This window comes from Acinetobacter sp. RUH 2624, from assembly GCF_000162375.2.
Lineage (GTDB): Bacteria > Pseudomonadota > Gammaproteobacteria > Pseudomonadales > Moraxellaceae > Acinetobacter > Acinetobacter nosocomialis.
Genome location: NZ_KI391939.1, coordinates 442928 through 500598, shown reverse-complemented (window position 1 = coordinate 500598; position 57671 = coordinate 442928). Strand labels below are relative to the sequence as shown.

At 39.2% G+C, this 57671-nt stretch carries 53 protein-coding genes, 1 tRNA gene and 1 pseudogene; 29 read left to right on the top strand and 26 right to left on the bottom strand.

Features of this window, described 5'->3' with window-relative positions:
- Window positions 1–97 precede the first annotated feature (97 nt).
- Both HMPREF0014_RS09015 and HMPREF0014_RS09010 read right to left on the bottom strand, forming a co-directional pair.
- Window positions 98–643, bottom strand: a complete 546-nt coding sequence (locus tag HMPREF0014_RS09015) for an N-acetylmuramidase (RefSeq protein WP_004887974.1) — start codon at window positions 641–643, stop codon at window positions 98–100.
- Window positions 644–679: 36 nt separating this feature from the next.
- The gene (locus tag HMPREF0014_RS09010; protein WP_002048752.1) at window positions 680–1069 is read right to left on the bottom strand and encodes a hypothetical protein; all 390 of its coding nucleotides are present in this window, start codon (window positions 1067–1069) and stop codon (window positions 680–682) included.
- Window positions 1070–1636: 567 nt separating this feature from the next.
- Between HMPREF0014_RS09010 and HMPREF0014_RS09005 the strand changes: the two genes are divergently transcribed.
- Window positions 1637–2308 (top strand): LexA family transcriptional regulator, encoded by a 672-nt coding sequence (locus HMPREF0014_RS09005; RefSeq protein ID WP_002048763.1) that lies wholly within the window; start codon window positions 1637–1639, stop codon window positions 2306–2308.
- A gap of 151 nt (window positions 2309–2459) precedes the next feature.
- On the opposite strand, the gene HMPREF0014_RS09000 is transcribed toward HMPREF0014_RS09005, so the two are convergent.
- The gene (locus HMPREF0014_RS09000; protein ID WP_025466846.1) at window positions 2460–2690 is read right to left on the bottom strand and encodes a hypothetical protein; all 231 of its coding nucleotides are present in this window, start codon (window positions 2688–2690) and stop codon (window positions 2460–2462) included.
- A 180-nt stretch (window positions 2691–2870) separates the two neighbouring features.
- A tRNA-Met gene (locus tag HMPREF0014_RS08995) sits at window positions 2871–2947 on the bottom strand.
- 255 nt (window positions 2948–3202) lie between these two features.
- Between HMPREF0014_RS08995 and xseA the strand changes: the two genes are divergently transcribed.
- Window positions 3203–4468, top strand: a complete 1266-nt coding sequence (gene xseA, locus HMPREF0014_RS08990; protein ID WP_004887976.1) for an exodeoxyribonuclease VII large subunit — start codon at window positions 3203–3205, stop codon at window positions 4466–4468.
- Entirely contained in the window at window positions 4458–4652 is a 195-nt protein-coding gene (gene xseB / locus HMPREF0014_RS08985) for an exodeoxyribonuclease VII small subunit (RefSeq protein ID WP_004709785.1), read from the top strand. Before xseA ends, xseB begins: the two co-directional genes overlap by 11 nt.
- Window positions 4653–4895: 243 nt before the next feature.
- On the opposite strand, the gene HMPREF0014_RS08980 is transcribed toward xseB, so the two are convergent.
- Together HMPREF0014_RS08980 and HMPREF0014_RS08975 are read right to left on the bottom strand one after the other, a co-directional pair.
- Window positions 4896–5114, bottom strand: a complete 219-nt coding sequence (locus HMPREF0014_RS08980) for a hypothetical protein (RefSeq protein WP_004887978.1) — start codon at window positions 5112–5114, stop codon at window positions 4896–4898.
- 47 nt (window positions 5115–5161) lie between these two features.
- Window positions 5162–5755 carry a LysE family transporter gene (locus tag HMPREF0014_RS08975; RefSeq protein ID WP_002048762.1) on the bottom strand — a complete coding sequence of 198 codons (594 nt, stop codon included), beginning with the start codon at window positions 5753–5755 and terminating at the stop codon, window positions 5162–5164.
- 453 nt (window positions 5756–6208) lie between these two features.
- Here HMPREF0014_RS08975 and HMPREF0014_RS08970 point away from each other — a divergent pair, with 453 nt between their 5' ends.
- Window positions 6209–6538 (top strand): hypothetical protein, encoded by a 330-nt coding sequence (locus tag HMPREF0014_RS08970; RefSeq protein WP_006580766.1) that lies wholly within the window; start codon window positions 6209–6211, stop codon window positions 6536–6538.
- A 471-nt stretch (window positions 6539–7009) separates the two neighbouring features.
- Entirely contained in the window at window positions 7010–7366 is a 357-nt protein-coding gene (locus HMPREF0014_RS08965; RefSeq protein ID WP_004709792.1) for a four-helix bundle copper-binding protein, read from the top strand.
- A 604-nt stretch (window positions 7367–7970) separates the two neighbouring features.
- On the opposite strand, the gene HMPREF0014_RS08960 is transcribed toward HMPREF0014_RS08965, so the two are convergent.
- The 3 genes from HMPREF0014_RS08960 to HMPREF0014_RS08950 form a co-directional block, all read right to left on the bottom strand.
- Window positions 7971–8378, bottom strand: a complete 408-nt coding sequence (locus HMPREF0014_RS08960) for a GFA family protein (protein ID WP_004887983.1) — start codon at window positions 8376–8378, stop codon at window positions 7971–7973.
- A 28-nt stretch (window positions 8379–8406) separates the two neighbouring features.
- Entirely contained in the window at window positions 8407–8808 is a 402-nt protein-coding gene (gene cueR / locus HMPREF0014_RS08955; protein ID WP_004887985.1) for a Cu(I)-responsive transcriptional regulator, read from the bottom strand.
- A gap of 75 nt (window positions 8809–8883) precedes the next feature.
- The gene (locus HMPREF0014_RS08950; protein ID WP_004887987.1) at window positions 8884–11355 is read right to left on the bottom strand and encodes a heavy metal translocating P-type ATPase; all 2472 of its coding nucleotides are present in this window, start codon (window positions 11353–11355) and stop codon (window positions 8884–8886) included.
- A gap of 166 nt (window positions 11356–11521) precedes the next feature.
- On the opposite strand from HMPREF0014_RS08950, the gene HMPREF0014_RS08945 reads away from it, so the two are divergent.
- Window positions 11522–11722, top strand: coding sequence for a heavy-metal-associated domain-containing protein (locus tag HMPREF0014_RS08945; protein ID WP_006580764.1), 201 nt, complete (start codon window positions 11522–11524; stop codon window positions 11720–11722).
- 57 nt (window positions 11723–11779) lie between these two features.
- On the opposite strand, the gene mobR is transcribed toward HMPREF0014_RS08945, so the two are convergent.
- On the bottom strand, window positions 11780–13450 hold the full coding sequence (gene mobR, locus HMPREF0014_RS08940; RefSeq protein WP_004887989.1) for a phenol degradation transcriptional regulator MobR: 1671 nt from the start codon (window positions 13448–13450) through the stop codon (window positions 11780–11782).
- A 369-nt stretch (window positions 13451–13819) separates the two neighbouring features.
- On the opposite strand from mobR, the gene HMPREF0014_RS08935 reads away from it, so the two are divergent.
- The 7 genes from HMPREF0014_RS08935 (at window position 13820) to HMPREF0014_RS08905 (ending at window position 19540) form a co-directional block, all read left to right on the top strand.
- The gene (locus HMPREF0014_RS08935) at window positions 13820–14107 is read left to right on the top strand and encodes a phenol hydroxylase subunit (RefSeq protein WP_000193471.1); all 288 of its coding nucleotides are present in this window, start codon (window positions 13820–13822) and stop codon (window positions 14105–14107) included.
- A 21-nt stretch (window positions 14108–14128) separates the two neighbouring features.
- Window positions 14129–15127, top strand: coding sequence for an aromatic/alkene monooxygenase hydroxylase subunit beta (locus tag HMPREF0014_RS08930; protein ID WP_006580763.1), 999 nt, complete (start codon window positions 14129–14131; stop codon window positions 15125–15127).
- 11 nt (window positions 15128–15138) lie between these two features.
- Complete coding sequence (locus HMPREF0014_RS08925) at window positions 15139–15405, top strand: MmoB/DmpM family protein (protein WP_000049448.1); 267 nt, start codon at window positions 15139–15141, stop codon at window positions 15403–15405.
- 45 nt (window positions 15406–15450) lie between these two features.
- On the top strand, window positions 15451–16977 hold the full coding sequence (locus HMPREF0014_RS08920; protein ID WP_000211828.1) for an aromatic/alkene/methane monooxygenase hydroxylase/oxygenase subunit alpha: 1527 nt from the start codon (window positions 15451–15453) through the stop codon (window positions 16975–16977).
- A 59-nt stretch (window positions 16978–17036) separates the two neighbouring features.
- Window positions 17037–17399 carry a phenol hydroxylase subunit P4 gene (locus tag HMPREF0014_RS08915; protein ID WP_004887996.1) on the top strand — a complete coding sequence of 121 codons (363 nt, stop codon included), beginning with the start codon at window positions 17037–17039 and terminating at the stop codon, window positions 17397–17399.
- A gap of 14 nt (window positions 17400–17413) precedes the next feature.
- A complete protein-coding gene (locus tag HMPREF0014_RS08910; RefSeq protein ID WP_004887997.1) occupies window positions 17414–18475 on the top strand; it encodes a phenol 2-monooxygenase domain-containing protein in 1062 nt (353 codons plus the stop codon).
- 183 nt (window positions 18476–18658) lie between these two features.
- Entirely contained in the window at window positions 18659–19540 is an 882-nt protein-coding gene (locus tag HMPREF0014_RS08905; RefSeq protein WP_004887999.1) for a transporter, read from the top strand.
- A gap of 48 nt (window positions 19541–19588) precedes the next feature.
- Here HMPREF0014_RS08905 and HMPREF0014_RS08900 read toward each other — a convergent pair whose 3' ends face one another.
- Entirely contained in the window at window positions 19589–20548 is a 960-nt protein-coding gene (locus tag HMPREF0014_RS08900) for a LysR family transcriptional regulator (protein ID WP_006580762.1), read from the bottom strand.
- A 287-nt stretch (window positions 20549–20835) separates the two neighbouring features.
- Between HMPREF0014_RS08900 and benA the strand changes: the two genes are divergently transcribed.
- The 7 genes and pseudogenes from benA (at window position 20836) to HMPREF0014_RS08865 (ending at window position 28990) form a co-directional block, all read left to right on the top strand.
- Window positions 20836–22218: a benzoate 1,2-dioxygenase large subunit gene (benA, locus tag HMPREF0014_RS08895; protein WP_001137400.1), complete on the top strand. Its 1383-nt coding sequence runs from the start codon at window positions 20836–20838 to the stop codon at window positions 22216–22218.
- Window positions 22215–22776 (top strand): annotated as a pseudogene (benB, locus tag HMPREF0014_RS08890) (benzoate 1,2-dioxygenase small subunit). The gene benA and the pseudogene benB overlap by 4 nt, the downstream one beginning before the upstream one ends.
- A 10-nt stretch (window positions 22777–22786) precedes the next feature.
- Window positions 22787–23803: a benzoate 1,2-dioxygenase electron transfer component BenC gene (gene benC / locus HMPREF0014_RS08885; protein WP_004888004.1), complete on the top strand. Its 1017-nt coding sequence runs from the start codon at window positions 22787–22789 to the stop codon at window positions 23801–23803.
- A gap of 18 nt (window positions 23804–23821) precedes the next feature.
- Window positions 23822–24607, top strand: coding sequence for a 1,6-dihydroxycyclohexa-2,4-diene-1-carboxylate dehydrogenase (locus HMPREF0014_RS08880; protein WP_004888006.1), 786 nt, complete (start codon window positions 23822–23824; stop codon window positions 24605–24607).
- Window positions 24608–24664: 57 nt separating this feature from the next.
- Window positions 24665–25858, top strand: a complete 1194-nt coding sequence (gene benE, locus HMPREF0014_RS08875) for a benzoate/H(+) symporter BenE (protein ID WP_004709804.1) — start codon at window positions 24665–24667, stop codon at window positions 25856–25858.
- Window positions 25859–26324: 466 nt separating this feature from the next.
- A complete protein-coding gene (locus HMPREF0014_RS08870; RefSeq protein WP_004888007.1) occupies window positions 26325–27683 on the top strand; it encodes an aromatic acid/H+ symport family MFS transporter in 1359 nt (452 codons plus the stop codon).
- Window positions 27684–27727: 44 nt separating this feature from the next.
- Window positions 27728–28990: an OprD family outer membrane porin gene (locus HMPREF0014_RS08865; RefSeq protein ID WP_004888008.1), complete on the top strand. Its 1263-nt coding sequence runs from the start codon at window positions 27728–27730 to the stop codon at window positions 28988–28990.
- A gap of 100 nt (window positions 28991–29090) precedes the next feature.
- Here the strand turns inward: HMPREF0014_RS08865 and HMPREF0014_RS08860 are convergent, their stop codons facing one another.
- Both HMPREF0014_RS08860 and hrpA read right to left on the bottom strand, forming a co-directional pair.
- Window positions 29091–30197 (bottom strand): beta-ketoacyl-ACP synthase III, encoded by a 1107-nt coding sequence (locus HMPREF0014_RS08860; protein WP_004888009.1) that lies wholly within the window; start codon window positions 30195–30197, stop codon window positions 29091–29093.
- 95 nt (window positions 30198–30292) lie between these two features.
- Window positions 30293–34150, bottom strand: coding sequence for an ATP-dependent RNA helicase HrpA (hrpA, locus tag HMPREF0014_RS08855; RefSeq protein ID WP_004888010.1), 3858 nt, complete (start codon window positions 34148–34150; stop codon window positions 30293–30295).
- 352 nt (window positions 34151–34502) lie between these two features.
- Here hrpA and ahpC point away from each other — a divergent pair, with 352 nt between their 5' ends.
- Window positions 34503–35066, top strand: coding sequence for an alkyl hydroperoxide reductase subunit C (ahpC, locus tag HMPREF0014_RS08850; protein ID WP_002049519.1), 564 nt, complete (start codon window positions 34503–34505; stop codon window positions 35064–35066).
- A 192-nt stretch (window positions 35067–35258) separates the two neighbouring features.
- A complete protein-coding gene (locus HMPREF0014_RS08845) occupies window positions 35259–35474 on the top strand; it encodes a KTSC domain-containing protein (protein WP_002049514.1) in 216 nt (71 codons plus the stop codon).
- Window positions 35475–35537: 63 nt separating this feature from the next.
- Here the strand turns inward: HMPREF0014_RS08845 and HMPREF0014_RS08840 are convergent, their stop codons facing one another.
- On the bottom strand, window positions 35538–36125 hold the full coding sequence (locus HMPREF0014_RS08840; protein ID WP_004888011.1) for an O-methyltransferase: 588 nt from the start codon (window positions 36123–36125) through the stop codon (window positions 35538–35540).
- A gap of 36 nt (window positions 36126–36161) precedes the next feature.
- Window positions 36162–36380 (bottom strand): DUF1653 domain-containing protein, encoded by a 219-nt coding sequence (locus HMPREF0014_RS08835; RefSeq protein ID WP_004888012.1) that lies wholly within the window; start codon window positions 36378–36380, stop codon window positions 36162–36164.
- 259 nt (window positions 36381–36639) lie between these two features.
- On the opposite strand from HMPREF0014_RS08835, the gene ahpF reads away from it, so the two are divergent.
- On the top strand, window positions 36640–38205 hold the full coding sequence (gene ahpF / locus HMPREF0014_RS08830; RefSeq protein WP_004841771.1) for an alkyl hydroperoxide reductase subunit F: 1566 nt from the start codon (window positions 36640–36642) through the stop codon (window positions 38203–38205).
- A gap of 172 nt (window positions 38206–38377) precedes the next feature.
- The gene (locus HMPREF0014_RS08825) at window positions 38378–38722 is read left to right on the top strand and encodes a hypothetical protein (protein WP_002156827.1); all 345 of its coding nucleotides are present in this window, start codon (window positions 38378–38380) and stop codon (window positions 38720–38722) included.
- A gap of 61 nt (window positions 38723–38783) precedes the next feature.
- Here the strand turns inward: HMPREF0014_RS08825 and HMPREF0014_RS08820 are convergent, their stop codons facing one another.
- Together HMPREF0014_RS08820 and HMPREF0014_RS08815 are read right to left on the bottom strand one after the other, a co-directional pair.
- A complete protein-coding gene (locus HMPREF0014_RS08820) occupies window positions 38784–39395 on the bottom strand; it encodes a glutathione binding-like protein (RefSeq protein ID WP_002156856.1) in 612 nt (203 codons plus the stop codon).
- A 208-nt stretch (window positions 39396–39603) separates the two neighbouring features.
- Complete coding sequence (locus HMPREF0014_RS08815; RefSeq protein ID WP_004888014.1) at window positions 39604–42042, bottom strand: ExeM/NucH family extracellular endonuclease; 2439 nt, start codon at window positions 42040–42042, stop codon at window positions 39604–39606.
- A gap of 145 nt (window positions 42043–42187) precedes the next feature.
- On the opposite strand from HMPREF0014_RS08815, the gene trmB reads away from it, so the two are divergent.
- Together trmB and HMPREF0014_RS08805 are read left to right on the top strand one after the other, a co-directional pair.
- Window positions 42188–42904 (top strand): tRNA (guanosine(46)-N7)-methyltransferase TrmB, encoded by a 717-nt coding sequence (gene trmB / locus HMPREF0014_RS08810; RefSeq protein ID WP_004888016.1) that lies wholly within the window; start codon window positions 42188–42190, stop codon window positions 42902–42904.
- 171 nt (window positions 42905–43075) lie between these two features.
- Window positions 43076–43702, top strand: coding sequence for a glutathione S-transferase (locus tag HMPREF0014_RS08805; RefSeq protein ID WP_004888018.1), 627 nt, complete (start codon window positions 43076–43078; stop codon window positions 43700–43702).
- 14 nt (window positions 43703–43716) lie between these two features.
- Here the strand turns inward: HMPREF0014_RS08805 and HMPREF0014_RS08800 are convergent, their stop codons facing one another.
- The 5 genes from HMPREF0014_RS08800 to HMPREF0014_RS08780 all read right to left on the bottom strand — a co-directional run bounded on the left by HMPREF0014_RS08800 (window position 43717) and on the right by HMPREF0014_RS08780 (window position 48964).
- Window positions 43717–44496, bottom strand: coding sequence for a Rossmann-like and DUF2520 domain-containing protein (locus HMPREF0014_RS08800; protein WP_006580758.1), 780 nt, complete (start codon window positions 44494–44496; stop codon window positions 43717–43719).
- A 103-nt stretch (window positions 44497–44599) separates the two neighbouring features.
- A complete protein-coding gene (locus tag HMPREF0014_RS08795; protein ID WP_004709830.1) occupies window positions 44600–46018 on the bottom strand; it encodes an OmpA family protein in 1419 nt (472 codons plus the stop codon).
- Between the two features lie 213 nt (window positions 46019–46231).
- Window positions 46232–47467, bottom strand: coding sequence for a dihydroorotase (locus tag HMPREF0014_RS08790; protein ID WP_004709832.1), 1236 nt, complete (start codon window positions 47465–47467; stop codon window positions 46232–46234).
- A 12-nt stretch (window positions 47468–47479) separates the two neighbouring features.
- The gene (locus tag HMPREF0014_RS08785; RefSeq protein WP_004888022.1) at window positions 47480–48496 is read right to left on the bottom strand and encodes an aspartate carbamoyltransferase catalytic subunit; all 1017 of its coding nucleotides are present in this window, start codon (window positions 48494–48496) and stop codon (window positions 47480–47482) included.
- A 123-nt stretch (window positions 48497–48619) separates the two neighbouring features.
- The gene (locus tag HMPREF0014_RS08780; RefSeq protein WP_004709834.1) at window positions 48620–48964 is read right to left on the bottom strand and encodes a hypothetical protein; all 345 of its coding nucleotides are present in this window, start codon (window positions 48962–48964) and stop codon (window positions 48620–48622) included.
- A 228-nt stretch (window positions 48965–49192) separates the two neighbouring features.
- On the opposite strand from HMPREF0014_RS08780, the gene rlmKL reads away from it, so the two are divergent.
- Window positions 49193–51397: a bifunctional 23S rRNA (guanine(2069)-N(7))-methyltransferase RlmK/23S rRNA (guanine(2445)-N(2))-methyltransferase RlmL gene (rlmKL, locus tag HMPREF0014_RS08775; RefSeq protein WP_006582054.1), complete on the top strand. Its 2205-nt coding sequence runs from the start codon at window positions 49193–49195 to the stop codon at window positions 51395–51397.
- Between the two features lie 24 nt (window positions 51398–51421).
- On the opposite strand, the gene HMPREF0014_RS08770 is transcribed toward rlmKL, so the two are convergent.
- Window positions 51422–51838 (bottom strand): hypothetical protein, encoded by a 417-nt coding sequence (locus tag HMPREF0014_RS08770; protein ID WP_004888026.1) that lies wholly within the window; start codon window positions 51836–51838, stop codon window positions 51422–51424.
- A gap of 268 nt (window positions 51839–52106) precedes the next feature.
- Between HMPREF0014_RS08770 and HMPREF0014_RS08765 the strand changes: the two genes are divergently transcribed.
- Window positions 52107–52595 (top strand): CinA family protein, encoded by a 489-nt coding sequence (locus tag HMPREF0014_RS08765; protein ID WP_004888028.1) that lies wholly within the window; start codon window positions 52107–52109, stop codon window positions 52593–52595.
- 56 nt (window positions 52596–52651) lie between these two features.
- Here HMPREF0014_RS08765 and clpB read toward each other — a convergent pair whose 3' ends face one another.
- Window positions 52652–55231: an ATP-dependent chaperone ClpB gene (clpB, locus tag HMPREF0014_RS08760; protein ID WP_002156879.1), complete on the bottom strand. Its 2580-nt coding sequence runs from the start codon at window positions 55229–55231 to the stop codon at window positions 52652–52654.
- A 299-nt stretch (window positions 55232–55530) separates the two neighbouring features.
- Here clpB and HMPREF0014_RS08755 point away from each other — a divergent pair, with 299 nt between their 5' ends.
- Window positions 55531–56337, top strand: a complete 807-nt coding sequence (locus HMPREF0014_RS08755) for a peptidoglycan DD-metalloendopeptidase family protein (protein WP_004888031.1) — start codon at window positions 55531–55533, stop codon at window positions 56335–56337.
- Here the strand turns inward: HMPREF0014_RS08755 and HMPREF0014_RS08750 are convergent.
- On the bottom strand, window positions 56334–56759 hold the full coding sequence (locus HMPREF0014_RS08750) for a GNAT family N-acetyltransferase (protein ID WP_004888033.1): 426 nt from the start codon (window positions 56757–56759) through the stop codon (window positions 56334–56336). The genes HMPREF0014_RS08755 and HMPREF0014_RS08750 overlap by 4 nt on opposite strands.
- A gap of 90 nt (window positions 56760–56849) precedes the next feature.
- Entirely contained in the window at window positions 56850–57272 is a 423-nt protein-coding gene (locus tag HMPREF0014_RS08745; protein ID WP_001195082.1) for an OsmC family protein, read from the bottom strand.
- Window positions 57273–57671: the final 399 nt, after the last annotated feature.

The following is a 57671-nucleotide window of genomic DNA, read 5'->3' as shown; positions in this document are numbered from 1 at the left end:
TGCAACAAAGCCCTTATTACTCAATAAAGAATTTGTATTATAAAAAGAAGAATGGATCAACTTGCTATATGTATTCAGCTCAAGCAAGTTGGTCTTTTTAAAAACTCACACGGTTAGCAAGCCATCCGTAAAAGAATTGTTCATACTTTGGATTTTTCTCTGTAATTTCAATATAGCGTTGGCCTTGCATAATATTTAGAAGACGTACCATCACTCTTTCCCCTTCTTGACCGCGATTTTTAATATAGAGTGATAAAGCCTGTAAGGTAGAAGTCCCATATTGACCATCTAATTTAAGATCGCTCCATCCCTCTTTTCCTTGTCTGTTTAACAAATTCAAAGCACGTTGTAGAAGTGGTTTTGTAAAACCAAGACCACAATTTACTCCTGTATCGAGCAGTTCTTCAGCAATGATTGGACTAATCAAATTAATTTGATCAAATCGCGGCTCAAGCCAATATTGCTTTTTATAAATATCTCTTGCAGTTTCTAAAGGTAAATCCTCCATTTCACCTTGATATCCATAGCTACGTGCAACTGCTTGAGTAATTCCAAATTTGGTGGCATGTCCAGAGTCAAGCGTATCATTTACATAACCACCTTCACGTTTTATAAGTGCATCTAGATATTGTTCAACCTTCATGGGCCTGTCCTCATTTATATAACTCGCTGATAGCTATTAACTTTGAATATCATCTTTTGCTTTTTTTAAGTCTTTCATTACTTCAACAATAGTTTTTCCTTCTTGTTTATTAATGAAGTTAAATATCCACCTCACAATTGCCCAACCAGGTAAGCCACAAATAAAGAAGAATCCACCTAAAGTGATCATGCCCCATATATCAGTCACCCATTCATGTAAGTCCCATTTCATGATAATGAATGAACCACCAGTCAAGCTTGAGACAATAGTACAAATCAAACCTACTACCCATTCTTGAGGCGAACGTGGGAAACGCATGATTAAAACCACCGCTACGACTAAGCTTACTGCTAAAGCGATCATCATGACCGTACCATACAGCTTAAAAATAGAAGCTAGTCCATTTAATGTTAAAAAATTTTCCATAATACAATCCTGTCTCATACTTAAAATTTGAAAAATAATCGTACTTACTACATTGTTATTTCTCATATTTTTATAAAAAATTGCTATACACCCGTGCTTAGCCTAGCCGTTCTTTTTTCTTTTAAAACTGGCATACATATATGACTTATCTTTTTTGACCAAAAAGTTGAGATAACACGCTGCCGTATATCGGAAACTTTTGTGAGCCATTAAATTCTTTGTTAGATTCTTCATGTTCTTGATACCCTTTATCGACGAACATTAAGCCTGATCCACGGAATCGGGCTTTTTTTATTCATTTTTTATTTTTTGATAGCCGATCTCTACCACTGATTTACTATCGCCATTTTATATTCTGTCGTCCATTGAGGCAGAATACTGATCACTACTTACCAAGCCATTGATACAAAATAAAAATATGTTTTAGTAAAAATATTGCATTAGTTCTATCAATGAGCTCTTATAATTGATATTATAACTATAGTTATTATTAGTCAATAACTATAGTTGTTTTACTAGATATAACTTTAGTTATATATTTGTGATAAGTTAGCTGGTGCGATCATTATGGCTCTTAAAGACCGTTTAAAAGATTCAAGGATTAAAGCTAAGAAAACTCAGGCAGAAGTTGCTGAAGCAGTAAAAATGTCTCAGCCTGCCTATCAAGCTTTAGAATCGGGAAAGAATTTAAAATCTGCTTTTCTTCCACTCATTGCACAGTTTTTAGGTGTAGACGCTTATTGGCTTACTACTGGTAACACAGAAGACTCTTTTAGAGAAAGTGATGTATTTAGTCCCACCGTTGTCAGCAGTGATGTAGTAGATCAATATGTCTGGATTGAAGTAGTTGAAGCAAGTTTTTCTTGTGGTACAGGTGAATCAATCGAATTTCATTTTGATGCAATTAATGGAAAAATTCCTTTCCCTGCTTCTTTCTTTAAAGAAAAGCGCGTTCCTCAGGAATGTATGCGCATTATTAAAGCTAAGGGCGATAGCATGACTGACTACATCAAAGATGGAGATTTGGTCGGCATTGATATTTCTCAGACAGAAGTAATTGATGGAGAAATCTATGCTGTTTATTTCGCTGGCGAGGGAATGATTAAACAAATTTTTAAAGAAGCTGATGGCTCTTTAATTTTGCATAGTTTAAATGAAAAATTTAGAGACCGCCGTGTAACTGAAGAGAACGGGAAAAACTTTAAAGTAATGGGCCGTCAGTTCTGGCGAGCAGGTTAAATGAGTTATTAAATATAGCTAAAATAATAATTCTATCATTTTCAAATTTCTTACTTTTTTATAATTTTAATTATTTATATGACTTATAGATATAAAAAAACCTATCTCCTTTAAAAGAGATAGGTTTTCTTGCTTTAGTACCATGATGTTATCAACAATATGTATTTAAACGATAAAGTTGATTAAAACCAGCATAAAAGCTTTTTCCATCTTGGTTTAGCTCAATTTCTTCACCAGTTTGAAGCTGAATTTTCTTTCCAACTTCTACCCAACGATATCCATCAAGCGAATTTTGCTTACGCACATGAGGAATAATCCTCACATTGATTTCATTGCCATTTACGGCTGTGGCAATGTGCCACTCATTTACTATATTCACAATCGTATTCACTCATTACTGAGCTCATGTGATTTAACGGTATTTAATTAGAACGCTAGATTTAAGGTATGGACAGTTCGTCTAGAATTTAATATTTAGCTTGATATAGGGTTATTTATAAGCTAATTGCTTTTCATGAGTTCGTATCATGAAAAGTAGTACATCACAGAGCATAATATTTTTTGGATGCGGGAGTCGGATTTGAACCAACGACCTTCGGGTTATGAGCCCGACGAGCTACCAGACTGCTCCACCCCGCAATTGGAAGTATGCTTTATACGCCTATATATTTTATAAAGCAAACTTTATTTTTTAATCGGTTGTAATTATTAACAATTATCTTTTTATTAATTTTTATTTTTACCATTCAGTCCAAATCGACATCGTAATTTCTAATTTTTGTTTCTTTAAATTGTTGTATTTATTTTAAATAGAACGCGATATTCATAGACATCAATTGCCTTGCTTGGATAGCTTTTATACTATCTAGTTTCATCCCATTATTAATAGTTTATATGTCTGATCCTCAGTTCTCTCTAAGCGAATATCTCGGCACTGTGCAGGAAGTCATACGCCTGACCTTTGACGAACCGGTATGGGTTAGAGCAGAGATTCGGAATTTAAATATTAAAGGTGGACATTACTATTTAGAACTTGCAGAGAAAGATGTTGACACCGATAAAGTGATTGCCAGTTGTAAGGCAACCATCTGGAAATTTTCAGCGAGTAAAATTGTTTTAAAGTTTGAACGTGAAACAGGAATTGAGTTAGCAAGTGATTTAAACGTTTTAATTAAAATTAGAGCGCGTTTTGATCCACAATACGGATTTTCAGTCAATATCGAAGAAATTGACTCAAGTTTTACACTTGGGGAAATTGCAAAACGTTATCAACAAATTGTAGAGCGTTTAACCCAAGAAGGTTTGATTCATAAAAATAAACTTCTCCCTACCCCTTTTGATATTGCAAATGTTTTAGTGATTGCTCCTCAAAATGCTGCAGGTTTGGGTGACTTTAAAAAAGATGCAGATGCTTTAGAAAGAAATAAGGTTTGTCATTTTGTTTATCAAAGTGCGACCTTTCAGGGGAATACTGCTGCTGTTAGCCTTATGGAGTCCTTGGCAACAGGTTTAAAGCAATGGGCAAATCGTTATAACTTTCCACCAGATCTGATTGTAATTATTCGTGGTGGTGGTGCTGTAAATGACTTAGCTTACTTAAATGATTATGAGCTTGCCGCACTTCTCTGTAAACGCAGCGTTCCGATTTGGGTCGGTATCGGGCATGAAAAAGACCGTACCATCCTTGATGAGATCGCACATCGTTCGTTTGATACTCCAAGTAAAGTGATTGCTGGTATTCGTAATCATATTGTTGAACATGTACAAGAAGCGGTAGATAGTCTACAAACGATTAAACTGCTTTCTCAGCATCAAATCACGACTTATCAAAGCAAAAATGATCAATTGCTTCATCACATTAATTCTTCTGCACAAAATCAACTTAACTCGGCGCATCGTCTACTTGACCAGATGAAAGAACGTATTCAGTTCAGCTCACAGCAACAAGTTAAATTTTCCTTAGCTCAAATCGAGTCATTAATGAAAGAAATCCTTTTGCAAAACCCTAAACAGGTTCAAGCTAAAGGCTATGCAATTGTCAGATCCGAAGGAAAAGCGATTCGCTCTATACACCAAATTTCAAGCCCCTCCATTGCCATTGAAATGCAAGATGGCGTAGTTGAAGCCAACATTACACAGGTAATCCCAAATGAAGAATGAAGAGTTAACCTTTAAGGATGGCCATGACATTTTGAAGAAAAATGCTGAATTGTTAGAATCACAGGAAAGTCCTGATATAGATAATTTAATGAAAATTGTTGAAGAGTCTATTAGCGCTTATAAAGCTTGCAAATCTCGAATTGAAGCTGTCCAACAAGCTTTAGATGAGACTTTTAAAGAATAAAATTTCCATAAAAAAAGCCCATTTCTACTTCTCATTGAAGAAATGGGCTTAGTGAACACCACTTAGTCCTGAAATGCAAAAATGAGGATTAGGTCACATTTTTGCAAAAACATAGTCCCATAACGACCTGCGATGTTCAATATTTTAATTGTGTCTATACGTTAGTTTGGCTTAATTTCCACCATCTAAGACCGTAAGAAACACAAACTCTGCTGATGCTTATTTTTAAATTTAATTTAAGAGTTATTCCTCACTGCATGGACCAATTAATTGATAAATTTTGCCGTCTTTAGGATTCTCATATAACAAATCCATGTTTGGTAAAATGATATCGTCATTAATTTCAATATGTTCAACACTTTTATGAAGTTCAAGTGCATGGTCATTCATTGGTCTAACTTTTGCCAAAGCGATTGATTCTTTATCAAACTGGTCCTTGATAATTACTTTTAATCTTTTCATAAAAATCTCCTGAAAAATAAATTTTTAATATAAATAATGGGTTAAGTTTAAAATGAGCTAATCGCAGAATAGCCGATTGGCATAGCAAAAAAAGTTAAAATAAATGCAGCTGTACGTTGTAAATTGCGTTGATTTAACCAAGTTACTTTATTTGAAATGAGGACAGTTCCAAACATAATCCATAAAAAAGCAATTGGGGTAATTAAAGATAAAAAGACAACAATGTGAATAAAATACAAATGCGGAACTTCCCACGCTGCATGTGGAAAAATCGCCGAAGCAAAGAGCAAAGCTTTCGGGTTTAAAAGTGTTGCAAGAAATAAAGCTTTTGGCGTAATCAGTGGGCGATCTAACTTAATATCTTCGGTTGAAGTGATCCAAAGTTTAAAAGCGAGATAAAGAATGAAACTCGCACTCATCAATTTTAATATAGCAGGAAGCCATGGAATAAAATGAGATACCGACTCAAGTAAAACACCCCATGAGGTAATCGCGATCAGATAACCTATTACCTCTGCCGGAATTAGCTTAAGAGAGTGCTTTAGCCCTGCTTGCAAGCCAGCCGAGGCTAATAATGTATTTGTTGGTCCTGGAGTCAACAAAATAGTGACCACAAGTCCAATAAATAAAAATGACACCATAGGCCAAAAACTCGATTGATTACGCTAGGCGAAATATGTCAAAAATGAGCATCTATTGTCGACAAAATCGTTGTAACAAGAAATATTACAAATACTTTTTATTTTTTAAAATTAATAATTTAATAAAAAGTGAATTTATATTCATTAAAATTTGTTCCAATTTTAAATTTGCAAAATGCGTCACACATTTATAAAAAAACACTGCATTAACTTAAAAAGATATTAAACTCCAAAATCATATATTTTTTTTAAAATAAGTGATTATTTATATATTTTTTAGGCCATTTTTCCCACTTCTTAAATAGCAAAAAAACAAATATCACACGCCTTGAAATTACCAAATTGATCAATATATATACACATGAAAATCGTGATTTTACTGAATAGATGTATCGTTCCCCATCAATTCATTAATCGCCGCTTTCATCGAATTAAATAGTTGATGGAGGATGCATGATGAATGCTTATGTTCGCCCTCATCCCGATGGTTTTAAAGCTTATTTAGGAAAGGATGCAAAAACCGGTCTCTACATGGTAAGAGTTGGTTGGACAGTATATGAAACTAATGCCAATGGTTCTGTTTTGTATATTGTTAAACAGGAAAGTAAAATTCCATTGGATGTAGAAAAGTTTAAAACTGATCGTCCCAAAATTTATGATGCACTTTTAAGTGAAGTGCAATTTCAACGCAAAAAACAACTGTCTATTGATCTTCAAAAGTCCAATATTCCCTCTTATGATCGTAAAGCCTATAAAAAACGGCGCGGCTTTACAGGCTCTTAAACAAAACTATCAATAGTCAATAGATACAGAAAAAGCACCCGTGGGTGCTTTTTCTTTTAACGACCAGTTGCGATTAATACAAACAGGCTCAGTATTAATGTGCTTAATGATCGTTTGCAGTGTACGTGGACTTCATGCTCAGCTCCGTGAGCGTACTGTTCAATGTTTTCCATTACGTGTGCCCTTAAAGTTCACACTGATAATTTGCCTAATTTTCATCCATAAAAAAATTAGCCAAAAGTATTATATGAAAATAAATTTTGTAGTTTGTCTTGAGCAATCTATTTTTTACCTTTTAAAAAATTTAATTAGAAAAACACTTGTAACATTCTTATACGAGGTTAATTCCTTATTGAGCATTTGTAGACCTTTCATTTCAAAGTGCCCAATAGGAAAAATGATTTTATAAAATGAAAAAAGATAACAATATTCGGTTTTTTAATAATAGCCTTTCAAAAGGAGAATATTAAAATGAATAGCTCGCAAGAACCAAATCAATCTCTGTTTAATCAAGCATCTACTTCAGTTCAAGCCTGCATTGAATGCATGTTTGCTTGTAAACATTGTGCCTCAGCATGTTTGCAAGAAGAACATGTGCATATGATGCGTGAATGTATTAAACATTGTTTAACCTGTGTCGAAACCTGTCAGCTTTGCACATCTTTAGAATTAAGACATTCAGAGCTTGCTGAACAAGCCATGCAATTATGTGCCAGCGCGTGCCAACTTTGTGCAGCTGAATGTAGCAAACACGAACATGAGCATTGCCAGATTTGTGCCAAAGCTTGTTTAGCATGTGCTAAAGCTTGTCTGGCATATCGTGCTTAACTTCTAGTTTTATTGTAGAAACCTACGGCCTATTAGGCTCGTGGGTTTTTAATATTTAAAGAACAAACAATTAGAAAATTAAAGTTTTTAGATGAGATGAAAAACTACTTTTCTTTAGGCATAAAAAAACCCGCATCTTGGGGAAAATGCAGGCTCTTAGATCTCCCACAACGACCATGAGTTCATTATTAAGCTTGAACTTTAAACCGTTGACTAAATGTACCCTTAATAAAAACAAATTGCAATACAGAATAGTCTGTATATTTAAAATATTTTGTTATTTTTACATTACTTTTTCATAAATAGTTTAAAAAACTATAATCTTTCCAAATAAGAAATAGTTTTTACAAGCATTAAAAAAGCCCGTTTCACGGGCTTTTCTGCAACGGTGAGCAATCTAAGATTTGTGTCTATCCATCTCTTACATGCTCTTTGCTAGCTATATGTAAGGTCTTATCGTATCTTTTGCCCTGTCCCAAGTTTCCCTGTGGATCGAGGAGATATTACGATTACCTTAGGTACAGTTATAGCACATTATTTATTCATGACTAGTCTTATTCACGTTTTTTTACAAATAAACAAAATACTTTCAAACCTTCATATTTCAAGGGTTTTCTACCGCATTTGGGTATTGGCGGGCATTATCGCATATGGGATACCACTTCACTTTTGAAGCAACAAAAGCATGAGAGATAACTCGCGTCGATATATCTTCATTAATGAGCCCTACTCTTAAACGCACCACTTCTGGTTTATCTAAACGTTCACTCCAGACAGGCGAGCCACAAGTTTTACAAAATACTCTTTTTTTATTATGCGATGCAAAATAAGCCTGTAAAAGGTTTTCACCCTGTACCACATTTAAGTCACTTTTTTGTACTTGAGTGATGGCCGCAAAAGCAGCGCCTTGGGCTTTTTGGCATTGTTTACAATGACAAACCATAATGGGTTCTAATTCGGCATTAATACGGAGTTGAATGCCATTACAAAGACAAGAAGCTGTATAAGCCATGATTTTTCCTTTTTTATTTTTATAAGGTTTAACTTACACCTACACCTTTTTCAATGTGGTCTAAAATCGCACACGAAGCCTGCTGGTCACCACAGCAATCATCGGCAGAAGCCTGCAAAATATTAACCATTTCTTGTAAATGAGAAATTTTTTGCTTTAATTCAGCAATGTGTTTTACTGTTAAGGCTTTCACCTCTGCACTATGCCGATCGGTATTTTTCCAAAGTGAAATAAGCTCTTTCATCTGTTCAGATGAAAAACCTAACTCTCGAGCATGCTTTAAAAAGTTTAAAGTTTTAAGGTCTGTTTCTGAATAAATGCGATAGCCAGAAGCTGAACGCTGAGCTGCTTCAAGTAAACCGATTTCTTCATAGTAGCGAATCATTTTCGCCGAAATGCCCGAATGTTTGGATGCCTGACCGATATTCATCTCACACCTCAAATATTAAATTTGGTTTAAGACCTGCTGTCATGATCTTAAACTAAAAGTTGATTTTCAGCACGCTTACTCTACTGGCGCATGAAAACGTTTTAAGCGTAACGCATTGCCTAAAACAAAGACTGAAGAAAGTGCCATCGCGCCTGCTGCAAACATAGGTGAAAGTAACACACCAAATGCTGGATATAGGGCACCTGCTGCAATTGGAATCAGCGCTACGTTATATACAAATGCCCAGAACAGGTTTTGACGAATGTTTCGCATGGTTGCTTTACTTAACGCAATTGCGTTCGGTACACCTTTTAAACTACCAGACATCAGCACAACATCGGCAGCTTCAATAGCAACATCAGTTCCAGTACCAATGGCTAAACCGATATCTGCTTGCGCTAAGGCTGGCGCATCGTTAATACCATCACCAACAAAAGCTAAGCGACCATATTGTTTTTGCAATTGGCGAACTGTGTCTACTTTACCTTCTGGTAAAACCTCGGCTACAACTTCATCAATATTCAGCTTTTTAGCAATCGCTTGCGCCGTATGACGATTGTCTCCTGTAATCATGGCAACCTTGAGCCCTAATTGATGTAAGGCTTCAATCGCAGCATAGGTTGTTTCTTTAATTGGGTCTGCAACGGCGATAATTGCAGCAAGTTGTTGATCGATAGCAACATACAGCGGTGTTTTGCCCTCTTCACCTAACTGAGCTGCAATCGTTTGGAATGAGCTGGTATCTAAACCAAGTTGGTGCATATAACGATCTGCGCCAATTTGTACTTTTTGGCCTGAAACTTCTGCTTCAATACCTGAACCCGTAATCGAGTTAAATGCTGTTACTGGTAATAAGTTTAGGCCTTCACTTTCTGCTGCTTGAACAATAGCTAAAGCGATTGGATGTTCAGACTTAGCTTCGACTGAGGCAACTAAAGTCAGCACTTGTTTACGTTCAAAGCCAGATAGCACATTAAAGTCAGTGAGTGTCGGTTTACCTTCGGTGAGTGTTCCAGTTTTATCAACTGCAACAACCTGCGCTTCTTGTAAAAGCTGCAAAGCTTCACCTTTACGAAACAAGACACCTAGCTCAGCACCACGCCCAGTACCGACCATAATTGAGGTTGGTGTTGCAAGCCCCATCGCACAAGGACAAGCAATAATCAGTACCGCAACAGCATTCACCAAACCAAAAGTGAGCGCAGGCTCTGGCCCCCAAATAAACCAAACCAAGAAAGTAATTGCAGCAATTAACATCACTACCGGTACAAACCACATAGTGACTTTATCGACCAACCCCTGAATCGGAAGTTTAGAACCTTGGGCTTGCTCAACCATGCGAATAATTTGTGAAAGTACAGACGAAGAACCAACGGCGGTTGCCCGAATGTTTAGAGTACCGTTTTGATTGACTGTACCCCCAACTACTTGTTGCCCTACTATTTTTTCAACAGGGACAGGTTCCCCCGTAATCATAGATTCATCAATGTAGCTGTGCCCTTCAACCACTTCACCATCGACAGGTACACGTTCACCTGGGCGAATTTCTACAATAGTTCCATTGACCACTTCGGCAACTGCAACTTCCACCACTTGACCACCACGCTGGATACGAGCCGTTTTAGGCTGCATTCCCACTAGGTGTTGAATGGCTTGTGAAGTACGTCCTTTAGCTTTGGCTTCGAAATAACGTCCGAGTAAAATTAAACTGACAATAACAGCAGCCGCTTCAAAGTAAACATTGACGGTACCTTGTGGTAAAACCTGCGGCATAAAGGTAGCTACGACTGAGAAACTGTAGGCAGCCAAGGTTCCAACAGCGACCAACGAGTTCATATCTGGTGCTAAACGCCATAAAGCTGGAATCCCTTTTTGGTAAAAACGGCGACCAGGAAAAATGAGAACTAATGTGGTCAAAACAAACTGTAAAAGCCAGCTATTGTATTGACCAATCGTGTTCATGACCCACATGTGAAAAGCTGGAATGAGATGTGAACCCATTTCCAAAATAAACACAGGTAAGGCCAATACAATCGAAATGATCAAATCTTTTTTAAGCTGATCTAACTCTGAAGCTTTTTTATCGAGTTGTACATCTTGATTTTTTTCAGATGCTTTCGCGTCGTAACCTGCTTTTTTAACAGCACGAATTAGGTCTTCAACATTGACTGAATTATCTGCCTGCACCCAAGCTTGCTCTGTTGCTAAGTTGACGGTTGCCTCTTGAACGCCGTCTACTTTTTTTAGGGCTTTTTCTACACGTGCAACACAAGATGCACAGGTCATGCCCTCAATAGACAACTCCACTGGCGCAGCTTTTGGAACATCATACCCCGCACGTTCAACTGCTTTAACCAGTGCTTCACGCTGAATCGGTTGACTTGAATAAACAACAGCTTTTTCTGTTGCCAAATTAACATTGGCAATCTCAATATTTTCAACTTTCTTAAGTGCTTTTTCGACACGACCTACACACGAGGCACAGGTCATGCCTTCGATTGGAAGTGTTTCACTATATGCTGGCAATTTTGTGGTTTTTGAGTCCATCAAACACCTCTGCAAATCTGCAAAATTTAATATTCTGTATTGAGCATACAGATTCCCATCATGGGAAGGTCAAGCATATTTTTTTAAAAATTTGGTCTTGACCTTACAATCATGACAAGGTTTAGACTCAGTGTTATCCAAACAAATATCTCATTCTTGATGGAGTATGAAGATGAAACTACTTATTGAAAATATGACGTGTGGTGGCTGCGCGCGTGGTGTGACTGCAACGATTCAAGATGTCGATCCAAATGCAAAAGTAGATGTAGACTTAGCGACTAAAATCGTAACTGTTGAAAGTAGTGAAAGTGTCGATAAAATTACCGAAGCACTTGAAGAAGATGGTTTCCCAGCGAAAGTGCAATAGTGAATAAGGCCTAACTTTTAAAGTTAGGCCTTTATTTTTTAGCTTGTTGATATTGACTCAAAGCTGAAATTTTTTAATTCGATAATCCAGTGCTGCCCGAGTTAGTCCCAATAAGCGTGCCGCTTCAGACACCTTATGATTTGCCTTTTTTAAAGCTGTTAAAATTAACTGCTTCTCGTGTTCTTCTAAATTAAACTCTGCCTGCAACAGTTGTTCAAAGTCAGTTTTAACAGCTACAGCCTGCTCTGGGTCATGCTTAATCTGTGGGAAAATGGCATTTAACTTAATCAACTGCTGATCGTCCGTTAATAAAACCGCCCTTTCTAATAAGTTTTCCAACTCACGAATATTGCCCGGCCATTCATATTGCTGCATAAAAACTTTGGTCTTATCACTTACACCCTGAATGGTTTTACCGTACATTTTTTCAAAGCGATGAAGAAAGTGTTCAACCAGTAAAGGAATGTCTTCACGGCGCTCCCGCAAAGGCGGAATCTGAACTGGAAAAATATTTAAGCGATAGTACAAATCTGCCCGAAATCGTCCTGTTTTCACAGCTTGTTCAAGGTCTTCATTGGTGGCTGTAATTACACGGACATCTAAAATACGTGTCTGTGAATCTCCTACTCGCTCAAATTCACCTTCCTGCAAAATGCGTAATAGTGCTGCTTGTGCACGAGGAGAAAGCTCAATCACTTCATCTAAAAAAATCGTACCGCCATTGGCTCGCTCAAACTTACCCAAGCGAGACTGATGTGCTCCTGTATAAGCACCCTTTTCTACCCCAAATAGCTCAGACTCAATTAACTCTGGTGGAATCGCTGCACAGTTTACCGCAATAAAAGGTTGGTCTTTTCTTTGGCTATTTGCATGAACTCCTCGTGCAAAAGCTTCTTTACCAACGCCGGTTTCACCTTGTAATAAAATGGTAACTTTCGAACCTGCTGCTTTGGTTAATAATGCACAGACCTGTTTATAAGATGCTGACTTACCCACAGAACTAAATAATTGGTAATCGGCTTCACTGTCGCTATAAATTGATTTTTTTAGTTCAAAAAGTTCAGCCTGCAACGCAATCAGTTCTTTCTCCATGGGTTCCGGTGACATGAATTGAATCAGCTCATCTGCATTTTCCCACTCTTCTAAAGGCTTACCAATAATACGGCAATGCTCATCGCCGCAAGCTTTACACTCTATTTCTTGATAAATAATGGTCATGCCTGTCGCAAAACTGCTGTATCCGCATGCATAACCCAGAAGCATCCAACACGCAGGTTCATCACTTGGGCCAAAATGCTCTAAATGCACATCGGCTTCAAAAGAGTTAAGCCAATTTAAATCGGCATAAAACTGTTTTTTATCGTGGCTTAAATTGAGCTGGTTGGCCTGTACTTGCACCATTCCACGAATCGCATGCATTTGTGGGCCTGCCATAAAAGCATCGTGTTCATTTAAATCGGGACGCATTTTTGTTGTAACTTCTGCATCCTTTAACCCAGCTTGATACCCTAAACGAATAAAAAAACGCTTGGTTCGCTCAAGCCCAATCATGTGCGCTAAGTCTTTACGCAAATATCCCATAATGCTGGTGTGTAAAAGCAGCATTCGATATTCATCAAACCAGATTTGGCCGTGGGCAGTATCAAAGTGCAGTTTAGAGAGCAAATCGTGAATTTCTTGCGGATGATCTGCGTATCGTCCCGTTTTATCGTATTTTACTCGAGCCATGAGTGATCTGTTTTAATCCATTAAACACATTTTGGTTTTATCTCATCTTATCGAAGAACCAGATAAATGTCCTAGTACCTTAAAGACATAACTTCATACTAAAAAAGTATTTCTAAATCTCTCCTTTTAAAGCCCCAAACAATCTAAAAAGAAATTTTTACGACCCACTTCATCAAATCATGAATATCTCTATTTCACCATTCAAAAAAATTCATGAAATGGTGAATTTTAAAAATGCTGTACTTTTAATAAAAATACTAAACAATTGTTTTTAATTATAAAAATAAAGTTGGCATAGCTTTTGTAAAGCTTATAGCGAGAGCAAGGAGCATTCATCAATTTCAAGACCATGTCTTGATGGAGTACAGCATGACGCAACCTCAAGTCGAAGCATTAACCAAATATATTCGGGTCACTGGCGACTTAAACGCAGAGTTTATCGAATTCGATTTTGCCATTCATGACCCAAGTCTATTTGTGGAACTGGTTTTGCCTAAACATGCATTTAATGATTTTTGTAAGACCAATCAAGTGGTTGAAATGACCCAAGAGCAACAAGCTTTTAATGACGCTCAGGAAGAAAAATGGCGCTATGGCACTGAAGCAACCTTAGTCGGCACGCAACGTAATAGCAACGATCACGATGATCAGATGTAAAAAATATAAGGAGATAAAGCCATGACTTTAGAAATCAAAACGTCAAATGTCGAACCTATCCGCCAGAACTACGCCTATATCGAAAGACGATTTGGTAGTAAGCCAGCAACTCGATATCAAGAAGTAAGCTTCGATGTACAAGCTGAAACTAACTTCCACTATCGTCCTTTGTGGAAACCTGAAAAGACTTTAAATGATAAAACCCATACTGCTCTGCAAATGCAAGATTGGTATGCATTTAAAGATCCACGTCAATTCTATTATGGAACTTATGTTCAACACCGTGCACGTTTACAAGACACCGCCGAAAGTAATTTTGCTTTTTTTGAAAAACGTCAGCTTGCAGAACATTTGTCTGATGAAGTCAAAGCTAAAGTCATCGAGTACCTATTGCCATTTCGCCACGTTGAACAAACTGCAAACTTACACATGATGTCTGGCAGTGCCTATGGATATGGCACCGTGCTAACCCAAGCTTGTATTTATGCCGCGATGGATCATTTAGGAATTGCACAGTACATCTCGCGTATTGGCTTAGCTTTAGATGGCAACAGCGGCGACTCACTACAGCAGGCAAAACAGGCTTGGATGCAACATCCTGCATGGCAAGGCTTACGCCGTCTGTGTGAAGAAAGCCTCACCGAGCAAGACTACTTCAAACTCTTTTTATTACAGAACCTTGTGATTGACGGCTTTGTGACAGAGCTTGTCTATCAACAGTTTGATCAGTGGTTAGTCACTCAAAATACTCGCGACTTAGCCATGCTGACTGAGTTTATGAAAGACACTTTAGGTGATTTACGTAAGTGGTCAGACACCGTCATTAAAACTGCGGCAGCAGAATCCGATCACAACAAACAGCTATTAAATGAATGGTTCACTCAGTCTTTAACTCAAGTAAAAGCAGCTTTTACACCGTGGGCAACAGCAGCCTTATCAGCAGATGCAGTCAATCAAGCAGAACATGCCGTTATTGAACGCGCAAAAAAACTCGGCCTACAACCACTTACAAATGCTTAAGGAGAAGCAACATGTCTAAAGTCTATCTCGCATTACAAGATAACGATACTTCACGCTACATCATCGAAGCGATTGAAGAAGATAACCCTGAAGCTTCAATTCAGTATTTACCCGCCATGATCCGAATTGAAAGTGAAACTGATTTGGTCATTAAAGCCGAAACTGTATCTGAAAAACTAGGCCAAGATTGGGACATCCAATCGTTACAACTCAACATGATTACGCTGGGCGGCAACGTCGAAGAAGATGACGATACTTTCCGCCTTCACTGGAATTAATCACAACATAGACGTTGTTTAACAAAGATTTAAGGATGATCAATCATGACAACTCAAACGAAAGAAACCAGCAAAAAGTTAAATGCTAAAGATCGTTACCGCGCATTAACCCGTGATCTGGACTGGGACTTTTCCTATGCTGACCGTAAAGACGCCTTCCCTTATGAGGAATTTGAAGGCATCAAAATTACGGACTGGTCTAAATGGGAAGATCCATTCCGTTTAACCATGGATGCTTACTGGAAATATCAGGCAGAAAAAGAGAAAAAACTTTATGCCATTTTTGATGCGTTTGCTCAAAACAACGGTCAGATGAATGTCAGCAATGAACGCTACTTAAATGCGATCAAACTCTTTTTAACGGCGGTGACTCCACTTGAATATCAGGCCTATCAAGGCTATGCCCATGTAGGTCGCCAGTTTAGTGGTATTGGAGCACGTATTGCTTCTCAGATGCAGTCGATTGATGAGCTGCGTCATGTACAGACCCAAATTCATGCCATGAGCCATTACAACAAGTTCTTTGATGGTTTTCAGGACTGGGCACATATGCATGACCGTGTTTGGTATTTGTCTGTGCCTAAATCATTTTTTGAAGATGCCCGTTCTGCCGGACCTTTCGAATTTTTATTAGCGATTAGTTTTGCTTTTGAATATGTACTTACCAACTTACTGTTTGTGCCGTTTATGTCGGGAGCAGCTTATAACGGCGATATGGCAACCGTGACCTTTGGTTTTAGTGCGCAGTCAGATGAAGCGCGTCATATGACGCTTGGTCTTGAAATCGTAAAATTCTTGCTCGAACAGCATGAAGACAATGTACCGATTGTGCAGGAATGGATTGATAAATGGTTCTGGCGTGGGACGCGTTTGCTTTCAATTGTGGGCATGATGATGGATTACATGCTGCCAAATAAAGTGATGTCGTGGAAAGAAGCTTGGGAAGTTTATTTTGAACAGGCAGGCGGTGCGTTATTTAAAGATTTAAGCCGTTATGGCATTCGTATGCCGAAATATAGCGATGTGATTGTGAAAGAAAAAGAGCATGTCTCACATCAAGCATGGTGGATTTTCTATAACTTTGGTCATGCTGCCGGTTTCCATACTTGGATTCCAACCGACGAAGAAATGGATTGGTTATCTGCTAAATATCCAGACACTTTCGATAAATACTACCGTCCAAAATGGGAGTTGGCTCGCAAAATGGAAGCTGAAGGTAAACGCTTCTATAGCGCAGGTTTACCACAGCTTTGTCAGGTTTGTCAGATTCCAATGACCTTTACCGAAATGGGCGATGACCCAACTCAGTTTAGTTATCGCCATAGCATCTACCAAGGCGAACGCTACCACACCTGTTCAGATGGTTGTCATGACATTTTCGAACGCGAGCCTGAGAAATATATACAAGCATGGCTACCTGTAAATCAAATTTTGCAAGGTAACTGTGGTGGCGGTGACCTCGAAACCATGCTCCGCGATTATTACCGCATGAATGTCGGTGCCGACAATCTGGATATTGAAGGTTCTCCAGACCAACAGCGCTGGAAAAAATGGAAAGGCAACGCAGCTTAAGCACAAGGAATTGTTCAGGCAGTCATCAAGCTGCCTGATAGGAAATAAGGAGATTGAACATGACTGTTCGCGCGATACACAACAACTATCAATTTGAACCGCTTGATCTGCAAAAAAATTATGGCGATCAATTCTTACTTTACGTGGGTTGGGATCATCACACCCTTTTTTGCTCGGCACATGCCATGCTTGCCTCGCCTCAACAAACTTTTGGACAGTTGATTGAGCAACAAATTACAGGTGGTTTTGCCCAACATCCAGATTTTTCCAAAATTGATTGGTCAAAAGTGCAATACACCTTAGATAGTCAAACAATTAGTCCTGAGAGTACAAAAACTTTGGTAGAGCTTGGTTTTGGGCATAAGTCATTACTTCGTTTCGTTACGCCAGAGTTAAATGGCTATAACGACAGCTACGTTTAATTCGGAGGTGTGTCATGAGTTATCAAGTCACCATTGAACCGATCGGAACAACGATTGAAGTAGAAGAAGACCAGACCATTTTAGACGCCGCTTTACGTCAAGGCGTTTGGTTACCCTTTGCTTGTGGTCACGGTACTTGCGGGACATGCAAGGTTCAAGTCACCGACGGTTTTTACGATGTTGGTGAAGCTTCACCATTTGCGCTCATGGATATTGAACGCGATGAAAATAAGGTGCTTGCCTGCTGCTGCAAACCACAGTCTGACATGGTTATTGAGGCCGATGTCGATGAAGACCCAGATTTCTTAGGTCATTTGGTTCAAGACTATCAAGCAACTGTCATTGAAATAAAAGACCTGTCGCCAACCATTAAAGGAATCCGACTACAACTAGATCGCCCAATCGAATTCCAAGCTGGCCAATATATCAATGTCCAGTTCCCAGACATTGAAGGAACTCGTGCATTTTCAATTGCCAATTCACCAAGTGAAGTTGGCATCGTTGAGCTGCATATTCGTAAAGTTGAAGGCGGTGCAGCGACGACTTATGTACATGGACAACTTGCCACGGGCGATCAGCTTGATATTTCAGGCCCTTATGGTCAATTTTTCGTACGCAAGTCAGATGATCAAAATGCTATTTTCATTGCAGGTGGTTCAGGTCTGTCAAGTCCACAATCAATGATTTTAGATTTGCTTGAGTCTGGAGATAGTCGCACAATTTACCTCTTCCAAGGAGCACGAGACTTGGCAGAACTATACAACCGAGAATTGTTTGAACAGCTCGTAAAAGACTATCCGAACTTCCGCTATATCCCTGCCCTGAATGCACCAAAAGCAGAAGACCAATGGACTGGATTTACCGGATTTGTGCACGAGGCCGTTGCAGATTATTTTGAAAATCGATGTGGTGGACACAAAGCCTATTTGTGCGGCCCACCAATCATGATCGACTCTGCAATTTCAACACTCATGCAAAGTCGCTTATTCGAACGGGACATTCACACTGAGCGCTTCTTAAGTGCAGCCGATGGTGCTGCTGGACAATCGCGTTCTGCTTTATTCAAACATATTTAAAAATAAATCATTCAACAATCCACTTTTTCAAATGAGCTTTGTATTTGTAATTTAGAAAGAAAATACAAAGCTCACAGGAGTTTGCATCCCAAATTTTTAGGTTAAACAGACTTAGATTTTTAAAAATCGTTAAGGAATAACGTTTTTTAGTGACAAGCCAAACAACACAGAATAGGACATTCTATGAATAACAAAATTGCTGCAATCATATGTGGTGTAATCAGTGCCCTTTACCTTCCCTCTGCATTTGCGACAGAAAATGGCTCAGACTCTTTTGCATTAGGTGCCGAAGGTATGATGGCGGGTGCCTTACCACCTGTTGGTGTCTACTTACTCAGTTATTATCAAAATTACCACGCATCAGAGTTTCAAAATGGTCCCGATCAGTTCCATGTTGATGTCAATGCTGTGGTTCCTCGTTTGGTCTGGATGACCGATCAAAAAATTCTGGATGGACAACTCGGGCTTTATGCAGCCCAGCCATTGGTTGATCTAAGACTCAAAATAAATGGAATGGCTGACTCAAACCAAGGACTCGGAGACTTGATTTTGGGTGGTATGCTCGGCTGGCATCAAGGAAATCATCACTGGATTGCAGCTTTAGAAACCGTACTGGGGACAGGTGAATATGAAACTCCAAGTGAGACACATCCAGTTGAAGCTAATCTCGGGAAAAACTATCACACCATTCGACCTATTCTTGCCTATAGTTATGCCAATGCGGCAGGTTTAGATCTTTCAACTAAATTGTCTTATAGCTGGAATACACGTAACGATGCAACCGACTACCAGTCTGGACAATACATTGCAGGTGACTATAGCTTAGGTTACCGCATTAACCCCAAACTCAAACTTGCAGTTGAAGGCTATGCTTTTAAACAAATCACAGATGACAAAGTAAACGGAAATGACATTGGTTTTAAAGGACAGGCTTTTGCAATTGGACCAGGCATTCAATATGCCGATAAGAACTGGTCTATCGAAGCCAAATTTTTAAAAGAAACCGAAGTCGAATATCGTCCCGAAGGCCATACCAGCTGGCTAAAACTGATTTGGGCTTTCTAGAACCATTTAACGCATAGCTTCAACCTTGAGGCTATGCACCTCCCTTATTTAAGAGTCGATACCATTTGAATCATCTATCGGGTTCTGGTCGAGTGTAAAAACAGTCCGTTGATAAGGTATCCCTTCTAAGTCATAAACCTGATAAATACAATCGAACAATGATTGTAAGTCTTCACTTCTGTCCATTGCCCGTGCAGTAATAAAAATTGGACTGACCGCGCCGTTATCTAAAATCGGAATATAGTTTAAGTGTGGAAATCGAATGGTATCGGCACTTGCTGGAATAATACAGATCCCTTCTCCCGCTGCGACTAAGCCCAGAGCCAATAGAATTTCTCGTATCTCATGCATATTTTTTGGAACCAAACTATGCTCGGCAAAGATGTTCAAAAGCTGGGTTGAAAAGTTAGGTTTTGGCGAGGTGGGATACATAAACATCTTTTCATCAATGAGGTCGGCCAGATATACCCCTTCCGTACGCTGAGCAATTGGATGGCTGGTATGCGCGGCAACGACCAAACGCTCTTTACGTAAAAGGATACGCCTCACGGCGGGATCACTAATTCTTAAACGTCCAAATCCAACATCAATACGGCCTTCTTTTAATGCCTGTAACTGTTCAGTAGTACTTAATTCCATGAGCTGAATATTCAGATGGGGTTGCTGCTGACGAAATAAATAAATGATTCGAGGCAGCAAACCATAGAGTAAAGACCCGACAAAACCAATGGTCATGCTTCTTTCGATGAGACCAATACGCTTGGTCATACTTTTTATTTCTTCAGCATTCGACAAAAGTTTAACGGCATGCTGGTAAAAGAAATGCCCTGCTGGTGTGGTTTGTAAAGGGCGGCTTCCACGCTCAAACAGTTGAATGCCAAGCTCACTTTCCAAATTTTGGATTTGCCGACTCAAAGGCGGTTGAGCAATAAATAGTTTTTCGGCTGCCTTGGTGAAGCTCTGTTCTTCTACAACAGCCACAAAATACCGTAAATGTCTTAGTTCCATCAGGTTTCCATACCTTTAAGATATATTAAAATGCAAATTCAGTCTTAGACACAGTTTAACCATTCTTTTAAGGTATATACAAGCAATAACCCGATGAAGTTATAGATCACTTGTATAGCACCGATTGAAATCATACTGGCCAACATTCGATCTATCTATCTTTATCCATTCGCGGTTAAACACCCGACGCGTTTATGCGCTTCATTGACATATTAGGATATCAAGACCTTTTAAATCGTAGCGAAGGTCTTGATGACTTCCACCCTTTGGAAAGTCGGAGAACGGACATGCCACGTATTCCTGTAATCAATACCAGCCATCTTGACCGTATTGATGAATTACTTGTAGACAATATCGATACAGGTGAATTTAAACTTCACCGCTCAGTTTTTACTGATGAAGCCTTATTTGACCTCGAAATGAAATACATCTTCGAAGGTAACTGGGTTTACTTGGCACACGAGAGCCAAATTCCAAATAATAATGACTACTATACGACTTATATTGGTCGTCAGCCGATTATCATTGCCCGTAACCGTAACGGCGAACTTAATGCCATGATCAATGCATGTTCACACCGCGGAGCACAACTTTGCCGTTACAAGCGTGGTAACAAAGCAACGTATACTTGCCCTTTCCACGGCTGGACGTTTAATAACTCAGGTAAATTACTCAAAGTAAAAGACCCAACTGACGCAGGTTACTCTGACTGTTTTAACCAAGACGGCTCACACGATCTTAAAAAAGTAGCTCGTTTTGAGAGCTACAAAGGCTTCTTATTTGGTAGCTTAAATCCCGATGTTCCTTCACTTGAAGAATTCTTAGGTGAAACCACCAAAATCATCGACATGATTGTTGACCAATCTGAACATGGTTTGGAAGTTTTACGTGGTTCATCTACCTATACCTACGAAGGTAACTGGAAACTCACCGCTGAAAATGGTGCCGATGGTTACCATGTTTCTGCTGTTCACTGGAACTATGCAGCAACGACTCAACACCGTAAAGAAACTCAAGCTGCCGATAACATTCGCGCAATGAGTGCAGGTTCTTGGGGTAAACAAGGCGGTGGCTCTTATGGCTTTGAAAATGGCCACATGTTGCTTTGGACACAATGGGCAAACCCAGAAGACCGTCCTAACTTCCCAAAAGCAGATGAATATACCGAAAAATACGGTGAAGCGATGTCGAAATGGATGATTGAGCGTTCACGTAATCTTTGTCTGTATCCAAATGTTTATTTGATGGATCAATTCGGTTCGCAAATTCGTGTACTTCGCCCACTTTCGGTTAATCGAACCGAAGTCACCATTTACTGTATCGCGCCTAAAGGTGAAGCACCTGAAGCTCGTGCACGCCGTATCCGCCAATATGAAGATTTCTTTAATGCCTCAGGTATGGCAACACCAGACGATTTAGAAGAATTCCGTGCTTGTCAGGCAGGCTACGCCGGTATTGCACTTGAATGGAATGACATGTGCCGCGGTTCAAAACACTGGATTTATGGACCGGACGATGCAGCAAACGAAATTGGTTTAAAACCGATGTTAAGTGGTATCAAAACTGAAGATGAAGGCCTGTATCTGGCCCAGCATCAATATTGGTTAAAAACCATGAAACATGCGATTGCATCAGAGAAAGAAATTGCTGATCAGGGAGAAACAGCATGAGTACTCAAGACAAAGCAACTTTAGAAAATATTGCTCAGTTTCTTTATCGTGAAGCACGCTTTTTAGATGATGAACAATGGGATGACTGGCTTGAATGCTATGCGCCAGAAGCTTCTTTCTGGATGCCAGCTTGGGACGACGACGATAGATTAACTGAAGATCCGCAATCTGAAATTTCACTTATTTATTATCCAGACCGTCAAGGTTTAGAAGATCGAGTGTTCCGTATTAAAACCGAGCGCTCATCCGCAACCATGCCGGACACACGTACAAGCCACAATATTGCCAACGTTGAAGTTCTCGATCGCGACGGCGACAAAGTTACTGTTCGCTTTAACTGGAATACCTTGAGTTTCCGTTACAAGACAAATTACAGCTATTTCGGTATGTCACGTTATGTGATCGATTTTTCAGGTGATCAACCAAAAATCTTGAGCAAGTATGTCGTTTTGAAAAACGACTATATCAATCAAGTGATTGATATTTACCACCTTTAAGACATACCCCCTCAGTTATCCGGACTGTTGGCTGAGGGTAAAAGTTTCAAATATTTTGTAGGATACATGCCATGTCAAACCACAATGTTGCACTTCAATTTGAAGATGGTGTTACACGTTTCATTAACGTAGCTCAAGGCGAAACCCTATCTGACGCAGCCTATCGCCAAAAAATTAATATTCCTTTGGATTGTCGTGATGGTGCATGTGGAACTTGCCGCGCATTTTGCGAGTCCGGTAGTTATGACATGCCAGAAGAAAGCTATATTGAAGATGCATTAACCCCGGAAGAAGCTGAACAAGGCTATATTCTTGCTTGCCAATGTCGACCAACTTCAGACGCCGTATTCCAGATTCAAGCGTCGTCAGATGTTTGCAAAACAGAAATTCATAGCTTCCAAGGTACTTTAGCCCGCGTTGAAAACTTATCAGACTCAACCATCACATTTGATATTCAGCTTAATGAAGGCCAACCGGATATTCATTTCCTTGCAGGTCAGTATGTGAATGTTGCCATTCCAGAAACTGGCGAAACCCGTTCATATTCATTTAGCTCAAAACCGGGCAATCGCTTAACGGGCTTTGTGGTACGTAATGTACCAAATGGCAAAATGAGCGAATTCTTAAGTAAGAATGCCAAAACTGGCGACAAAATGACTTTTACCGGACCATTCGGCAGCTTCTATTTGCGTAATGTAGTGCGTCCAGTGCTTATGCTGGCAGGTGGTACTGGCATTGCCCCATTTATGTCAATGTTACAAGTACTCGAAGAGAAAGGTTCAGAACAGCCTGTTCGCTTGGTTTTTGGCGTAACCAATGACTTTGATTTGGTTGCTTTAGAAAAGCTCAACGAGTTGCAGGAAAAGTTCCCGTGGTTTGAATACCGCACTGTGGTCGCAAGCCCTGAGAGCAACCATGAACGTAAAGGCTATGTCACTGGTCATATTGAAAGTGAATGGTTAAACGGTGGCGACGTCGATGTTTATCTATGTGGCCCGGTACCGATGGTAGAGGCTGTACGTGGTTGGTTAGAAACTGAAAATATCAAACCAGCAAATTTCTTGTTTGAAAAATTCTCTGCGAATTAACAGGTGGAGAAATTATCTATGTCAAACCGTCAAAGATTTATCGATAAGGTCGTGATTGTTACGGGTAGTGCCCAAGGCATTGGTCGTGGTGTGGCACTACAAGTTGCAGCTGAAGGTGGACAAGTCGTCATGGCTGACCGCTCTGAATATGTTGAAGACGTTCTCAAAGAAATTCAGCGTGCAGGTGGCGATGCTGTCACGATTAATGCTGACCTAGAAACCTATGCAGGCGCGCAAGCGGTAGTTGTAAAAGCCATTGAACACTATGGTCGGGTCGATGTCCTGATTAATAATGTAGGTGGCGCGATCTGGATGAAACCTTTTGAAGAGTTTTCCGAAGAAGAAATCATTAAGGAAGTGAATCGCTCATTGTTTCCAACTTTATGGTGCTGCCGCGCTGTGTTACCGACCATGATTAAGCAACAAGCGGGTGTTATTGTAAATGTATCTTCCATTGCAACCCGTGGTATTAATCGTATTCCCTACTCGGCATCTAAAGGTGGGGTAAATGCTTTAACAGCATCGCTTGCTTTTGAACATGCCAAAGACGGAATTCGAGTCAATGCCGTTGCGACGGGTGGAACCGAAGCACCGCCTCGCAAAGTACCACGTAATACCAACCCGTTAAGTCAAAATGAAAAAGACTGGATGCAACAAGTAGTTGATCAAACAAAAGATCGAACATTTATGGGCCGTTATGGCACAATTCAAGAACAAGTCAATGCAATTTTATTTCTTGCATCAGACGACGCATCGTATATGACGGGATCGGTCATTCCGGTCGGAGGTGGAGATCAGGGTTAATCCTGATCTTTTTATATGTTTGGGTAAATAACATGATTTGCATGGAGGCAATCACACATGGCAACCCTGTTCAAGACATTAAAAAATGACTGGTCCATATCAGCAACAGTTGCTGGCTTTCTTGCAGTTTTAATTTCTTACTCAGGCCCACTGATTATTTTTTTCCAAGCTGCTCAGCGTGCCCATGTGTCCACCGATATGATGGTGTCATGGATTTGGGGAATTTCAATTGGTGCTGCCGTTTCAGGTATTTATCTTTCGATTAAATATAAAACTCCTGTCATCACCGCGTGGTCTGCACCGGGCACTGCCCTGTTAGTTACCCTATTTCCCAATATCTCCTTGAATGAAGCAGTAGCCGCCTATATTACTTCTGCCATCGTTATTTTTTTAATTGGTATTACAGGTTACTTCGACAAATTACTAAAATGGATTCCGCAAGACGTCGCTGCGGGCATGATGGCAGGTATTCTTTTTCAGTTCGGTATTAACCTATTTACTGCATCTGATAGCATGCCTTTTATTGTATTTAGCATGCTCATTGTCTTTTTAATTGCCAAACGTTTAATGCCGCGCTACACCATGATTTGGGTGTTAGCTGCCGGAGTTTTATTAAGCCTTATTTTAGGCAAGATGAATCCGGTTGATGTAAGTTTTAATTTAGCAATCCCGCAGTGGATTAGCCCAGAATGGACTTGGAATTCAACACTCAATCTCGCCGTTCCTCTTATTTTAGTTAGTCTAACCGGCCAATTTTTACCGGGTATGGCGATTATGAAACTCAGCGGTTATGACACGCCAGCCAAACCCATTATTACGGCCACCAGTATTGCCTCGTTAGCCGTTGCCTGTGTCGGTGGTATTACCATTGTGCTTGCCTCAATTACCGCTGCTTTATGTATGGGTAAAGATGCACATGAACTGAAAGAAAAAAGATATATCGCAGGGATTGCCAACGGAATTTTTTATATTTTAGGAGGCTTATTTGCTGGCAGTATTGTCATGCTCTTTAGCTTACTACCTAAAGAGCTGGTGGCAGCACTGGCAGGTTTAGCTTTGTTAGGTGCTATTGCCACCAATATTTCTGTTGCCATGAAAAATGATGGTCAACGTGATGCTGCACTTATTACCTTTTTAGCTACCGCATCAGGTATGCATTTTCTTGGATTAAGTTCAGTTTTTTGGGGCATTTGTATTGGTGTAATCGCCCATTTCATTCTTACCCCACGCTCAAATCCAGCCACAAATTAAATTTTTATCTAAACGCCCAGCACTAAAATAAAGCTTCAAATGCCAAATCAGGATGCAAATAATCCGCTATTCCTGATTTGGCAATTTTCATTTAATATAAATTAAATTTCATTTTTAAGATGAGTTTCTAAAATAATTGACTTTAATATTTTTATTTATTTCCACTTCAACCCTTAATATAAATTTAGCTATATTTCTAGCTGTGATTCTCAGCAATAAAATCTGTAAAAAGATATCTATAAAAACCTTAAAATTCTCACAATATAATATTTGACCCCATTTTAAAAACAAAAGAAGCAACAACCAAAATTATTAAAATAAATTATAAATTTCAATATATTACTTTATTAAAAACACAATACCTTAAAGACATAAAGATATATCAATTAGGTTTTTGACTCTATTCCAATAACAAAATAGTTTATTAAAAAATAACGCGATGCTTCACAAATTGGAGGTGAAGAAAATGGATATGAGCAAGGTTAATATTAATGAGTTAATTGATAAAGCCCGTTTTACACCTTTTCATTGGAAAGTTTTAATCTGGTGCTTACTTATTATTATTTTTGATGGGTATGATTTAGTTATTTATGGGGTTGCTCTTCCTCTATTAATGCAGCAATGGTCGTTAACTGCTGTTGAAGCTGGTTTACTCGCCAGTGCCGCTCTATTCGGCATGATGTTTGGTGCCATGATTTTCGGCACACTTTCAGACAAACTTGGACGTAAAAAAACCATCCTGATTTGTGTCACCTTATTTAGCGGATTTACCTTTATAGGTGCCTTTGCCAAAGGACCAACTGAGTTTGCCATTTTGCGCTTTATTGCAGGTCTAGGAATTGGTGGCGTTATGCCAAACGTTGTAGCACTTATGACCGAATACGCACCGAAAAAAATCCGCAGTACATTGGTCGCAATCATGTTTAGCGGTTACGCAATTGGCGGCATGACATCAGCGCTACTTGGTGCATGGCTCGTGAAAGACATGGGCTGGCAAATCATGTTTTTAATTGCGGGTATTCCTCTTTTACTACTCCCGTTAATCTGGAAATTTTTGCCAGAGTCTCTCGCCTTTTTAGTGAAATCGAACCATAGCGAACAGGCAAAAAGTATTGTTTGTAAAATTGCGCCAGAAATGCAGGTAAACGCCAATACACAACTGGTGTTAAACGAAAGCACCACAACCGATGCCCCTGTCCGTGCGCTTTTCCAACAAGGTCGTACCTTCAGCACATTTATGTTCTGGATTGCTTTCTTTATGTGCTTACTCATGGTGTATGCCTTAGGAAGCTGGTTACCTAAACTCATGCTGCAAGCGGGCTACTCGTTAGGTGCAAGCATGTTATTCCTGTTTGCACTTAATATTGGCGGCATGGTCGGTGCAATTGGTGGCGGTGCTTTAGCGGACAGATTCCATCTAAAACCTGTCATTACCATTATGTTTATTGTGGGATCGGCAGCTTTAATTCTGCTTGGCATTAATAGTCCACAATTTATTTTATATAGCCTGATTGCGATTGCTGGTGCTGCCACAATTGGTTCTCAAATCTTACTCTACACTTTCGTTGCCCAGTTCTATCCGACGGCACTTCGTTCAACTGGCATGGGCTGGGCCTCTGGAATTGGCCGTATCGGTGCGATTATTGGACCAGTTTTAACTGGAGCGCTACTCACACTTGAGCTTCCTCACCAAATGAATTTCTTAGCAATTGCAATTCCGGGTGTGATTGCTGCACTTGCAATATTTATGGTCAATCTAAAAGCCTCTGTTACCGCACAAACGCCATCAACTTTTAACCCTCAAAACACGCTTACCCAGCAGTAAACACAAATGCGCCGAGGATTGGCGCATCTTTTTGGAAATGGATTATGGAATTATTACACCGCTTTAAACCATGTAATTTAGCAATAGCCACATTATTAGGTTTATTGACTAGCTCAAGTTTATGGGCAGCAGACACCACTCAACAAAGTGAAGATGAATGGAAGTTCACGCTAAAAAATGCCTATATCAACCGTAATTTTGACAATGACACTCTCAAAGACACAGGTAGCTGGTCTCAAGCAGCGTCATTATTTTATAAGTCAAAAATGCATGACACTCCACTAGTCATAGCAGATAAGCCTATAACCATTGGAGCTGATGCTTCTGTTCAATATGCCGTGCGTTTAAGTTCAGACAAACACGTTGCGGACACGGTTTTGCCTTTTAATAAAGAAACTCAATCACAAGCATCCGACTTTTTAAAATACGGTGCAACCTTAAAACTAGGCTATGACAAAACCCTTTTAAGTGTGGGTGAACTCTGGTTGGATTTACCTGTAACGGCTGTCGATGCCAGCCGACAATTACTTGCCTCTTATTGGGGAACCAATCTTAAGTCACAACTTTCAGATCAGCTTTATGCTGAAATTGGTCGGGTTGAAAAAGTGTCGCCACGAAATGAAGAGGATTTTAAAAAGTTTTCGTTCACTTCAAATGGCATTACCAAAGAATCTGATGGCCTGAACTACATTGACCTGCGCTATCAATTTACGCCGACACTCAAGGGTGAATATTACTTTGGTAATTTGGAAGATCTCTACAATAAACACTATGTAGGACTTGAGCATAATTGGAAACAACCTAATTTTGCCCTCACCTCTAAGTTTAAATACTTCAATGCAAAAAATGACGGTAATGCTTTTGATATTGATGCGCAAAACATTGGGGTATTAGAGACACTTAAAGTGAAAAATCATACCTTTGGTTTGGGGTACCAACAAATTATCGGCGAGTCGGCTTATCCCTTACCGGATGGCTTTTTACCAGAGACTTATTTCATTAACTGGAATGCCACGGGATTCTTTAAAAAAGAAGAAAAGTCTTACCACGTTATGTACGGCTACGACTTTAAAGATTACGTGCCGGGCTTAAACGCGATGGTGAAATATGTCTATGGCCATGACTTTAAAGCAGCCAATGGCGAGAAAAACCACGAAACCGAGTCGAATGTGATTTTAAACTATGCATTTCAGCAGCCTTTCTTAAAAGGTCTTGCCCTGCAATACATTCGAATTGATTACAACGTAAAACATGGCAATGACTTTGGTGAAGATCGTCTGTTTGTAAACTACACTAAAAAGTTTTAATCATTTTGATTTAACTTAAGCGGGCCACTTTTGGTCCGCTTTATTATTTTTGAGCCATAAAAAAACGCTCTTACGAGCGTTTTTTAATTAATCTAGTAACTTAAGCAACGTGCTTTTGTACAACAATCGAGCCTACTGAATAACCAGCGCCGAAAGATGAAATCACGCCATACTCACCATCATCTACTTCGTGGCCTGTACGGTGTAAAGCAATAATTACACCTGCTGAAGAGGTATTGGCAAACTCATCTAGAATAATTGGTGCACGGCTTAGATCTGCATCTTTACCAGCCACATATTTCAAGATTAATTCATTCATGTTGGCATTAGCTTGGTGTAACCAGAAACGCTTAATATCGTTTGCAGTTAACTGCATTTTTTCCAACTGGGCATTAATGATTTTTGCCACCAACGGACAAACATCTTTAAAGACTTTGCGGCCATCTTGACGGAATAACTTGTCGTCAACCACTGCATCTTCGCTACGGTTTAAGAAACCGAAGTTATTGCGAATGTTGTTTGAAAATTGAGTAAATAAATGAATATCTAAAATTTCAAAACCAGTTTTAGTAGTGGTTTCTTCAATAATAGAAGCGGTCGCAACATCACCAAAAATGAAGTGACAATCACGGTTACGGTAGTCTAGGTGACCAGATGTAATCTCGACATTCACCAATAAAACACGGCGAGCGCCTGAACGAATTGCATCTGCTGCTTGTTTCAAACCAAAAGTAGCAGCTGAACATGCCACGTTCATGTCATAGGCATAACCTTGAATACCAAGTGCCGACTGGATTTCAATTGCTACAGCCGGATAAGCGCGCTGCATATTTGAACATGCCAAAATCACAACATCGATATCTTCAACAGTTACCCCTGCATTTTCCATTGCCTGTTTTGCAGCAATTACACCCCATTCAGCTTGAAGTGAAAGTTCGTCATTTGAACGTTCAGACAAACGCGGACGTAAACGCGTTGGATCGAGGATACCTGATTTCTCAACAACGTAGCGGCGCTTAATACCAGAAGCTTTTTCAATAAATTCAGCACTAGAACCACGTAATTCTTCGAGTTCACCTGCTGCAATTTCCTCTGCATTCTCTTGGTTATATTGTTCCACATAAGCATTTAAACTGTCGGCCAGTTCTTCATTAGAAATGATTTCTGTTGGGTGAAATAACCCAGTACCTGTGATACGAATGCCCATGTAAAACTCCTAAAAAAATGAATAGGGTCTGTTAATCTTTCATTTATAAATTGCGTTGTAGGCTAAACAAACGCATAAACAAACCCCGATCTATCTTAACTGATTCCCAAACGATCCCATAACTTTTGCAGTCGAGTTGGTGAAATAGGCATCTTGGTTTTCATCGGCTGAGAAAATAAAGAAATGCGAAATTCTTCCAACATCAAATACAATTCTTTGATTCTTGGATCGTTTTTGAATTTAAATACCTTGTCCATCCATGGATCGACATCATCAATAGCGGCATGATCTCGCTGTAGATTATTTGGCAATCGATCTAAACGCAATAGCAGCGCTTTTAAATAACGCGGATATTCCTGCCAAAGATCGACTGGTTGGCAGTAAACAAAGTTACCAAGTGACATGAGATCTAACTGATCTTCAATATCATCAATACTGCGTCCAAACACATCCGGATCAAGTACTAAAAGCTGACGACGAATTTGCTGCCATTGAATGTAAATATCACTTAATTGCTCAAGTGCTTGCTGACCATAACTCAAAAATTGCTTTTTGACCTGATCTAGCAGCTTATTAAATTCATCAGCATTAATTGGCAAAGTTGTAATTGCCATTTGCAACGTAGCATAGACCAGCATCTGCTCAAGCTTAGCTTTATCACCCAAAGGTGAATATGCCAAAGCAAGCGGTTTTGAAATCTGCTTTTTCAACTGGCGAATCAAGTCACCTAGTTGCATATGGACCAGACGGATAATCCCTTCACGATGCTGCTTAATGGCTTCAGCCTGATCATTAAAGGTTTGTATAACCACACCGGACTCATCTTTCGCTTCAAGTTCAGCAAAAGTTTTGGTCGGTACTAAAGCTTGATATTGTTTAACAACAACACCTGTCACCTTTTGTGAAGCTTCAAAGGTAAAGTTTTCAGGGAAAGTTTTAAACTCGCCTTTTTGCTGTTTTACTGGACGATGAGTTTCAACACGACAGCGAGCTTTCAACTCAGCTAAATCACGGCCTTTGGCAATTAATTTACCTTTTTCATCAATGACCTTAATAAAAGGCACCAAATACGGATCTATTCGTTCAAATGAAAAATCTTTATCGGTAATTTGCTCACCGCGTAAAGCAAATGCAAGATAGCTAAAAATATGCTGTCGCAAATGTACCGCATCTATGCCCTGCATTAGCTTACGAGCTGTGTCAGGAATAGGCACTATATTACGACGTTTATCTTTTGGTAGAGCTTTTAATAGCGCTTCAATTAAATCTAAACGCCAGCCTGGAATACCCCAAGACCAGATGTTTTCATCCACTTGCGGCAATGCCTGTACCGGAATTTGAACCGTTGCTCCATCTTCATCATGACTTGGGTCAAATCGATATGTCGTTGCCAAACGTAACTGACCATTATGTAAATGATCAGGGAATTGCTGCGTGGTCGGACGATCATTGAGCCAAAGCGCATCATCTTCTACATATAAATAACGCGGATTTTTTGCTTCTACAGTTGCACGCCAATCTTCAAAACTACGACGACTCGCAATTTCTTCAGGAATTTTAGAGGCATAGAACTGATAAATCGTTTCTTCATCGACCACTAAATCGCGGCGACGCAATTTATCTTCAACTCGCTCTACTTCTTCAAGTTTAAGCAAGTTATGTTTTAAAAATGGTGGAACTGTCCCCAGATTTCCTGTGGTTAATGCATCACGTAAGAAAATCTCATGGGCAGCAGGTTGGTCAACTTTCTCAAAATTAACCAAACGCTTCGGTTCAATAATTAAACCAAACAATGAGATTTGTGCATAAGCATTTACAATACCGGCTTTTTTAGACCAATGCGGCTCGAAATAGTGATATTTCAATAAGTCGCGTGCAGCAAGTAAAATCCATTCAGGATCAATTTTTGCTAATGTACGCAAATAAACTTGAGATGTTTCCACCATCTCAAAAGCCATCACCCACGCAGTATTGGTTTTATGCAACGTACTCGCAGGGAAAACTTTAGCCTTTTGCTGACGCACTGCCATAAAGGTATTACGTTCATCAGTTTTATTGGCAATGAACGATAATAAACCAGTCAGCAACGCACGATGCAAGTTTTCATAATTTGCAGGTTTTTCATTAAAACTAAGTTTTAAACCTTCAGCCAGCTCAACTAACTGCTGGTGCGTCTGTTTCCATTCACGTAACCGTAACCAGCTTAAGAAATGCTGCTTAGCAAATTGACGACGCTTGTTTTCCGACATTCCTACTTCACCTTTAGGATTTAAAGTATCCCAAAGTTTTAAATAAAACAGAAAATCTGAATCTGCCTCTTTAAATAAGGCATGCTTTTGGTCAGCCTGCATCTGTTTATCAGCTGGGCGCTCACGTGGGTCTTGCACTGCAAGTGCACTCACCACCACCAAAATTTCCTTGAGCACACCAAAATGAGCACCGCCCACAATCATACGCGCGAGTCGAGGGTCAATCGGCATACGGGCCATCATTTGACCGACTTTAGTCAGTTCGTTTTTCTTCTCGTTTAGCGCACCTAATTCAATGAGTAGCTTACGACCATCATTAACTAGACGGAAATCTGGCGGCTCAATGAAATCGAAGTTTTCTAGCTCACCTAAGCCTAAGCTCTGCATTTGCAGAATTACCGATGCCAAATTGGTTCGCTTAATTTCAGGTTCGGTAAATTCGGGACGGCTTAAAAAATCTTCTTCGCTATATAAACGAATACACACACCCGGAGCAATACGACCACAACGCCCTTTACGTTGATTGGCCGCAGCCTGCGAAATTGCCTCAATTGGTAAGCGTTGCACACGTGAGCGGTAGTTATAACGAGATATACGTGCAAAACCGCTATCAATTACATAACGAATATTTGGAACAGTCAGCGCAGTTTCTGCAACGTTCGTGGCAATAATAATACGGCGGCCCTTTCCACTTGGGCTAAAAATCTTTTGTTGCTCGGAAACGGCTAAGCGTGCATACAAAGGTAAAATTTCGGTATGCCTTGGCCCATATTTTTGCAAAGTTTCCTGTAATTCTCGAATTTCTTGTTCAGTACTTGAGAAAATCAGAATATCTGCATGTTCTGGATGGCCTTTTTCTTCTGCATCGGCAAAGCATTCTTCTACAGCTTGTACGACGGCACGCGGAAGGTTTTCTTCAAAATCGTCGAACTCGTCATCATCACTACCGCCAATATTCATCTCTGAAATTGGGCGATAACGTACTTCGACCGGATAGCTACGACCTTCTACCTCAAAAATAGGCGCATCATTAAAGTAATTACTAAAACGATTTACATCTAAAGTTGCCGAGGTCACGATGACTTTTAAATCTGGGCGTTTTGGCAACAATTGCTTTAAATAGCCCATAATAAAATCAATATTGAGTGAGCGCTCGTGCGCTTCATCAATAATGATGGTGTCATATTTGGACAGAAAACGGTCATTGCCTAACTCGGCAAGTAAAATACCGTCAGTCATTAACCTTACAATCGAATCTTGTGAACCTTGTTCATTGAAACGGATTTTAAAACCAATTGACTCGCCAAGCTTTTCGCCGACTTCTTCTGCAATACGCTGAGAAACACTACGTGCAGCTAAACGACGTGGCTGCGTATGACCAATCATGCCCGTTAAGCCACGACCCGCTAACATGGCAATTTGAGGAAGCTGAGTAGTTTTACCCGAGCCTGTTTCACCTGCCACAATAATAACTTGATGCTTTTGAATCGCTTCAATTAAACGGTCAGCATATTGCGAAACAGGTAAATCCTGATTCAGTTTAATTTTAGGGAGACGTTCAAAACGCTGTCTAACTTTTGCATTAGACTGTTCAAATAATTTTTCAATCTCTGAAGTATCGGCTTTTTTATCTTTACGCAAACGATTTAAACGGTAACGATCTCTCGCCATCACCCATTGATCTATATTTAAACCATTCAGCACAGATAAATTTTCCTGAAAATTCAACAATCCTCTATTTTACGCTTTAATGCCCCTCAGGTAAAACAGTTGGTTTTTTATATATTTTTAATTTTTTAAAATTTTACCCTTGAATTTTATCTAGATAGACTTCATGTTGTTAGGCAAGTTTCTTTTACTATAACTGTCATTTGATTTACATGTTTTTGCAGTCAAATCGAATACAGTATTTGGGGACTTAAAAATCGGAAATTTTCCAATTATTCAATTTTCCGATTTTAGTCATGTAAAAATACTATTTCCCCAATAAAGAATTTTTATTTATTCTACATCTCGTAAACAAGTTTAAATATAAACCTCAATCATGGAGACAATGATGAGCTTGATTAATACTGAAGTTAAACCATTCCAAGCAACTGCTTACCACAACGGCCAATTTGTTGAAGTTAACGAAACTAACCTTAAAGGTAAATGGTCTGTTGTATTCTTCTATCCAGCTGACTTTACTTTCGTTTGTCCTACTGAGCTTGAAGACTTAGCTGACAACTATGCTGAATTCCAAAAATTAGGCGTGGAAATCTACGGTGTTTCTACTGACACTCACTTCACTCACAAAGCTTGGCACGACACTTCAGACGCGATCAAGAAAATTCAATACCCATTAGTTGGCGATCCAACTTGGACTCTTTCTAAAAACTTCGACGTTTTAATTGAGTCTGAAGGTTTAGCTGACCGTGGTACTTTCGTTATCGATCCAGAAGGTAAAATCCAAATCGTTGAAATCAACGCCGGCGGTATCGGTCGTGACGCATCTGAACTTCTTCGCAAAGTAAAAGCTGCTCAATACGTACACTCTCACCCAGGTGAAGTTTGCCCAGCTAAATGGAAAGAAGGTGAAGCTACTCTTGCTCCATCTATCGACCTAGTTGGTAAAATCTAATCTCTCTTAGATTTTAAAAACTCGAAGAACCATCCTTTATCGGATGGTTCTTTTGTTTTGAATAAGCACATCACATTTTCTACTGATACTTTTACAATTCTGCCCTTCCCCGTTACTTAAACATTGAGTAATGTCAAATAAACAACTGGTTAATTTTTGAGTAAGTTTGATATGAAATAAAGGGGTGCATTTATGGTGAATACAGCGGTCGTCACTTCATGGAAATATAATGCTACATCGCGTCATTTAAAAATCTTTTATAGCGACGGTTCTGGAGATCTATATCATCCTGTCCCTGAGTTTGTTTATGACAACTTATTACGTTCAACAGACAAAGCTGCTTTTGTACATAAATATTTAGAATTTAATTTGCACTTTACTCGACTTTCTTTGGTGATTGCCTCATAACAACTATAAAAAAGACCTGCTCAAAACAGGCCGCGACTGGAATATGAAATTATTTCAGTAAAACTATTTTGTGACCACTAAACATAAACCTGCACCTACAGGCAAAATACTACTCATAAAATCTGCATCCTTTTTAATCAAAGATAAAAAAGGATTTACTTCTGCTGCATGAGATATCACATTATCAACCACTAAAACACCACCTTTAGCCTTAATTAATCGTTTTAAATCTGGCCAATAACTTTCATATACATCACGTTCAGCATCTAACAAAATAAAATCGAATGTTTCTTTTGCCTCTTTTAAGTAATCGGCTGCATCTCCTACCCAAAATTGAACAATTTCACTGAGCTCTAACTCAGCTACATGGCGTTTTGCCTCTGCACTTCGTTTTTCATCGATTTCAACTGTGGTCACCTGCCCTTCCGTTGCCTGTGCAGCTTCAGCTAACCATAAAGTTGAATAACCTGTCGAAGTGCCAATTTCTAAAATAGTTTTGGCTTGCTGCATACGAATAAATTGTGAGAGTAATTTTGCAGACTCTACTTCAATATTGCGATATCGCTGTAAACGATCAGGCTGCTGTGAGTCATGCTGTTTAAAGGTGTCATATAAATCAGCAACTCTTTGTAAGAAAATAGTATTTGGCATCTATTTTACTCCTTCTTTATATGACAGCTGTTTTAGTTAAGTACTTTGGATTAATTTAAAACGCGGTACGACACTACCATCACTCATTTGGACGGTTTCAGTAAACATATCAAGTGGTCGAACCCAAGTTGAATAATCACCATATAAACATTGATAAATGACCAATTCCTCTTCAGTTTCACTGTGTTTTGCTACAGAAAAAACCTGATAGAGATTACCTTTATAATGCTGATAAATACCGCGTTGCAATGACATGAAACTACCTTTTAATGTTATGACATAAAATCTTTACAGCCATATAACATATATAAATTTTCAAACACTTTCACTTTAAAATACCGCAAAAGTAAAAATGAGATTGGGATTCTCTTTTTAATATTTTCAACTCATGCCTAAATCAAACAAACATTCAAAAAACCGATCAAATACATAAAAACATACTGTTTTACCTATTCATTGTTTTCACGTACTATGCATCTATTGAAAGAATTTGGATGCATTGGAGTAAAAACAGATGTTAGATCAAAACATTAAAACTCAATTAAAAGCTTACCTAGAACGTTTAGAAAGTCCAATCGAATTAGTTGCTGCTTTGGATGAATCAGATAAAGCTGCCCAAATTAAAGAATTAGTAACTGAAATCGCTGAGCTTTCTGAAAAAGTAACAGCCCGTTTTGACGGTAACAATACACGTCGTCCAAGCTTTGGTGTGGCTAAAGCAGGTGAACAACCGCGTGTGTTCTTTGCAGGCTTACCAATGGGACATGAGTTTACGTCTTTGATCTTGGCTCTGTTACAAGTGTCTGGCTATGCACCTAAAGTGTCGGATGAAGTTTTAAATCAAATTAAAGGCTTAAACCTAAAAGCTAACTTTGATGTATTCGTATCATTAAGCTGTCATAACTGTCCGGACGTGGTACAGGCGCTTAACCTGATTGCCATTTATAACCCGAACACTACAGCAACCATGATTGATGGTGCTTTCTTCCAAGACGAAGTGGAACAACGCAAAATCATGGCTGTGCCGATGGTATTTCAGGACAACGAACACATTGGTCAAGGTCGTATGACGCTTGAAGAGATTGTGGCAAAACTTGATACCAACTCGGCTGAAAAAGATGCAGCAGCACTCAATGCCAAAGATGCATTTGATGTATTGGTGATTGGTGGTGGACCTGCGGGTGCAACAGCAGCAATCTATGCAGCACGTAAAGGTATTAACACCGGTATTGTAGCTGAACGCTTTGGTGGTCAGGTCATGGATACCATGGACATTGAAAACTTCACTTCTGTGCAAAAGACTCAAGGTCCTAAGTTTGCAGCCGAGATGGAAGCACACGTTCGTGAATATGATGTTGATATCATGAACCTGCAACGTGTCAGCAAAATCACGGGTGCCAACCAAACAGCAAATGGTCTGGTTGAAGTTGAACTTGAAAACGGTGCAAAACTTGAATCGAAAACTGTGATCCTTTCAACAGGTGCACGTTGGAGAGAAATGAATGTACCGGGTGAAGCTGAATACCGTACCCGTGGTGTAGCGTACTGCCCGCACTGTGATGGTCCACTGTTCAAAGGTAAACGTGTTGCCGTGATTGGTGGTGGTAACTCAGGTGTGGAAGCGGCAATTGACCTTGCAGGTATTGTTGAGCATGTAACTCTGGTTGAGTTTGACACTAAACTTCGTGCAGACCAAGTGTTGCAAAACAAGTTAAACAGCTTGCCAAACACCACAGTAATTATGAATGCGTTAAGTACAGAAGTATTGGGTGACGGTTCACAAGTAACCGGTCTTAAATATAAAGACCGTGCGACTGATGAAGAGCATGTGGTAGAGCTTGCAGGGATCTTTGTACAGATTGGTTTATTACCAAACACTGACTTCTTAAAAGACAGTGAGGTTGAGTTAACCAACCGTGGCGAGATTATTGTCAATGACCGCAACGAAACCAATGTAAAAGGTGTATTCGCTGCAGGTGACTGTACAACTGTACCTTACAAACAAATCATTATTGCCACAGGTGAAGGCGCTAAAGCATCACTCTCTGCGTTTGATTACATCATCCGTTCTGGGCAATAAAACTGGTTAAATCCTGTTATTGAGCGAAAGCCTAGCATTGCAAAATGCTAGGCTTTTTTAATGTTGAAGTTACAACTTTTTAACAATTTTTGATCTTTATTAATCAGTTACTTTATGTTTATATTTTAGACATCCATAATTTTGGATGCCATGAATTAGAAGGAAAAACACAATGAATAAATTACTTGTTGCTTTAGGTCTTGCTGCGACTGTTGCCCTTGTTGGTTGTAATAAAGAGAAAGCTCCAGAAACTGGTGCGACTACAGGTGAACATTTAGAAAATGCTGCTAAACAAGCAACAGCAGATATTAAATCTGCTGGTGACAAAGCTGCGAGCGATATTGCAACTGCTACAGACAACGCTACAGCTAAGATTGATGCTGCTGCTGACCATGCTGCCGATACTACTGCAAATGCTGCTGCACAAACTGAAGCGACTGCGCGTAAAGCAACTGCTGATACAGCTCAAGCTGTTGAACATGCAGCTGCTGATGTAAAAGAAAAAGCTCAACACTAAGTTATATTCAATATTAAAAAAGCCCCTATTGATTAGGGGCTTTTTTAATGCATCTAAAAGCTTATGAAATTAAACCTTCATCACGCATCGCGATTTGTACAGATTGACGTTCTGCAACTTTATTACGTAGTGCAATAATATTTTTATATGGCGTTAGATCATGCTCAATTGAATTTGACCAATTTGTTAACACAAATAAGTATGCATCAGCTGGACCAAAATTATCATTTACCAAATAGTCATAATCTGACTCAGCCAGATAATTATCGATATATTTTAAAAGACGGTCTATTTCAGCGTAAGCTTTGGTTTTTTCTTCGCTTGTTAACGGTGCGCCAAAAAATACTGCATAGGCGTCATGTAATTCAGAGTTCAAATAACCCAACCATTCCAACACTTTCGCACGGCCTAAGCCTGAAGGAGGAATCAAATCTTGTTTAGGATCATGCTGAGCAAGAAACGGTAAAATCGCCACGTTTTCCGTCAAAATCAAACCTGGGTTAATTTCTAAAGCTGGTACATAGCCCTTTGGATTAATTTCGTAATAATCTGCACCTTTTTCTGTTTTATGTGTTTTTAAATTTACTCGTTCTAAATCAAAATCAACATTAATTTCATTTAAAATAATATGTGCAGCTAAAGAACATGCGCCTGGCGAATAATATAATTTCATATCTGATCCTTCTTATCTTACATTAACGTTTTAAATTGCTTCTAAAAAACCTGCAAGGTTTGTACAATTCCTTAATTGTAAAAAAGCGTAAATTTATAAATTACTTACACTACCTAATATTCTTGAAAAAGTTTGACCTTGCAAGTTGTCTTGCGTGACGATTGTTTAAAATATGATAAAACACATTCCTATCACGCATTTTTTACCGTTAATTACGTTTAAAAAGTTGGCTAATCCATTCCACTAATTGGTTTAGGAAATCCAAAATAGGATTTTTGTTGCCATTATCAGGATGACTTGAATCTTTACCATTTAAATCTAGATCGACAATGACAGGATCATGGTCCGAAGAACGATAAGCATCTTCACCATAAAACAGAGCCTTTTGCTCATCAGTTTTATATTCTTCGTTGTAATCTAGAACAGTTGGTTCATCTGCATTGATATGCCAAGCAAAAGTACGCACTACTTTTGGATATAAATCTGCATCGGCAATTGCATGGTCTAAGTTACCCGCTCCCCCATTACCATTTGCATCACTTGCCACACCAAACACATAGCTATATGCCTGAGCGCCTTGTCCAACCTTAGCATCATTGAGGAGAACCTTATAGTTAGCTTTTTCAAAAGCTAAAATTGGTGCTTCTTTTGCATAGCTATTCATATCTCCAACGAGTAAAGCATTTTGCTTAGGAACTTGAGTTGGATTTTTCGCTAGCCACTGCACAATTTGGTCAACTGCTTTCACACGGGTTGGATTCCAACATCCTTGACCATCATTTTGATCAGCGTCAGTAGAGTTCGCATCTACTCCAGTACAACCTTTTGACTTTAAATGGTTTGGAATAACGGTAAACGTTTTATTACCACGAACAGCTTGGAAAGTTTGTGCTAAGGTTGTTCGGTTTTTATCACCCAAATCAAGCACAACAGGTTTGTTTAAAGGCTTAACACGCTTGCTGTTATAAATAATCGCAACAGCAATAACATCGCCACCTAAACGATCCAAATTTTCAGGAATAACATATTTCCAATCAGGACCTAATGCACTGGTTAAATGAGCAATTGCGCTGTTTGGACCATAACCATTGTTTGCAATTTCCATCAAACCGTATACGTCAGCATCAATCGCTTTTAATGCACTCACAATTTTACGGTGCTGTTTATCAAACTCTGCTTGTGTGTTTGCACCACGCTCTGTTGGGAAACCTGTTGCACCATTGTCATAGTTCAAAACGTTAAATGAAGCTACACGAATATGATTGGCATTTTTTGTAATGACACTCTGGCGTGGATTTGTTTGAGTAACAACTTCTGGTTGCGTACGTCCAAGCACTGGCTGTACTCGCCAACCATTAAAACGATACTCTAAAATCCCTTCAACATTTTTAAGCTGATAGCCAGAACGCAATGTATTAGCAGCACTAAAATTTGTTGGTAACCATGGCGTACGGTTTTGATTGTTATAACCATCATCAAAGATAATTTTCGATAATAAATTTTTCTGAGCTAAAGCTTTTGCTTCTGGCGACAAGGCAGGATATAAGTTGGTTGGAATATATAAACGGCCTAAACTTAACGATAACTCACCATAACGACCATAATTATAGTTTTCACTCACCGTTAAAGTCTGAGGTAATTTAACCAACATTCCTTGATAGCGCTGTGGAGAATTGGTTGAACCGCCTGTTAAGCTGGTAAATGGTAACTCTAAACTAATTGGCTGAACCTGATTTGCCATATTAGTATTACAGGTCTGAATATCTTGTTGTAATTGGTCGATCTGTAGTTGATTTTGATAGCTTGTTAAACGACCACGTAAGATGACTTCATCACCAACTTGCCCACCTTTTACCATGCTGCTATTTGGTATATAAACAAAAATGGCATTGCTTACATTTGCACGTGCTTTAGTGTCAGGTGTTTGAACATAAAAGCCTGAAAAACCATTAGCATAACGATAGTCAGCAGTAATTACGCCACGTACTGTATAAGTTTGATTTTGTGTGGAAGATGCTAAATCGGCAATTGGTGTATCTGAGCTTGAACAACTGACCGTTTGCACAGGCGGTTGAGTAGTCGAACCCGATAGATTTGAGAAATCATTTCGGTTTGCCCATGCTGACCACGAGTGGTCCAAATCAAATGCTGCGGTTGGATCGATACTCAAAGCTGGGTTTTCCGTTTCAATACGCTTAAAACTATTTCCTAAACTTGAAACGGCTGTTCCCCAACCTGCCTCTGGTCGTTCACCAATACGCCCAAAACGATCGACAGGTGTGCCTTTATAAACCAGCACAACTGCATCATCACCATTAAAAGATAATGCAGCAACCTGATTTACTTTACTACCAAGCTCAGTTTGCAACTCTGAGCGACCTACTAAAAACTTCTGTTTACTTGGAAGCGTACCTTGTAAACGGAAAGTCGCTGTCTTTGCAGTGCCACCATTATTAAACTGTTGAATCTCATAATCGGCTAAGTTAACTGTAGTACCATCTGGGTTATAAATTTCTAAACCCTTTTTATTACTACTGCCATCAACATACTGACTAAACATAAGCTGCGCCTGAGCAACAGAGCTATATGAAAATGCACCAAATGCACTTAAAAAAACCGAAAGTGTTCTTAACTGAAAAGTTTTCATGAGTAAAATTGTTCATGTGAGTTTTAATTAGTCTCTTAGATTAAATATTGATCATGACATCTACATGAAGAAAAACACCGAAATATTTGACTTGACCACCTGAAGACTTAAAATACCGCATTTGAATTTCAATATTGCCAAGGTTATGTCGATCGATCAGTTAGAAACGCAAATTGCAGACTTAGACAATTTGCCTGAACACCGTGAAATTGTGACGTTTATGCGTCGTTCAGCACCACTTAATACGTCTCAACGCACGGCATTAGAACAACATCGCGATTTAATTTTGGAATATCCTGTTGGTGACTTACGTCAACACTTTGAATATCCAGAGCGCCCTTTAACTGTTGAAATCGGTTTTGGGATGGGCCGCTCTTTAGTTCTTATGGCTAAAGCAAATCCTGAACGCAACTATGTAGGCATTGAAGTACACGTACCTGGTATTGCCCAATGTTTATATGAAGCAGGTATAGCGGAACTTAAAAACTTACGTGTACTCGATGCAGACGCGATTCAAGTTTTACGTGAAATGCCAGACAACAGTATCAACTGCGTACAACTTTACTTCCCAGACCCTTGGCAAAAGAAACGTCATTTCAAACGCCGTTTTGTTATTCATGAGCGTATGCAACTGGTCGAACAGAAGCTTGAGCTTGGTGGTACCTTCCATGCAGCAACAGACTGGGAACCGTATGCAGAATGGATGCTTGATGTACTAGACAACCGTCCAAACCTTGAAAACTTGGCGGGTAAAGGCAATAGCTACCCTCGTCCAGACTGGCGCCCAGTGACTAAGTTTGAACGCCGTGGTATTGAGTCGGGTCATAAGATTAATGACTTTATCTTTAAAAAGATTAAGTAAATAATAAAAAAGGCTTAGTAATAAACTAGGCCTTTTCTTTTTAATATCAAAAATAAACATATATCTTATATATTCTATTTCCACTTATTAATTAATGATTGCCAATCTAAACGAATCTAGCTATTTATAGAGACTGGTACTTGCCATACTAAAAAATACTAAGGAAAACCCATGTTAAAAATTTTAGGGCGTGATAACTCCATTAATGTTCGCAAAGTCTTATGGCTGTGTGAAGAATTAAATCTTGAATATGAGAGAGAAGATTGGGGACGAGGCTTTCGCTCTGCTCAATCACCTGAATATTTACAATTAAATCCAAATGGTCAAATTCCTGTTGTTTTAGATGGCGATTTAGTCCTTTGGCAGTCCAACAGTATTATCCGTTATCTCGCCAATGCTTACGATAAAGAGCATAAGCTTTACCCTACTCAAGCAAAAGATAGGTTCTTTGTTGACCAGTGGCTTGATTGGCAAGCGATCGAGCTAAATAACAGCTGGACTTATACGATTATGTCTCTTCTTAGACATTCACCAGATCATCAAGACCCTAACTTATTGCAACAAGGTATTGAGAACTGGAATCATCATATGCAGATTCTTGACCAACAACTTGCAAAAACTCAAGCCTATGTTGCAGGTACTGAGTTTACTCTAGCGGATATTCCAATTGGTCTATCTGTACAACGCTGGAAGGCCACTCCTTTTGACCATCCAACACTTAAACATGTCGACCAATATTTTGAACTATTAAATCAGCGTGCTGGCTTCTTAAAATGGGGCAATAACGGCGAACCTTAATTTTTAAATAAGTTTTAAGCCGAGTGATGGCGCTTCACGATGCCATCACTTAAAAGTTGATAGACCTGTTTTAAGTCATCCCTATTTGCTTGAGTTAATAGACCCTCATGCATTGCCAAGATATTTTCATCTCCCCTTACCGCAGGCCCAGTTTGCATTTGTTTCGGATCATTTTCAGTGGCTTTTTTTGCTGTTTCTACCATTAATGGATAAAGCAAGCTAAAGTCGACTTGTTCTGCATCTACAATCTGTTTAGCCATATCAAAACAGTAGTTACTAAAATTACAAACAAATACAGCCGCCAAATGTAAAGTTAAACGCTGTTTTGAGGTGTATTGATATACTCGATTACTTAGGCTATTTGCTAAATCAGAAAGTATGACTAAATCGTTTTTATTAGTCGCCTCTACAAATAATGGTGTGGCTTGCCAATCGACGTCTCTTTCAAAACTAAAAGTCTGCAAAGGATAAAATACCCCAGCTTTTTTATGAATATTACTAATAACTTCAATATTGGTACTACCCGAAGTATGAACCATAAGCGTTTCTGGAAATAACGCGTGTACTTGCATTGCAAGTTCACTAATAGCACTGTCTGAAACAGCTAAAATAATTAAGTCACTCGCTTGAAACTCTTGAAGAAACTGACATGCTTTTGCTTGAATTTGTTCTGCAAATTTCTGGGTTTTCTCAAAATCACGCGCATAGACTTGTGCGATGTTATGCCCCTTAGCCAAAAGTGCCTTTGCCAAATGAAAAGCAAAACGGCCACTTCCTAACAAACTGATTTTCATACCAACCCAACAATATTGATGTTTATAAAAAAAGCTTCTCAAAATGAGAAGCTTTTTTCAAATCAGAATTCAATAAAATCAAACTTTTTTGTGAATCTATTGATTATTGAGCTACTGAAAACTCAATACGACGGTTTTTAAAGCGTCCTTCTTCAGTTGTGTTTTCTGCAACAGGGTTTTCTGAACCATGGCCTTGGGCAACAAGTTTAGATGCATCTACGCCTTTAGAAACCAAGTAATCTACAACGGCTTGAGCACGGCGTTGAGAAAGGGCTTTATTGGCAGCAGCATTACCTGTTGAGTCAGTGTGACCGCCTACGTTTAATTTCACACTAGTCACTTTATTTAACAGTGTTGCAGCTTGGTCAAGAATGGCTTTGTTATCTGCAGGAATTTCACTTGAACCACTCGCGAAGTTAATAATTTGTAGGTTAAGCGCTTTAACCAAAGCATTTACATCTACATTGTTCGGGTCAATTGAGCCTAAAGCAGTTTGTGAAGCAGTTAAGCTATTACTTACAGATTGCTCAGCTGTTTGTGGTGCAGCTGAAACAACTTCAGTATGAGGAACGAGTGCTTTTACTTTTGCAGTTAAAGCTTCTAAAGCTGCGGCATCACCTGCTTTCAAAGTGATTTTGTCACCAACCCATTCTAAAGACGCGTTTGGAACTCCTTTTAAGGCACCGAGCACACCTGCTAACGCATCTTTATCGGTAAATGCAGCAGCATAAGTTTGACTGGTATCAACATTACAGTCTTTAGTCCCTGAAAGAACTTTTTTAACTTGCGTTTGTAAAGTTGCCAAGAAGCCCTGATCACCAATGCCTGCCTGACATTGACTTACTGCCCCTTTATCGTCCGTACTTAAAGTTAAAGTAGCCGGTGCAGCTGCTGCGGCCGCTACACCACTTGCAGGAGTAGTCTCGGGTACAGGTGTAGCTTCTTTATGCTGGCAAGAGCGCCATAACCAAGCAATTAATAAACCAAGAATAATAAGCGCAATAATCGGTAAAAAACCACGAGATTTACCAGTCGTTTCCGTTGCCGCTGCAAGCGGAGGTGCAGTTGATGTTGTTACTGATGATAAACCCGCACCAATACCCAATGGAGCTAATAAGCCGACTGCCCACCCTGGTAAATATGAACGAATCGTTTCCGCATGTTGACGTAAATAGTTCACAATGCTTTGTTGATCGCTTCCAGCGACTTCAGAAATCGTATTAAGACTGGGTTTGATCGCACTATTGAGTGTACTTTCAATCTCGGCAGATGGTGCAGTGCCACTTAGGTGTGTTAGTACCGTATTTTTAATTTGGTCATTATGAGAAAAAAGATCGGATAATGATGGAGCTAAACTGTTTTTTAACTGTCCAATAAGATCAGGTTTAGCAGCTAATAATGAAAGTAGAATTGGATAAAACTTAGAGAGCGCGTTAGTTTTTTCGCCTAGGAATCCATCCTGATTATTCAATATTGTTGATGATACTTTTTCTTTAAGCAGTTCTATAGGGTTTATCGACATTGTTTATTCTCCCGAATCTTATACGTCGTAACCAGCAATTTTTTGATTATTCAAATACTTCTCTTTGCTGATAGTTTTTTATTCTAATGCGCTCGAAATCTTTTGTTGTCTTTTAAATAATTTATATACAATTTTCCATCTAGTATTTACAAAACAGGCAAATCATTATGATCTGCCTGTTTATATTTTGAATAAGCTTTTAACTATTAAAAACTATACAGCAAAAGTCTGTACTACTTTACCAGTAAGGTTTTGACCCAGTAATGGCGTGTTTTTTCCTTGAGACAAGATAGTGTCTTTAGTTAACGTCCAGCTTAGTTCAGGATCTACCAACACCCACCCAGCTTCAGCTTGCCAACGCGCAGTCATGTTTGCTACCTGTGCAGGAGCACTTGTTACTTTAGTAACCCACTCAAGTGGCTCAAATAAGCCTTCATTAATGAGTTGGATACCTAGAGCTACATAAGTATCAAATGCAGTAATACCCGGTTGGGTTTCAGCAAATGGAGCCATTTTCGCTGAACTGCTTAATGGTTCGTGATGCGTACAAATTGCATCAATTACACCTTGTTTTAAACCTTGGCGTAAAAGCTCTTTATCTTGCTCAGAACGTAATGGTGGACGAACATGTGCAAGTGAGTTAAAGCCATCCGTTAATTGTTCAGTTAAATGTAACTGGTGCATTGCGACGTCGGCAGTAACAGGTAAACCTTTCGCTTTTGCTGCACGAATTAATTCAACCGATGCACCGCAAGACAACAAGCCAAAGTGAGCTTTGACACCTGTCGCTTCAATCATAAGTAGATATTTTGCAATCGCTACAGTTTCAGCAATTGCAGGAATCATTGGCAAACCTTGACGCGATGCGATAAAGCCTTCATGAGCACAGCCATCTTTAGCAAGTTGCGGCTCTTCAGCATAGAACACGACTGTTAGACCAAGACCCGCAGCATACTCAAGCGTGCGGACAACAACATCATCATTTTCAAAAGCAGCATTTGCATTTGAAACAGCAGTACACCCACCCTTTTTAAGACCTGCCATATTTGCTGGTTGCTTACCATTTAGGCCTTGAGTCTGGGCACCAATAATATGCAGATGAATACCGCCGTCATGCCAAGCCTTTTCAATCAAGCCATGAATGAGGGCACCATTGTCTTGTACAATTGGCTTTGAGTCTGGTGGGGTAATCACGTGCAAAATACCATTGGCACGTGCAGCTTTTCCCTCAGACTTAAGCGTACCATGCTGCTGTTGACCCGGTTCACGTAAACGTGCACACAAATCAACCATGGTCGGCATTAACCATTTGCCTTGCCCATCAATGGTTTGTTCAACTTGTTCGACTGGAGCAACGAGCTTACCGTCTTGAATATATACAGTTTGTACGCTGTCTGTTTTTTGGATTGGGTCTAACACACGTACATTTTCAATTTTTACAATACTCATGTGATCCATTCCTTACAACGCAATCGCTTCAATTAAACCTTGTTCTTGAAGTTGCCCTTGCATAGACAACGCCAGTACAGCCATACGAACTGCAATACCGTTAGTAACCTGTTTTAAAATCACAGACTGGTCACCATCGGCAATACTCGAATCAATTTCTACACCGCGGTTCATTGGTCCCGGATGCATAACAATACAATCCGGTTTAGCTAAACTTAGGCGCTCTTTGTTTAAGCCATACATTCTATAAAATTCAGATTGCGAAGATAACGCTGGTGAATCAATACGCTCATTTTGAATACGTAGCGCAATAATCACATCACAACCAGTGACGCCTTCATCCATGTTATTGAACAAACGAACATAGTCACCGTATTCTGAAAAGCCAACTGGTAATAATGTATTTGGTGCAATTACACGAATGTCTTTACATCCAAGAGTTTGAAGTGCAGCCACATCTGAACGTGCCACACGAGAATGTTTAATGTCACCAATAATCGCAACACTCAAATCTTCAAATGGTTTTTTCGTCTCACGGCGAATTGTGAGCATATCGAGCATCGCTTGCGTTGGATGGGCATGACGTCCATCTCCGGCATTAATAATTGCGACTTTTGGACATACATCTTTAGCAATGAAATGTGCAGCACCCGAAGATGAATGGCGAACTACAAAAATATCGGCAGCCATTGCTTCGAGGTTCCAAAGTGTATCTCGTAAAGTCTCACCTTTTGACGTGCTTGAACGTGCTATATCAATGTTTAATACATTGGCAGACAAACGTTTTGCTGCTGCTTCAAAAGTAGTACGGGTACGTGTGGAGTTTTCAAAGAAGAGATTCATCACCGTCCGTCCTTCTAAAAGCGGGCGGTTAATTAAATTATTATTATCGTCTAAAAAGCTTTGAGCGGTATCTAAAATCTTAGTGAGGTTTTCTTTTGAAAGGCCCTCAATCGTTAAAAAATGTTTTAAATTTCCGTCTTGATTGAGCTGAACCTGGCTCGGTTGATGCAATGCTGCAATATGCATAATGGATTCCTATGGGTCGAATCGCGAAAACGTGCATAGTGTAGCTGAATTCCAGCTTTTTCGCAGAAGAACTTTACAGAATAAGACCCTAAATTGACCAGAAAATTTAGGGCCATGCCGATATTACCTTAAAGCACCAATATAATGGTGCGGAACTTGTGCCCGATAAATGTCTTCAGCCGTGATTTCTTTTTCTTCGTTTAACTGAACATTTTCCGCGATTTGTTTTTGAGGAAGCTCTGGTATGGAGTCAGTCAATGAGTTTAATCGTTCAACATAACGTTTTAATTCATCGTCATCTGTTTCCAAAGCCAGCGCTATTACATACTTTGCGTAATCTTTATTTTGGACCACATACAATGCATCTATGACCCGCCCTGTGATCCTACGCATACGCACATATATTTGTGTGGACACTGAAAAAGCTTCCGCATTGGCTACAAAACCATTCCCCATCATATCTTTCATTTATATTCCCCTATGCTTTCAAATCATAAAATTGGTTAAAAACCATTTAATAAATAAGCTTTACTCATAGAGGTTTAGCAAAATACATACCAGTTTATAGGATTTAAGCTTTAAAAATCAGTTTATTGGTTGCCAAGTGATAGGTTGCAATAATTTAAAAACCTTTACACATCAAAATAAGTTAAACTTTGCATCGTTAATATTTATATGTTTTGGTCAATCGAGTTTATGAATACCTCTTTACGTTTAAACCACTATTGGATTACTTGTGCTGATGGTTTAGAAAGCCTCTTACAAGAAGAAATAGAACAGCTTGGCACCAAAGTGACAGAACGTAAAGCTGGACGTTTAATCATTGAAGGGACACTTGAACATGCTTATCGCATTTGCATGTGGTCCCGTCTTGCCTCTCGTGTTTTACTTCCAATCCATACGTATGAACTTGAACATACACATGATGCACGTGATGTAGCGGAAGAGCTTTACGAAGGTGCAATGAGCTTTGACTGGTCACTTATTTTTGCACCACAAAGTACCTTTGCTATTCGCTTACATGCAGAACGTGAAATTAAAGTTAATACCCAATTTGCAACGCTTAGAGCAAAAGACGGTGTAGTCGATTCCTTTATGGAAGCTGTCGGCCGTCGTCCAAGTATTGATACTAAACAACCAGAAATTACGTTATATGTACTTGCTGGCAAGACTGAACATACTTATTGCCTAGATTTATCTGGTGACTCATTACATAAACGTGGCTACCGTCGTTATATGACGGATGCACCGATTAAAGAAAACCTTGCTGCAGCAATTTTACAAAAAGCTAAGCTCAAAGAACGTAATCCAGAGCTTGTCTTCGACCCAATGTGTGGTTCAGGTACTTTTATCATTGAAGCATTAATGATTTTAACTGACCGCGCACCTGGTCTTGTTCGCCGTTTTGGCTTTAATGGTTGGCATGGTCATGACCGTGAACTTTGGCTTTCACTCAAAGCTGAAGCAGCAGAACGTCATGAAAAAGCGCTTGAGCAACCACTACCTAAGTTCTATGCGTTTGATGCTGACTGGGAAGCTGTAAAAGCAACTCGTGAAAACATTATTGCAGCAGGCTTTGAAAAGCTATTAAGCCAAATTCAAATTGAAGAACGTACTTTAGCTGACTGGCCAGATTTTGCTGCTGAAAAGAAAACAGCTTTTATTGTGACTAACCCTCCATATGGCGAACGTTTAGGTGATAAAGCATCAAACCGTTCTCTTTACTTAGGGTTATCGGCACTTTTACAAAAACATTTCCCAAATCAATATGCAGCCATTATTGCAGCTCAAATTGAACAAGCAGATGTTTTAGCTTTTGAAGCACCTGAAACTTTACGTTTAATGAATGGTAAGTTACCAATTTACATTCGTTTTGGTGCAATCAAACCAGAAAAAGTAACACAGCCATTTTTAGCAACTTGGCAAGCTCAACCTGTTGAAATGGAAGAAGCTCAAGACTTTGCGAACCGTTTGCAAAAAAATATGACTGCCTTGAAAAAATGGGCCACTAAAGAAAATATTTACTGCTTACGATTATACGATGCCGACTTACCTGACTTTAATGTCGCTGTCGATTTATATGGTGACCGTTTACATGTTCAGGAATATGCACCACCAAAAACAATCGATCCTGAAAAAGCAAAAAAACGTTTTAATTTAGCACTTGCTGTAATTCGTGCTGTTACCGGTTTAAACCGCGACGCTATTTTTATTAAAACGCGTGCTCGCCAAACAGGTACTAACCAATATACGAAACAAAGCACAGCTTCAAAACGTTTTATCGTTCAAGAAGGTAAAGCTAAGATTTTAGTAAACCTGACTGACTATCTTGATACAGGTTTATTTCTTGACCATCGTCAAATGCGTTTACGTATTGCTCAAGAAGCTCGTGGTAAACACTTCCTTAACTTATATAGTTATACCTCTACAGCCAGCTTACATGCGGCTTTAGGCGGTGCTGCAAGTACTACAAGTGTCGACTTATCGAACACGTACTTGAGCTGGTCTAAAGAAAACTTCGTTTTAAATGGTTTAACTGTAGATCATGCAGATGAACAACACATGTTCTTTGCAAGTGACTGTTTTGAATGGCTAAAAGAAGGTCACGAACAATACGATCTTATCTTTATTGACCCACCTACTTTCTCTAACTCTAAAAAGTTCTACGGTACTTTCGACGTACAACGCGACCATGTGTCTCTTATTAAACGTGCTATGAACCGTTTAACAAGTGAAGGTACGCTTTACTTCTCAAATAACTACCGCGGCTTTGAAATGGATGAAGAAATTGAAGCGCTATACGACGTTGAAGAAATTACGTCTGAAACAATTGGACCCGATTTTAAACGTAATCAAAAAATCCACCGTGCATGGAAAATTCAGCATTTAGGATTGAACTGATATAAATTTGGCGAGAAGTTATCATTACTTTACGGTAATGATAACTTCGCCATGTACATTTTTCGGTTCAAACTCATAACGTGTAAAACGGTCCGCTCGGTCTGGTAGCGCCACCATTTCTAATTTTTTCTTTTCTTTAATATCTATCACCTGATTTTGTTTTTGTTCTTGATAAGGTGATAACACACTCGATCTTAATGAGTTCCAGCGAACTTCTTGTAAATAATTATCTCCTAATTCTTTGCGAGCTTGGTGCTGCTCTATTTCAGGTTTTTGTGCATCATCTTGAGCCTTAGCAATAATGACGGGTAAAGATGTGGTTACCGCACCTGTTTGAGTGGCTAGCGCACTTTCTGTCATTGGTTGTGCTGCCCAGGCATTTGATAATAATACAAACACACCGCTCAAAACTCCCAGCATATACCCTTGCTTATTATTCATTACCTACTTCCTAAAATTGTTATTGTTCGTTATATGAAATCAAACTAGCAACTTTTTAACCTTGTCGCAATGTTATAAAGAAACTTCCCGATAATTAGCATTGATCATTTTAAAATCTGAAATTCTTCACAGGCCTTTCGTGAATATTCAAGTAGTTTTATAGATTGTTATCTCAGACTTGCACCATAACTCCAGATCACTTACTGTGATTTTATAATGTATTTGCATTTAGATTTATTCATAAATAAACACCATACGAGGTGGAATAATGCTTCAGCAATGCTGTCAATTATTAGAAGATCTTCAACTTAAAGTTGCATTTATTGAAAGTGCCAGTTCAGGTTACTTAACCAGTCAGTTTTCGATTCATAAAAATAGTGGCGCTGATATTTTACTGGGCGGATTAGTGAGTTATGACCCCAGTATTAAAATCAGTGTTTTAAAAGTTGAACCAAAGTTAATCGAAACCTACACAGCAGAATCACCACAAGTAACTGAAGAAATGTGCAGGCTTGGTCAAACTCTATTTCAACAAGCCGATATTATTGTAAGTTGTACAGGTTTACTCAAACATGGCGGAAGTGAAACCACGGAAAAACCTGTAGGTACTTTTTTTATTTGTATTTCTTATCTAGGACGTATTTATCATTACCATTATTTTTTATCAGGACATGCCGAACAAAAACTTAAAACTCTCACGCAAAAAGTGGCAGACTCAATTATTGCGCTTATATCTTCCAATCAGCATAAAAGTTAAATATAAAAAAAGAGAATATGTTTCCATATTCTCTTTTCGGTTTTAGCAGAACAAACTTAGCTGAGTTTCATTTTATCAAAGACCAAGTGACCATGCTCACCTTTAACTAAAATGGTATCACCTGCAACAAACTCACCTGACAAGATTTTTTGAGCCAAAGTGTTTTCAACCTGTTGTTGAATTGCACGTTTTAATGGACGTGCTCCGTATACAGGATCGAAACCAGCATCAATCAATAAGTCAAATGCACTGTCATCTACAGTTAAGCTCATATCACGATCAACAAGACGTGAACGTAAACGATCTAACTGAATATCCGCAATACCACGAATCTGCGCTTTCTTGAGTGAATGGAAAATTACAAGCTCATCAATCCGGTTAATAAATTCCGGACGGAAATGCTGACTTACCGCATTCATCACGACTGTACGCACTTCATCATCAGTGGCACCTTCGCCAAGCTCACGTACATCTTGTGAACCCAAGTTTGATGTCATCACAATAACCGTGTTTTTAAAGTCCACTACTCGACCTTGTGAGTCGGTTAAGCGCCCGTCATCCAACACTTGGAGCAAGATATTGAAAACATCTGGATGCGCTTTTTCAACCTCATCAAACAACACCACGCTATATGGTTTACGGCGAACAGCTTCGGTTAAAACACCGCCCTCTTCGTAACCCACATAGCCCGGAGGCGCACCAACTAAACGGCTGACAGAATGTTTCTCCATGAATTCACTCATATCGATACGAATCATGGCATCATCACTATCAAACAAGAAGTTAGCTAAAGCTTTAGTTAACTCAGTTTTACCAACACCCGTTGGTCCTAAGAACAAGAATGATCCGCTAGGACGATTCGGGTCAGACAAACCGGCACGCGAACGACGTACTGCATTCGATACCGCAACAACTGCTTCATCTTGTCCTACAACACGGTCATGCAAGAACTCTTCCATATGAAGGAGTTTTTCACGCTCGCCTTGCATCATTTTAGCAACCGGAATACCCGTTGCAGCACTAACGACTTCGGCAATTTCATTTTCAGTTACTTTAGTACGAATGAGTTTTGGCTCTTCGTTTTCTTCAGCAACTTCATCTTGCTCAAGCTGTTTTTGAAGCTCTGGAATAACGCCATATTGTAAACGTGCTGCTTCGGCTAAATCACCTTCACGCTGAGCTTTCTCAAAAGCAATACGTGCTTTATCAAGTTCAACCTGAGCTTGTTTAGTGCCTTCTACCAAAGTTTTTTCAGATTTCCACACTTCTTCGAGATCGTTATATTCTTTCTGAACTTCAGCGATCTGTTTTTCAAGATGAGTAACTTCGGCCTTACTGCCTGCATCTTCATCTTTTTTCACCGCTTCCAACTGCATTTTCAACTGGATTAAACGGCGATCAAGTTTATCAAGTGCTTCAGGTTTAGAGTCAATCTCCATTTTGATACGAGAAGCTGCCTCATCAATCAGGTCAATCGCCTTGTCTGGTAATTGACGGTCTGTAATATAACGATGAGACATTTTCGCTGCTGCAATAATCGCTGAGTCTAAAATTTGTACACCATGGTGAGTAGCATACTTTTCTTTTAGACCACGTAAAATCGCAATGGTATCTTCAACGCTTGGTTCATCCACCAGAACTTTCTGGAAACGACGTTCTAAAGCGGCATCTTTTTCAATGTATTGACGATATTCATCTAAGGTTGTTGCACCCACACAGCGCAACTCACCACGAGCCAACGCAGGTTTTAACATATTCCCTGCATCCATCGCGCCGTCACCTTTACCAGCACCAACGAGTGTATGTAACTCGTCAATGAATAAGATGATTTCGCCTTCGTGTTTCGCCAAATCTTTTAAAACAGCTTTTAAACGTTCTTCAAACTCACCACGATACTTAGCACCTGCAAGTAATGAGCCTAAATCTAGTGATAAAACACGTTTATTCTTTAAGCCTTCTGGCACTTCACCATTGACAATACGCTGTGCTAAGCCTTCAACAATAGCGGTTTTACCAACACCCGGCTCACCGATGAGTACAGGGTTGTTTTTTGTACGACGTGACAAGACCTGAATAGTGCGTCGAATTTCATCATCACGTCCAATGACCGGATCAAGTTTCCCCGATAAAGCCCGCTCAGTTAAATCAATTGTATATTTATTAAGTGAGTCACGTTGGTCTTCGTGATTATTACTCATGACTTTGTCACTACCTCGAATATGTTCAATTACTTTGCGTAAGCTGTCGGGAGTTACACCTACGGCACTTAAAATATTTTTTGTTTCGCCAGTTTCTGCTAAGCCCAATAAAACCCAGTCAGTCGACAAAAATTCATCGCCAGCTTTTTGCGCATATCGATCTGCCAAATTAAGTGCTTTAACTGCTTCAGGGTTTAAATTGACATCACCCGTCGGGTTAGCAATAGTCGGAGCATCTTTTAAAGCCTGCTCTAGCTTTTGTTTAAGTTCAGGTAACCGTGCACCTGCTTGTTGCAACAAACTAATATTAGACGGCTCTTCCAATAAAGTACTCAAAATATGAATACCTGCTATAGCCGTATGGTCTTTACCCATTGCTAAGGATTGAGCATCTGAGAGGGCTTGCTGCAAGCGGTTCGTAAATTTTTCAAATCGCATTCTTGTTATTCCTCACAACAAATTCGTACTTGTGTAATAGATGGGAACACTTTTTCGGATTTCAAATAATTTTTTATATATTTTTCATGATCTTATAAAAAATACTATGAGTAAAACTCGATTATAATATGGGTTTGTTTTGTATATATTTCAAGTACACTTCAGCTACATTTTATTAAATCGCTTAAATATTTATATTTGGTTTCGTCTGTTCCACTCTTTTCACAAAGTCTTCATTGAGAATTCCAAAAATAGGAATTAATTTATTAGGCTAATTCCATCCTGTTTTTGAAATTAAAATGCGTTTAAAACATATTATATTAACAACTTGTCTTTTTAGCTCGACTCTAGCAATAGCAGAGTTACCCCAAGACTCAAGAAGATCCGGTGGAATTGCAGTCGTTTCATTATCGACCGATATTACTCAAGTCACTTTTCAACACAAACCCGTTTTAATCAGTCAAGAAGGCCATCAACGTTATGCTGTAGTAGGTATTCCATTATCTACACCACTCGGCAGCATTCAGCTTGATACCAATAAAGCGCCTATTCAAATAGAAGTTAAGTCTTATCCTTATGCTGAGCAAAGGATTAAAGTTACCAATCAAGACTATGTGAACCCCAACCAAAGTCAATTAGACCGCTATGCTCAAGAAGCGAAAGAACAAAATGAGGTTTATAGTTCTTTCACAACAAGTTCATGGCAAAGCTTGCCTAAATTTATACGTCCAACTTCGGGAAAATTTACCAACTCTTTTGGAAGAAAACGTTTCTTCAATGGTGAAGAACGTGCACCTCATTCAGGTCTGGATATTCCAGCACCAATAGGTCAAAAAGTAGTTGCTCCAGCAGATGGTGTAGTCGTTCAAACAGGACACTATTTCTTTAATGGACAAACTGTATTAATTGATCACGGCCAAGGTTTAATTAGCATGTTTTGCCATTTAAGCGAGATAAAAGTAGAAAAGGGCCAGCGTATCCATCAAGGTGAAGTACTCGGCTTAGTCGGTAAAACAGGCCGTGTAACAGGGCCACATTTACATTGGGGAATGAGCCTTAACAATGCTCGGGTAGACCCTCAACTTTTTCTAAACCCAGCTCATTAATTTAAAGCTTTACGAAAGTACTTTGGCGCCTCGACATAACCTTCTCTTAGGTAAAATTGATGCGCTAAAGGCCTTTGCAATCCTGAGTGCAGTTCCATCCGGTCACAACCACGTTCCCTTGCCAACCGTTCTGCTTCTTGTACAAGCAAATGCCCCACTCCTTTACTACGCATATTCTCGTCAACATACAAATAACATATTTTGGCAAAGTCCCCTTTTAAGGCAATTTGCGGAATAAAATAAAGTGATAAAACTCCATATACATTTAAATCGTCAGCTGCGACCAATGTAATTGCGTTAGAATCTTTACTTAATCTTTGGAATTGTTCCTCAATCAATCTTAATGGCTGTGAATATCCCATTTGTTTCAGTAAGTGACATATAAATTCGGTATCTTTTGATTGAGCTAAACGGATATTCACCCAACATTCTCCTTTTATTTTTTGAATTGTTCTTATCATAAAAAAAGCCAACATGACTGTTAGCTTTTCTTTTCAGCTATTCATATAAAATTATGCAGCTTCAATAATCTCAAAATCGTGGGTAATTTCTACGCCACCATCAGAAAGCATTTTACTTGCTGAACAATATTTTTCAGCTGATAGCTCTACTGCTTTTGCAACCTGTTTTTCTTTTACGGCTTTACCTGTCACTACAAAGTGTAAATGGATCTTGGTGAAAACAGCTGGAATTGCATCTGCTCGCTCAGCTTTAAGCTGACATACGACATTCGTCACATCTTGACGAGATTTTTTTAAAATAGTCACAATATCAAACGAAGCACACCCACCAAGTCCCATTAATATCAATTCCATAGGACGTGGTCCACGGTTTTCGCCACCATACTCAGGTGAGCCATCCATCACTACACTATGACCACTCTCTGATTTCGCTTCAAAAGCAACATTCTCTAGCCAATGTACACTTGTTTGCATTGCAACTACCCAAAAAAAATTATAAATTTAAGCAGGGTCTGTTGACATTTCATCTATGGATTGCGTAATAGCTAAAAATTAATCCAAATAAAAACGCAAAACACAGACAAGGGCAATCCTTTGTCCCGTTTTGTAAAAAAGTTTGTTAAATTTCAGCCAAAATCTGAGGTGCGATTTAAGCATCTTAGGTGCAGCGCAAGACCAGATTTTTTTGTGCGTTTCGTTGTTAAGCTCTATTTATTTAGAATGACTAAATTCCATAGTTCTTGCTTCGTAACGTCTAGAAAAATCGTCTTATGTCGCAACCATCTGTGAAATGTCAACAGGCCCTTGTTTTGTACACTAACATAAAATGAGTTGATAAGGAATTTCATCTCTTCTGTGTAATAGCTCATCTCG

Excerpts from the sequence above, each read along its gene's own strand:
- HMPREF0014_RS09015 (WP_004887974.1), bottom strand. The coding sequence starts at position 643 with ATGAAGGTTGAACAATATCTAGATGCACTTATAAAACGTGAAGGTGGT.
- HMPREF0014_RS09010 (WP_002048752.1), bottom strand. The coding sequence starts at position 1,069 with ATGGAAAATTTTTTAACATTAAATGGACTAGCTTCTATTTTTAAGCTG.
- HMPREF0014_RS09005 (WP_002048763.1), top strand. The coding sequence starts at position 1,637 with ATGGCTCTTAAAGACCGTTTAAAAGATTCAAGGATTAAAGCTAAGAAA.
- xseA (WP_004887976.1), top strand. The coding sequence starts at position 3,203 with ATGTCTGATCCTCAGTTCTCTCTAAGCGAATATCTCGGCACTGTGCAG.
- xseB (WP_004709785.1), top strand. The coding sequence starts at position 4,458 with ATGAAGAATGAAGAGTTAACCTTTAAGGATGGCCATGACATTTTGAAG.
- HMPREF0014_RS08980 (WP_004887978.1), bottom strand. The coding sequence starts at position 5,114 with ATGAAAAGATTAAAAGTAATTATCAAGGACCAGTTTGATAAAGAATCA.
- HMPREF0014_RS08975 (WP_002048762.1), bottom strand. The coding sequence starts at position 5,755 with ATGGTGTCATTTTTATTTATTGGACTTGTGGTCACTATTTTGTTGACT.
- HMPREF0014_RS08970 (WP_006580766.1), top strand. The coding sequence starts at position 6,209 with ATGATGAATGCTTATGTTCGCCCTCATCCCGATGGTTTTAAAGCTTAT.
- HMPREF0014_RS08965 (WP_004709792.1), top strand. The coding sequence starts at position 7,010 with ATGAATAGCTCGCAAGAACCAAATCAATCTCTGTTTAATCAAGCATCT.
- HMPREF0014_RS08960 (WP_004887983.1), bottom strand. The coding sequence starts at position 8,378 with ATGGCTTATACAGCTTCTTGTCTTTGTAATGGCATTCAACTCCGTATT.
- cueR (WP_004887985.1), bottom strand. The coding sequence starts at position 8,808 with ATGAATATCGGTCAGGCATCCAAACATTCGGGCATTTCGGCGAAAATG.
- HMPREF0014_RS08950 (WP_004887987.1), bottom strand. The coding sequence starts at position 11,355 with ATGGACTCAAAAACCACAAAATTGCCAGCATATAGTGAAACACTTCCA.
- HMPREF0014_RS08945 (WP_006580764.1), top strand. The coding sequence starts at position 11,522 with ATGAAGATGAAACTACTTATTGAAAATATGACGTGTGGTGGCTGCGCG.
- mobR (WP_004887989.1), bottom strand. The coding sequence starts at position 13,450 with ATGGCTCGAGTAAAATACGATAAAACGGGACGATACGCAGATCATCCG.
- HMPREF0014_RS08935 (WP_000193471.1), top strand. The coding sequence starts at position 13,820 with ATGACGCAACCTCAAGTCGAAGCATTAACCAAATATATTCGGGTCACT.
- HMPREF0014_RS08930 (WP_006580763.1), top strand. The coding sequence starts at position 14,129 with ATGACTTTAGAAATCAAAACGTCAAATGTCGAACCTATCCGCCAGAAC.
- HMPREF0014_RS08925 (WP_000049448.1), top strand. The coding sequence starts at position 15,139 with ATGTCTAAAGTCTATCTCGCATTACAAGATAACGATACTTCACGCTAC.
- HMPREF0014_RS08920 (WP_000211828.1), top strand. The coding sequence starts at position 15,451 with ATGACAACTCAAACGAAAGAAACCAGCAAAAAGTTAAATGCTAAAGAT.
- HMPREF0014_RS08915 (WP_004887996.1), top strand. The coding sequence starts at position 17,037 with ATGACTGTTCGCGCGATACACAACAACTATCAATTTGAACCGCTTGAT.
- HMPREF0014_RS08910 (WP_004887997.1), top strand. The coding sequence starts at position 17,414 with ATGAGTTATCAAGTCACCATTGAACCGATCGGAACAACGATTGAAGTA.
- HMPREF0014_RS08905 (WP_004887999.1), top strand. The coding sequence starts at position 18,659 with ATGAATAACAAAATTGCTGCAATCATATGTGGTGTAATCAGTGCCCTT.
- HMPREF0014_RS08900 (WP_006580762.1), bottom strand. The coding sequence starts at position 20,548 with ATGGAACTAAGACATTTACGGTATTTTGTGGCTGTTGTAGAAGAACAG.
- benA (WP_001137400.1), top strand. The coding sequence starts at position 20,836 with ATGCCACGTATTCCTGTAATCAATACCAGCCATCTTGACCGTATTGAT.
- benC (WP_004888004.1), top strand. The coding sequence starts at position 22,787 with ATGTCAAACCACAATGTTGCACTTCAATTTGAAGATGGTGTTACACGT.
- HMPREF0014_RS08880 (WP_004888006.1), top strand. The coding sequence starts at position 23,822 with ATGTCAAACCGTCAAAGATTTATCGATAAGGTCGTGATTGTTACGGGT.
- benE (WP_004709804.1), top strand. The coding sequence starts at position 24,665 with ATGGCAACCCTGTTCAAGACATTAAAAAATGACTGGTCCATATCAGCA.
- HMPREF0014_RS08870 (WP_004888007.1), top strand. The coding sequence starts at position 26,325 with ATGGATATGAGCAAGGTTAATATTAATGAGTTAATTGATAAAGCCCGT.
- HMPREF0014_RS08865 (WP_004888008.1), top strand. The coding sequence starts at position 27,728 with ATGGAATTATTACACCGCTTTAAACCATGTAATTTAGCAATAGCCACA.
- HMPREF0014_RS08860 (WP_004888009.1), bottom strand. The coding sequence starts at position 30,197 with ATGGGCATTCGTATCACAGGTACTGGGTTATTTCACCCAACAGAAATC.
- ahpC (WP_002049519.1), top strand. The coding sequence starts at position 34,503 with ATGAGCTTGATTAATACTGAAGTTAAACCATTCCAAGCAACTGCTTAC.
- HMPREF0014_RS08845 (WP_002049514.1), top strand. The coding sequence starts at position 35,259 with ATGGTGAATACAGCGGTCGTCACTTCATGGAAATATAATGCTACATCG.
- HMPREF0014_RS08840 (WP_004888011.1), bottom strand. The coding sequence starts at position 36,125 with ATGCCAAATACTATTTTCTTACAAAGAGTTGCTGATTTATATGACACC.
- HMPREF0014_RS08835 (WP_004888012.1), bottom strand. The coding sequence starts at position 36,380 with ATGTCATTGCAACGCGGTATTTATCAGCATTATAAAGGTAATCTCTAT.
- ahpF (WP_004841771.1), top strand. The coding sequence starts at position 36,640 with ATGTTAGATCAAAACATTAAAACTCAATTAAAAGCTTACCTAGAACGT.
- HMPREF0014_RS08825 (WP_002156827.1), top strand. The coding sequence starts at position 38,378 with ATGAATAAATTACTTGTTGCTTTAGGTCTTGCTGCGACTGTTGCCCTT.
- HMPREF0014_RS08820 (WP_002156856.1), bottom strand. The coding sequence starts at position 39,395 with ATGAAATTATATTATTCGCCAGGCGCATGTTCTTTAGCTGCACATATT.
- HMPREF0014_RS08815 (WP_004888014.1), bottom strand. The coding sequence starts at position 42,042 with ATGAAAACTTTTCAGTTAAGAACACTTTCGGTTTTTTTAAGTGCATTT.
- trmB (WP_004888016.1), top strand. The coding sequence starts at position 42,188 with ATGTCGATCGATCAGTTAGAAACGCAAATTGCAGACTTAGACAATTTG.
- HMPREF0014_RS08805 (WP_004888018.1), top strand. The coding sequence starts at position 43,076 with ATGTTAAAAATTTTAGGGCGTGATAACTCCATTAATGTTCGCAAAGTC.
- HMPREF0014_RS08800 (WP_006580758.1), bottom strand. The coding sequence starts at position 44,496 with ATGAAAATCAGTTTGTTAGGAAGTGGCCGTTTTGCTTTTCATTTGGCA.
- HMPREF0014_RS08795 (WP_004709830.1), bottom strand. The coding sequence starts at position 46,018 with ATGTCGATAAACCCTATAGAACTGCTTAAAGAAAAAGTATCATCAACA.
- HMPREF0014_RS08790 (WP_004709832.1), bottom strand. The coding sequence starts at position 47,467 with ATGAGTATTGTAAAAATTGAAAATGTACGTGTGTTAGACCCAATCCAA.
- HMPREF0014_RS08785 (WP_004888022.1), bottom strand. The coding sequence starts at position 48,496 with ATGCATATTGCAGCATTGCATCAACCGAGCCAGGTTCAGCTCAATCAA.
- HMPREF0014_RS08780 (WP_004709834.1), bottom strand. The coding sequence starts at position 48,964 with ATGAAAGATATGATGGGGAATGGTTTTGTAGCCAATGCGGAAGCTTTT.
- rlmKL (WP_006582054.1), top strand. The coding sequence starts at position 49,193 with ATGAATACCTCTTTACGTTTAAACCACTATTGGATTACTTGTGCTGAT.
- HMPREF0014_RS08770 (WP_004888026.1), bottom strand. The coding sequence starts at position 51,838 with ATGAATAATAAGCAAGGGTATATGCTGGGAGTTTTGAGCGGTGTGTTT.
- HMPREF0014_RS08765 (WP_004888028.1), top strand. The coding sequence starts at position 52,107 with ATGCTTCAGCAATGCTGTCAATTATTAGAAGATCTTCAACTTAAAGTT.
- clpB (WP_002156879.1), bottom strand. The coding sequence starts at position 55,231 with ATGCGATTTGAAAAATTTACGAACCGCTTGCAGCAAGCCCTCTCAGAT.
- HMPREF0014_RS08755 (WP_004888031.1), top strand. The coding sequence starts at position 55,531 with ATGCGTTTAAAACATATTATATTAACAACTTGTCTTTTTAGCTCGACT.
- HMPREF0014_RS08745 (WP_001195082.1), bottom strand. The coding sequence starts at position 57,272 with ATGCAAACAAGTGTACATTGGCTAGAGAATGTTGCTTTTGAAGCGAAA.